Source organism: Megasphaera sp. DISK 18, assembly GCF_001682955.1.
Lineage (GTDB): Bacteria > Bacillota > Negativicutes > Veillonellales > Megasphaeraceae > Megasphaera > Megasphaera massiliensis.
Map to the genome: position 1 here is coordinate 1 of NZ_LUGJ01000012.1, position 57,671 is coordinate 57,671.

Annotated in this window: 57 protein-coding genes, 1 tRNA gene and 1 other annotated feature (1 of these 59 running past the window's edge); of the genes, 55 read left to right on the forward strand and 3 right to left on the reverse strand. The window is 53.9% G+C overall.

Annotated elements, in window-relative coordinates; all coding sequences use genetic code 11:
- Positions 1–50: 50 nt before the first annotated feature.
- Positions 51–1,622: a DEAD/DEAH box helicase gene (locus A0U42_RS02630; protein WP_065359752.1), complete on the reverse strand. Its 1,572-nt coding sequence runs from the start codon at positions 1,620–1,622 to the stop codon at positions 51–53.
- A gap of 246 nt (positions 1,623–1,868) precedes the next feature.
- Positions 1,869–2,116 (forward strand) — a binding site (T-box leader).
- A 77-nt stretch (positions 2,117–2,193) separates the two neighbouring features.
- Here A0U42_RS02630 and A0U42_RS02640 point away from each other — a divergent pair.
- The 16 genes from A0U42_RS02640 (at position 2,194) to A0U42_RS02715 (ending at position 20,189) form a co-directional block, all read left to right on the forward strand.
- Complete coding sequence (locus A0U42_RS02640; protein ID WP_065359754.1) at positions 2,194–3,936, forward strand: 2-isopropylmalate synthase; 1,743 nt, start codon at positions 2,194–2,196, stop codon at positions 3,934–3,936.
- 96 nt (positions 3,937–4,032) lie between these two features.
- Entirely contained in the window at positions 4,033–5,292 is a 1,260-nt protein-coding gene (gene leuC, locus A0U42_RS02645) for a 3-isopropylmalate dehydratase large subunit (RefSeq protein ID WP_065359802.1), read from the forward strand.
- A gap of 1 nt (position 5,293) precedes the next feature.
- Positions 5,294–5,791: a 3-isopropylmalate dehydratase small subunit gene (locus tag A0U42_RS02650; protein WP_065359755.1), complete on the forward strand. Its 498-nt coding sequence runs from the start codon at positions 5,294–5,296 to the stop codon at positions 5,789–5,791.
- Positions 5,784–6,866: a 3-isopropylmalate dehydrogenase gene (leuB, locus tag A0U42_RS02655; RefSeq protein ID WP_065359756.1), complete on the forward strand. Its 1,083-nt coding sequence runs from the start codon at positions 5,784–5,786 to the stop codon at positions 6,864–6,866. The genes A0U42_RS02650 and leuB overlap by 8 nt, the downstream gene beginning before the upstream one ends.
- 279 nt (positions 6,867–7,145) lie before the next feature.
- Positions 7,146–9,413: a type I DNA topoisomerase gene (topA, locus tag A0U42_RS02660; protein ID WP_065359757.1), complete on the forward strand. Its 2,268-nt coding sequence runs from the start codon at positions 7,146–7,148 to the stop codon at positions 9,411–9,413.
- Complete coding sequence (trmFO, locus tag A0U42_RS02665; protein ID WP_065359758.1) at positions 9,403–10,725, forward strand: methylenetetrahydrofolate--tRNA-(uracil(54)-C(5))-methyltransferase (FADH(2)-oxidizing) TrmFO; 1,323 nt, start codon at positions 9,403–9,405, stop codon at positions 10,723–10,725. Before topA ends, trmFO begins: the two co-directional genes overlap by 11 nt.
- Before the next feature lie 4 nt (positions 10,726–10,729).
- Entirely contained in the window at positions 10,730–11,269 is a 540-nt protein-coding gene (gene hslV, locus A0U42_RS02670; RefSeq protein ID WP_083122209.1) for an ATP-dependent protease subunit HslV, read from the forward strand.
- 14 nt (positions 11,270–11,283) lie between these two features.
- On the forward strand, positions 11,284–12,681 hold the full coding sequence (hslU, locus tag A0U42_RS02675; protein ID WP_065359760.1) for an ATP-dependent protease ATPase subunit HslU: 1,398 nt from the start codon (positions 11,284–11,286) through the stop codon (positions 12,679–12,681).
- Positions 12,682–12,691: 10 nt separating this feature from the next.
- The gene (locus A0U42_RS02680; RefSeq protein ID WP_065359761.1) at positions 12,692–13,915 is read left to right on the forward strand and encodes a class I SAM-dependent rRNA methyltransferase; all 1,224 of its coding nucleotides are present in this window, start codon (positions 12,692–12,694) and stop codon (positions 13,913–13,915) included.
- Between the two features lie 282 nt (positions 13,916–14,197).
- Positions 14,198–15,064, forward strand: coding sequence for a DsbA family protein (locus A0U42_RS02685; protein ID WP_065359762.1), 867 nt, complete (start codon positions 14,198–14,200; stop codon positions 15,062–15,064).
- Between the two features lie 252 nt (positions 15,065–15,316).
- Positions 15,317–15,916, forward strand: a complete 600-nt coding sequence (locus A0U42_RS02690; RefSeq protein WP_065359763.1) for a TetR/AcrR family transcriptional regulator — start codon at positions 15,317–15,319, stop codon at positions 15,914–15,916.
- Between the two features lie 96 nt (positions 15,917–16,012).
- Complete coding sequence (locus tag A0U42_RS02695; protein ID WP_255304083.1) at positions 16,013–16,885, forward strand: aldo/keto reductase; 873 nt, start codon at positions 16,013–16,015, stop codon at positions 16,883–16,885.
- 20 nt (positions 16,886–16,905) lie between these two features.
- Positions 16,906–17,136 (forward strand): tautomerase family protein, encoded by a 231-nt coding sequence (locus A0U42_RS02700; protein WP_065359765.1) that lies wholly within the window; start codon positions 16,906–16,908, stop codon positions 17,134–17,136.
- A gap of 591 nt (positions 17,137–17,727) precedes the next feature.
- Positions 17,728–18,789 (forward strand): metallophosphoesterase, encoded by a 1,062-nt coding sequence (locus tag A0U42_RS02705; protein WP_141669488.1) that lies wholly within the window; start codon positions 17,728–17,730, stop codon positions 18,787–18,789.
- Between the two features lie 285 nt (positions 18,790–19,074).
- The gene (locus tag A0U42_RS02710) at positions 19,075–19,266 is read left to right on the forward strand and encodes a hypothetical protein (protein WP_065359767.1); all 192 of its coding nucleotides are present in this window, start codon (positions 19,075–19,077) and stop codon (positions 19,264–19,266) included.
- 698 nt (positions 19,267–19,964) lie between these two features.
- Entirely contained in the window at positions 19,965–20,189 is a 225-nt protein-coding gene (locus tag A0U42_RS02715; RefSeq protein ID WP_065359768.1) for a hypothetical protein, read from the forward strand.
- A 731-nt stretch (positions 20,190–20,920) separates the two neighbouring features.
- Here A0U42_RS02715 and A0U42_RS02720 read toward each other — a convergent pair.
- A tRNA-Leu gene (locus A0U42_RS02720) sits at positions 20,921–21,004 on the reverse strand.
- A 263-nt stretch (positions 21,005–21,267) separates the two neighbouring features.
- Between A0U42_RS02720 and A0U42_RS02725 the strand changes: the two genes are divergently transcribed.
- The 26 genes from A0U42_RS02725 (at position 21,268) to A0U42_RS02845 (ending at position 44,715) form a co-directional block, all read left to right on the forward strand.
- On the forward strand, positions 21,268–21,882 hold the full coding sequence (locus A0U42_RS02725; RefSeq protein ID WP_044503678.1) for an ECF transporter S component: 615 nt from the start codon (positions 21,268–21,270) through the stop codon (positions 21,880–21,882).
- Between the two features lie 177 nt (positions 21,883–22,059).
- On the forward strand, positions 22,060–23,100 hold the full coding sequence (locus tag A0U42_RS02730; protein ID WP_044503679.1) for a rod shape-determining protein: 1,041 nt from the start codon (positions 22,060–22,062) through the stop codon (positions 23,098–23,100).
- Positions 23,101–23,102: 2 nt separating this feature from the next.
- Positions 23,103–24,023: a rod shape-determining protein MreC gene (gene mreC / locus A0U42_RS02735; RefSeq protein WP_044503680.1), complete on the forward strand. Its 921-nt coding sequence runs from the start codon at positions 23,103–23,105 to the stop codon at positions 24,021–24,023.
- A complete protein-coding gene (gene mreD / locus A0U42_RS02740; protein WP_044503681.1) occupies positions 24,020–24,529 on the forward strand; it encodes a rod shape-determining protein MreD in 510 nt (169 codons plus the stop codon). The genes mreC and mreD overlap by 4 nt, the downstream gene beginning before the upstream one ends.
- Before the next feature lie 19 nt (positions 24,530–24,548).
- Positions 24,549–26,429 (forward strand): penicillin-binding protein 2, encoded by a 1,881-nt coding sequence (mrdA, locus tag A0U42_RS02745; protein WP_065359769.1) that lies wholly within the window; start codon positions 24,549–24,551, stop codon positions 26,427–26,429.
- A 27-nt stretch (positions 26,430–26,456) separates the two neighbouring features.
- Entirely contained in the window at positions 26,457–27,287 is an 831-nt protein-coding gene (locus tag A0U42_RS02750; protein ID WP_065359770.1) for an AAA family ATPase, read from the forward strand.
- 9 nt (positions 27,288–27,296) lie between these two features.
- Positions 27,297–28,400: a rod shape-determining protein RodA gene (gene rodA, locus A0U42_RS02755; RefSeq protein ID WP_044503684.1), complete on the forward strand. Its 1,104-nt coding sequence runs from the start codon at positions 27,297–27,299 to the stop codon at positions 28,398–28,400.
- Positions 28,401–28,423: 23 nt separating this feature from the next.
- Complete coding sequence (locus tag A0U42_RS02760; RefSeq protein WP_255304084.1) at positions 28,424–30,313, forward strand: TIGR03960 family B12-binding radical SAM protein; 1,890 nt, start codon at positions 28,424–28,426, stop codon at positions 30,311–30,313.
- Entirely contained in the window at positions 30,288–31,010 is a 723-nt protein-coding gene (locus tag A0U42_RS02765; protein ID WP_065359771.1) for a TIGR03936 family radical SAM-associated protein, read from the forward strand. Before A0U42_RS02760 ends, A0U42_RS02765 begins: the two co-directional genes overlap by 26 nt.
- A complete protein-coding gene (gene cobI / locus A0U42_RS02770; RefSeq protein WP_083122199.1) occupies positions 31,000–31,695 on the forward strand; it encodes a precorrin-2 C(20)-methyltransferase in 696 nt (231 codons plus the stop codon). Before A0U42_RS02765 ends, cobI begins: the two co-directional genes overlap by 11 nt.
- Positions 31,696–31,745: 50 nt before the next feature.
- Positions 31,746–33,185 (forward strand): Rne/Rng family ribonuclease, encoded by a 1,440-nt coding sequence (locus A0U42_RS02775; RefSeq protein WP_044503688.1) that lies wholly within the window; start codon positions 31,746–31,748, stop codon positions 33,183–33,185.
- Between the two features lie 39 nt (positions 33,186–33,224).
- Positions 33,225–34,448 (forward strand): hypothetical protein, encoded by a 1,224-nt coding sequence (locus A0U42_RS02780; protein WP_065359773.1) that lies wholly within the window; start codon positions 33,225–33,227, stop codon positions 34,446–34,448.
- Positions 34,449–34,529: 81 nt separating this feature from the next.
- A complete protein-coding gene (gene trkA / locus A0U42_RS02785) occupies positions 34,530–35,873 on the forward strand; it encodes a Trk system potassium transporter TrkA (RefSeq protein ID WP_065359774.1) in 1,344 nt (447 codons plus the stop codon).
- 1 nt (position 35,874) lies between these two features.
- Positions 35,875–37,329 carry a TrkH family potassium uptake protein gene (locus A0U42_RS02790; protein ID WP_065359775.1) on the forward strand — a complete coding sequence of 485 codons (1,455 nt, stop codon included), beginning with the start codon at positions 35,875–35,877 and terminating at the stop codon, positions 37,327–37,329.
- 109 nt (positions 37,330–37,438) lie between these two features.
- Entirely contained in the window at positions 37,439–38,488 is a 1,050-nt protein-coding gene (locus A0U42_RS02795) for a GspE/PulE family protein (protein WP_065359776.1), read from the forward strand.
- Positions 38,479–39,435, forward strand: coding sequence for a type IV pilus twitching motility protein PilT (locus tag A0U42_RS02800; protein WP_044503693.1), 957 nt, complete (start codon positions 38,479–38,481; stop codon positions 39,433–39,435). Before A0U42_RS02795 ends, A0U42_RS02800 begins: the two co-directional genes overlap by 10 nt.
- Before the next feature lie 2 nt (positions 39,436–39,437).
- The gene (locus A0U42_RS02805) at positions 39,438–40,490 is read left to right on the forward strand and encodes a type II secretion system F family protein (protein WP_065359777.1); all 1,053 of its coding nucleotides are present in this window, start codon (positions 39,438–39,440) and stop codon (positions 40,488–40,490) included.
- A 13-nt stretch (positions 40,491–40,503) separates the two neighbouring features.
- On the forward strand, positions 40,504–40,869 hold the full coding sequence (locus A0U42_RS02810) for a competence type IV pilus major pilin ComGC (protein WP_065359778.1): 366 nt from the start codon (positions 40,504–40,506) through the stop codon (positions 40,867–40,869).
- A 3-nt stretch (positions 40,870–40,872) separates the two neighbouring features.
- Positions 40,873–41,319, forward strand: a complete 447-nt coding sequence (locus A0U42_RS02815; protein WP_065359779.1) for a prepilin peptidase — start codon at positions 40,873–40,875, stop codon at positions 41,317–41,319.
- The gene (locus A0U42_RS02820; RefSeq protein WP_065359780.1) at positions 41,316–41,741 is read left to right on the forward strand and encodes a hypothetical protein; all 426 of its coding nucleotides are present in this window, start codon (positions 41,316–41,318) and stop codon (positions 41,739–41,741) included. Before A0U42_RS02815 ends, A0U42_RS02820 begins: the two co-directional genes overlap by 4 nt.
- Complete coding sequence (locus A0U42_RS11765; protein WP_255304085.1) at positions 41,689–42,174, forward strand: hypothetical protein; 486 nt, start codon at positions 41,689–41,691, stop codon at positions 42,172–42,174. Before A0U42_RS02820 ends, A0U42_RS11765 begins: the two co-directional genes overlap by 53 nt.
- On the forward strand, positions 42,089–42,559 hold the full coding sequence (locus A0U42_RS02825) for a hypothetical protein (protein WP_255304088.1): 471 nt from the start codon (positions 42,089–42,091) through the stop codon (positions 42,557–42,559). Before A0U42_RS11765 ends, A0U42_RS02825 begins: the two co-directional genes overlap by 86 nt.
- Before the next feature lie 2 nt (positions 42,560–42,561).
- Complete coding sequence (locus A0U42_RS02830; RefSeq protein WP_083122203.1) at positions 42,562–42,972, forward strand: hypothetical protein; 411 nt, start codon at positions 42,562–42,564, stop codon at positions 42,970–42,972.
- A gap of 11 nt (positions 42,973–42,983) precedes the next feature.
- Positions 42,984–43,730, forward strand: coding sequence for a hypothetical protein (locus A0U42_RS02835; protein WP_065359782.1), 747 nt, complete (start codon positions 42,984–42,986; stop codon positions 43,728–43,730).
- A gap of 15 nt (positions 43,731–43,745) precedes the next feature.
- Positions 43,746–44,255: a hypothetical protein gene (locus A0U42_RS02840; protein ID WP_065359783.1), complete on the forward strand. Its 510-nt coding sequence runs from the start codon at positions 43,746–43,748 to the stop codon at positions 44,253–44,255.
- Entirely contained in the window at positions 44,239–44,715 is a 477-nt protein-coding gene (locus tag A0U42_RS02845; RefSeq protein WP_141669490.1) for a hypothetical protein, read from the forward strand. Before A0U42_RS02840 ends, A0U42_RS02845 begins: the two co-directional genes overlap by 17 nt.
- A 224-nt stretch (positions 44,716–44,939) precedes the next feature.
- Here the strand turns inward: A0U42_RS02845 and A0U42_RS02850 are convergent, their stop codons facing one another.
- A complete protein-coding gene (locus A0U42_RS02850; RefSeq protein ID WP_065359785.1) occupies positions 44,940–45,377 on the reverse strand; it encodes a hypothetical protein in 438 nt (145 codons plus the stop codon).
- A 408-nt stretch (positions 45,378–45,785) separates the two neighbouring features.
- On the opposite strand from A0U42_RS02850, the gene A0U42_RS02855 reads away from it, so the two are divergent.
- The 13 genes from A0U42_RS02855 to A0U42_RS02915 all read left to right on the forward strand — a co-directional run.
- Positions 45,786–46,961, forward strand: a complete 1,176-nt coding sequence (locus A0U42_RS02855; RefSeq protein WP_065359786.1) for an iron-containing alcohol dehydrogenase — start codon at positions 45,786–45,788, stop codon at positions 46,959–46,961.
- A gap of 19 nt (positions 46,962–46,980) precedes the next feature.
- Complete coding sequence (locus A0U42_RS02860) at positions 46,981–47,901, forward strand: AEC family transporter (RefSeq protein ID WP_065359787.1); 921 nt, start codon at positions 46,981–46,983, stop codon at positions 47,899–47,901.
- Between the two features lie 68 nt (positions 47,902–47,969).
- On the forward strand, positions 47,970–48,968 hold the full coding sequence (locus tag A0U42_RS02865) for an aldo/keto reductase (protein WP_065359788.1): 999 nt from the start codon (positions 47,970–47,972) through the stop codon (positions 48,966–48,968).
- A 148-nt stretch (positions 48,969–49,116) separates the two neighbouring features.
- On the forward strand, positions 49,117–49,752 hold the full coding sequence (locus A0U42_RS02870; RefSeq protein ID WP_065359789.1) for a flavodoxin family protein: 636 nt from the start codon (positions 49,117–49,119) through the stop codon (positions 49,750–49,752).
- Positions 49,753–49,765: 13 nt separating this feature from the next.
- A complete protein-coding gene (locus A0U42_RS02875) occupies positions 49,766–50,839 on the forward strand; it encodes an alpha/beta fold hydrolase (RefSeq protein WP_065359790.1) in 1,074 nt (357 codons plus the stop codon).
- Positions 50,840–50,867: 28 nt separating this feature from the next.
- Positions 50,868–51,464 (forward strand): flavodoxin, encoded by a 597-nt coding sequence (locus A0U42_RS02880; protein WP_044503709.1) that lies wholly within the window; start codon positions 50,868–50,870, stop codon positions 51,462–51,464.
- A 276-nt stretch (positions 51,465–51,740) separates the two neighbouring features.
- Positions 51,741–52,784, forward strand: a complete 1,044-nt coding sequence (locus A0U42_RS02885; RefSeq protein ID WP_065359791.1) for a cobalt-precorrin 5A hydrolase — start codon at positions 51,741–51,743, stop codon at positions 52,782–52,784.
- Between the two features lie 14 nt (positions 52,785–52,798).
- Positions 52,799–53,530 carry a precorrin-3B C(17)-methyltransferase gene (gene cobJ, locus A0U42_RS02890; protein WP_065359792.1) on the forward strand — a complete coding sequence of 244 codons (732 nt, stop codon included), beginning with the start codon at positions 52,799–52,801 and terminating at the stop codon, positions 53,528–53,530.
- Positions 53,527–54,228: a precorrin-6A reductase gene (gene cobK / locus A0U42_RS02895; RefSeq protein ID WP_065359793.1), complete on the forward strand. Its 702-nt coding sequence runs from the start codon at positions 53,527–53,529 to the stop codon at positions 54,226–54,228. The genes cobJ and cobK overlap by 4 nt, the downstream gene beginning before the upstream one ends.
- A gap of 34 nt (positions 54,229–54,262) precedes the next feature.
- Positions 54,263–55,480, forward strand: a complete 1,218-nt coding sequence (locus tag A0U42_RS02900) for a bifunctional cobalt-precorrin-7 (C(5))-methyltransferase/cobalt-precorrin-6B (C(15))-methyltransferase (protein ID WP_065359794.1) — start codon at positions 54,263–54,265, stop codon at positions 55,478–55,480.
- Between the two features lie 22 nt (positions 55,481–55,502).
- Complete coding sequence (locus A0U42_RS02905; RefSeq protein ID WP_255304087.1) at positions 55,503–56,915, forward strand: cobyrinate a,c-diamide synthase; 1,413 nt, start codon at positions 55,503–55,505, stop codon at positions 56,913–56,915.
- Positions 56,912–57,541: a precorrin-8X methylmutase gene (locus tag A0U42_RS02910; RefSeq protein WP_065359795.1), complete on the forward strand. Its 630-nt coding sequence runs from the start codon at positions 56,912–56,914 to the stop codon at positions 57,539–57,541. The genes A0U42_RS02905 and A0U42_RS02910 overlap by 4 nt, the downstream gene beginning before the upstream one ends.
- Positions 57,542–57,628: 87 nt before the next feature.
- Positions 57,629–57,671 carry the start of a PHP domain-containing protein gene (locus tag A0U42_RS02915; protein WP_065359796.1) on the forward strand. Its footprint extends 863 nt past the window's final position, so only the first 43 of its 906 coding nucleotides appear in the window; it begins with the start codon at positions 57,629–57,631; its stop codon lies off the right edge, out of view.

Consider the following 57,671-nt stretch of genomic DNA (forward strand, 5'->3'; position numbering starts at 1 on the left):
CTTGACGGGTAGCAGTTCACATCGGTAGGGAGGGCATTTCTATGCTCGAATCAGTCTTTGAAGTAAGGTTTGAATACGGAACGATTCGGTTCTTTATGTTGTTTTTTTTCGGAGCGCTGGTTGTTACGGAAGGTGCCGTGGTTATTGGAGTCGCGGTTTTTCGGAGCGAAGTGACGGCGGCGTTCGCCTCGTTCTTGGCCGTCTTCTTTTCCGCTGCGGCGGTCTTTCCGATTGCGGTCGTTGCGGCGATAGTTGCGGTCGCGATTATTTTTCCCTTGGCGGCTGCGATGGACGCGGAGGGGGGCTTCTTCGGTGATCTTGACGGGCGTCGTGTCCGGTTCTTTAGTGAGCAGTTTGATAGCGGCTGCGATGAGGGACGCCGAGTCGTAGTTTGCCAGGAGTTCTTCGGCATTTTCTTTGTAGCTGCCGAAATTGCCTTCTTCTGCGGTAGCGGCCAGGTTGCGGATGGCGGCCTGTTGTGCGCCTTCTAAGGCTTCGGAGAAGGTCGGTGCTTTGCGGCGGGCGATGCTGCGCTTAATGAGGCGTTCGATGGTGCGCAGGTGTTCCATTTCACGGGGAATGACGAAGGTCGTGGCTTCGCCGCTCTGGCCGGCACGACCGGTACGGCCGACGCGGTGGACGTAGCTTTCCGGGTCCTGGGGCAGGTCGTAGTTGAAGACGTGGGTGACACCGCTGATGTCGAGGCCGCGGGCCGCGACGTCGGTAGCGACTAAGATGTCGATGGTCTTTTCACGGAACTGGCGGATGACGGTGTCGCGCTTAGCCTGGGTGAGGTCACCGTGGATGCCTTCTGACGAGTAGCCGCGCTTTTTAAGGGCTTCCGAGACTTCGTCGACGCGGCGTTTGGTGCGGACGAAGATGATGGCCAAATCCGGTTCCTGGAGGTCGAGGAGACGGCAGAGGATGTCGAACTTCTGGCGATCCGGGACTTCGATGTAAGACTGTTCGATGAGGTCCATCGTGACTTCTTTAGTCTTCATGCGAATCATGAGGGGATCGTGAAGGAAGGTTTCGGCCAATTGTCGGATCGGTTTCGGCATGGTAGCCGAGAAGAGCAGGGTCTGGCGCGTGTTGGGCGTTGCGGCCATGATGAGGTTGATGTCATCGATAAAGCCCATGTCCAGCATTTCATCGGCTTCGTCGAGGACGATGGTCGTAATGTGGCTCAAGTCGATAGTGCCGCGTTTCATGTGGTCGATGAGGCGGCCCGGGGTGGCGACGATGATCTGCGGGCTTTTCCGCAGGCGGCGCAGCTGGCGTTCCATATCTTGACCGCCGTAAATAGGCAGGGCCTGAATGTTGGTGAATTGAGCCAAGTGGTTCAGTTCTTCGGCGACCTGCATGGCAAGTTCACGGGTCGGGGATAAGACGACGGTCTGAATTTCTTTGGAAGGTTCGGCCTTCAGTATTTTTTCCAGGACAGGAATGCCGTAGGCAGCGGTCTTACCGGTACCGGTCTGGGCCTGGCCAATCATGTCGGAGCCGCTCATGGCGACGGGAATCGATTCGGACTGGATCGGCGTCGGTTCTTCAAAACCCATTTCGTTCAGGGCACGGATAATGACTTCGCTGATATTTAAATTTTGGAATTTCTCTAACATGTACTTCCTCCTTGTTGTGTAACTTATTTATTATAGCATTAATGATTGAAAAAAGATAGGGCCGGTCTTGCTTCCGAGCGGGAAGGTACCTTTTAAGCAACTCGTTTCAAGATAAACGTTAAACTAGAATCATTTAGAAATTATTAACATAAGTTCTACGTTTAACTTTAAAATATTTTGAAAAAAGCCTTGCCAAACAGTCATGATGGTGGTAAGATACGAACCATCAACAAAACAATCCAAAATAAAAATGCGTTGAAGAGAACTAGTAGGTTCCAGAAAGCTTACAGAGAGCTGTCGGCAGGTGCGAGGCAGCAGCGGCATGGAACGGAACTCCTCTCTAAGCAGCTCGCTGAAACCAAAGGAGTAGGTGGAGCCGGGGCCTGGCCGTTAACAGACAGGAGGGTATCGACCTAAAGTCCGTACCTGTAGAGTGCCTATGGAAGCATAGGAATTAGAGTGGTAACGCGCAAGTGAAATCTTTCGTCTCTTTGGAGGTGGAAGATTTTTTTTATTTTGATTGTGTAATGAGTTGTTTTTAATTTATTTCATAATCATAGGAGTGATGACCATGGAACACGTAGAACATTATCAAAAAGGTTATTTTATGCCGCCCGTCGTCGATATGTCTTGGACGCAGCGGGAGTATCCGGAACAGGCACCGGTCTGGTGCAGCGTCGACTTGCGCGACGGTAATCAGGCCCTTATCATCCCTATGAGTTTAGAAGAAAAAGTTGAATTTTACAAGGTCTTGGTCGCCATGGGTTTTAAAGAAATCGAAGTCGGCTTCCCGGCAGCATCGGAAACGGAATTCGAATTCCTGCGCTACTTAGTCGATCATAATTTAATCCCTGACGACGTCACCGTCCAGGTCCTGACCCAGGCGCGGGAGCACATCATCCGCCGGACCTTTGAAGCCTTGAAGGGCGTTAAGCATGCCATCGTCCACGTCTATAACTCGACGTCCTTTGCCCAGCGCCAGCAGGTCTTCCATAAATCGAAGGAAGAAATCAAGCAGATTGCCGTCGAAGGGGCGGCCTTACTGAAAAAACTGACGGAAGAAGCCGGCGCCGACTACCGCTTCGAATATTCGCCGGAAAGCTTTACCGGGACGGAACCGGAATATGCCCTCGACGTCTGCAACGCCGTCCTCGACATTTGGCAGCCGACGGCCGACCGCAAGGCCATCATCAATTTGCCGTCGACGGTGCAGATGTCCATGCCTCACGTCTTTGCCTCGCAAATCGCCTATATCTCGCAGAACCTGAAATACCGCGACAACGTCGTCTTGTCGGTTCATCCCCATAACGATCGGGGGACCGGCGTTGCCGATGCCGAAATGGCCATCCTGGCCGGGGCTGACCGCGTCGAAGGGACCTTATTTGGCAACGGCGAACGGACGGGCAATGCCGATATCGTGACCATCGGCATGAACATGTATGCTCTCGGCGTCGATCCGGGCCTCGATTTTTCTCACATGACAGACCTCGTCGATACGTATGAACGGGTGACACGCATGGAAGTCCACCCTCGTCAGCCTTACGCCGGGAAACTGGTCTTTGCCGCCTTCTCGGGATCTCATCAGGATGCCATTGCCAAAGGCATGCATTATCGGGCCGAACAGCATCAGCCCTACTGGAACTGCCCCTACCTCTACATCGATCCCCACGATATCGGCCGGACCTATGATGCCGACGTCATCCGCATCAACAGCCAGTCAGGAAAGGGCGGCATCGGCTTTATCATGGAGCAGCATTATGGCATTGCCATGCCGAAGAAGATGCGCGAAGATTTCAGTTACTTTGTCAAAGAAGTGTCTGACCACGCTCATCAGGAATTGAAGCCTCATGAAATTTACGACGTATTCCAGAAACATTATCTCAATACGGAAAGCCCGCTGAAAGTCGAAGACTTTTCCTTGCAGAAGAAGGGAAACCGCTGGATCGGCACGGTCCTGGTCCGGGCCAATGGAGAAGAAATCGTCCTCCAAGGCGACGGCAACGGTCAATTAAATGCCGTCAGCAACGCCATCTGTAAGGCCTACGGCATCGAGTTTGAAAACCTCGTCTACAGCGAACATGACCTCGACGGCGATTCCGATTCTCGGGGCATTGCCTACTTCGGCCTGACCGATAAAAAGGGTCAGACGACGTGGGGCGCCGGCATCGATACCGATACGATGACGGCTTCCATTCGGGCCTTTGTGACCGCCGTCAATCGCATGGAAGGCATGGATCAGCGCGTTCGCTTTCGTCACTTCGCCTCGGCCCCAACAGAAGTAGCTGCCTTTAAGGCGGCTGCCAGCCAGCATTGATCCTATTTTAGAATTCCGCGTTTTTTTGAATATTCATCCGTTTCGAGAAATGACAGCGTTTCCCGAAAAACAGGATTTTTAAGGAGTGTATAGATGATGGGAATGACTATGACCCAAAAGATTTTAGCCAAGCATGCCGGAGTGCCCTCTGTAGAGCCTGGCGACTTAATTGTTTGTAACGTCGATATGGTGCTGGCCAATGATATTACGGCGCCGCCGGCCATTGCCGAATTTAAGAAAATCGGCCGTCCTGTCTTTGATAAGACGAAAATCGCCTTGGTGCCCGACCATTTTACGCCCAATAAGGACATCAAATCGGCGGGATTGGCTAAGATTGTCCGCGACTTTGCCAAAGAAAACGGCATCGTCAATTACTTTGAAGTCGGTCGCGTCGGTATCGAACACGTCCTCCTGCCGGAACAAGGCATCGTCGGACCGGGCATGGTGACTGTCGGCGCCGATTCACACACCTGTACGTATGGGGCGCTGGGCGGCTTTTCGACAGGCGTCGGCTCGACGGACCTCGGTGTCGCCATGGCCACCGGTAAGGCTTGGTTTAAGGTCCCCGATGCCATTCAGGTCCGCCTGACCGGTGAAAAGCCGGAAGACATCACCGGGAAAGACGTCATGCTGACCCTCATCGGTATGATCGGTGTAGACGGGGCACTGTATAAGTCCTTGGAATTTACGGGACCCGGCGTGGCTTCTCTCGACATGACCGACCGCTTTACCATCGCTAATATGGCCATCGAAGGGGGCGCCAAAAACGGCATTTTCCCCGTCGATGAACAGACCATGGCCTATGAAAAAGGGCGCTTTGCCGACGCTTACGAAGTCGTTACGGCCGACGATGACGCCAAGTACTGCCGGACCGTAGACATCGACTTGTCGAAATTACAGCCTGTCGTCGCTTTCCCGCATCTGCCGGAAAATACCAAGGTCGTCGGTACCTTTGGCGACATCAAGATCGACCAAGTCGTCATCGGCTCCTGCACTAACGGCCGCTTAGAAGACCTGCGCATTGCCGCCGAAATCTTTAAAGGCCGCAGCGTTCATCCGGATGTCCGCTGCATCGTCATTCCCGGCAGCCAGTCGGTCTACATGGAGGCCATGAAAAAAGGCTATATTGAAACGTTCATTACAGCAGGCTGCGCCGTGTCGACGCCGACCTGCGGGCCCTGTCTTGGCGGTTACATGGGCATCCTCGCCGCCGGTGAACGCTGCGTTTCGACGACGAACCGAAATTTCCGCGGCCGCATGGGCCACGTCGACAGTGAAGTCTATCTGGCAGGTCCGCAGGTTGCGGCAGCCAGTGCTATTCTCGGCAGGATTGCCGCTCCCAAGGAGGTACGATAAGATGGTGTTAGAAGGAAAAGTATGGCGCTACGGCGATAATATTGATACAGATGTCATTATTCCGGCCCGTTATTTAAATAGTTTTGATCCGAAAGAATTGGCGTCCCACTGCATGGTCGACATCGACGAAACCTTTGCCGGAAAGGTGCAGCAAGGCGATATCATGGTCGGCGGCCACAACTTTGGCTGCGGCTCGTCGCGAGAACACGCGCCCATTGCCATTAAAGCCTCGGGCATTCCGGTCATCATCGCTGCCAGTTTTGCCCGCATCTTTTACCGCAACGCCATTAACGTCGGCCTGCCGGTCCTTGAAATCGGCGATGCCGTAAAGGCCATCAAGGCCGGCGACGTCGTCAAAGTCGATATTGCCAAAGGATCAATCGTCGATGTGACGACGGGCGATACCTTTCAGGCACGGCCCCTGCCGGGCTTCATTCAGGACATTGCCGCAGCCGGCGGCTTAATCAATTATATCAAGGGGGCAGAGGCTCATGAGTAAACACATCGTCGTCATCCCCGGCGACGGCATCGGGGAAGAAATTACGGCCAGCGCCGTGCAGGTGCTGCAAAAAGTAGATGAGGTCTGCCGGATAGGCCTGACCTTTGAACGGCAGATGGCCGGCGGTACGGCTTACGACGCCTGCGGCACGCCCCTTCCTAAGGAAACGGTAGAAGCGGCGAAAAAAGCTGACGCTATCCTCTTTGGCGCCGTCGGCGGCGATAAATGGGACGACGTCGAACCGACCCTGCGGCCGGAACAGGCTGTTCTGGGCCTTCGGAAAGCCCTCGGTCTCTACGTCAATCTTCGTCCCGTCAAGGTTCCCCCGGTCTTAGCGGAATATTCACCCTTAAAGGTCGATATCGTCACCGGTACCGACGTCCTCATCGTCCGTGAACTCGTGGGCGGCATCTACTTTGGCGACCGCTGTGAATCGGAAATCCATAACGGCGTCGAACGGGCCTGGGACCTTGAAAATTACAGCGTTCCTGAAGTTAGGCGCATCGGCACCTTTGCCATGAAGGCCGCCCAAAAACGGCGGGGTAAGGTGACCTCCGTCGATAAGGCCAACGTCCTGGCTACGTCCCGCCTGTGGCGGCGCACCATGATCGACGTGGCCAAAGATTATCCGTCGGTCGCCTTGAATCATTTTTACGTCGACAACTGCGCCATGCAGCTGGTCCTCAATCCGAAACAGTTCGACGTCATCGTTACGGGCAACCTCTTCGGCGACATCTTGAGTGACGAAGCGGCCGTCCTCGGCGGTTCCATCGGCATGATGCCGTCGGCGTCCATCGGGGAATTGACCAGCCTCTACGAACCGATCCACGGTTCGGCGCCGGACATTGCAGGCAAGGGTATTGCCAATCCCTGCGCCACCATCTTGTCGGCGGCCATGCTGCTGCGCTATTCCCTGAACGAAGAAGAAGGGGCAGCCCTTATCGAAGATGCTGTCGACGCTGCTCTCGAAGAGGGTTGGCGCACGGCCGACCTCTATAAAGAGGGCTTCAAAAAAGCCGATACGAAGACCATGACTGATGCCATCCTCGCCCACATCGGAACCACAAGAAAATAATTTTTCCTTCCATCCTCTCCGTATCATACCATAGGAAGGAACAGAAAGGCAGTCTTTGCGACTCGGTTGCAAGGCTGTCTTTTTAGCATGTTGGCGAAAGGGGTGGAAAAGAGGGGGATTCGGCCTGAAGCTGCGGATTTCTTTACCAAGACATTACGCCATTATAATGTATATAAGGGACCGGCGCTTGAAAGGTCGCGGCGAATAGTGTATTATGAGAAATAGTTTAAATAGATTTTTCACAATTTCGTGTACAGCGAGAGGCAGGATTAAAGATAGATGTTAGAATTTCCCATTAAACGCACGATTATCATAGACGATTCAAAAAAGAAGAAGGGCCGTAAAAAGAAGGGCGACGGTGAAAAGACCGTCATCCGGGGCACGGTCAACCTTCCCAAGAAAGAGCCTCTGAAGAAGCTCGACAAGCTTCCTAAGAATGCTAAGAACCTGGTCATCGTGGAATCGCCGGCCAAGGCCAAGACTATCGAACGATTCCTCGGCAGCGGCTATAAGGTCATGGCCAGCCGCGGACACCTGCGCGACTTGCCGCGCAACCAGTTCGGCGTCAACATCGAAGAAGGCTTCGTGCCGACCTATACCAATATGTGGGATAAGCGCAAACTCATCGACGACTTGCAGGAAGAATACGTCCGCTCGAAAAAAGTCTTTCTGGCAACTGACCCGGACCGCGAAGGCGAAGCCATTTCTTGGCATTTGGCCCATTTGTTAGATATCGATCCGAAGGACAAATGCCGCATCATGTTCCACGAAATCACGAAAAAAGCGATTCTCGAAGCCATCAAGAAGCCGGAAGCCATTGACATCAAAAAGGTCGACGCCCAGCAGGCCCGCCGCATCTTAGACCGCATCGTGGGCTATAAATTGAGCCCGCTGCTCTGGAAAAAGGTTTGTAAAGGCCTCAGTGCCGGCCGCGTTCAGTCCGTTGCCGTCCGTTTAATTTGCGAACGAGAAGAGGCCATCAAAGCCTTCGTACCGGAAGAATATTGGACCGTCAGCGGGACCTACCAGACGGAAGACGGCCTGACCCTTCCGACGGAACTGACCAAGATCGACGGCAAGAAGGCTGAAATCCAGAATGAAACGGATGCTCAGGTCATCGCCCACGACCTCAGTTGGGAAAGCCGCGGCGAAACGCAGGACCCCGATAAGATTGTAAAAGTCGAAAAACGCAAGCGTAAACGTCAGCCGCAACCGCCGTTTACGACGTCGACGATGCAGCAGGAATGCGTCGGCAAACTCAATTTCGGCGCCAAGAAGACGATGATGCTGGCCCAGCAGCTCTATGAAGGCCTCGATATGGGCGACCAGGGCCACGTCGGCCTCATCACCTATATGCGTACCGACTCGGTCCGCATCAACGACGACATGGTTCAGGCGGCGCGAGACTTTATTACGGCTAACTACGGTGCCGAATACGTTCCTGAAAAGCCGCGGGTCTATAAGACCAAGCAGTCGAGTCAGGATGCTCACGAAGCCATTCGCCCGACGTCTTTGGAATTGACGCCCTATAAGGTTTCCGACTTCCTGTCGCGGGACCAATTGCGTCTTTATACCTTGATTTGGAACCGTTTCTTGGCCAGCCAGATGGAATCGGTCGAAACGGAACACATGGCCATCGTCATTGAAAGCGGCAAGTACGAACTGCGGGCCGCCGGCTATAAGGTCCTCTTCAAGGGCTTTACGGAGCTCTATGAAGATGCCAAGAAGGATAAGACCTTGGCCGAACTGCCCCATATTTCAGCCAATACTGTCGTCCATAACAAGGCCGTTACGCCCCAGCAGCACTTTACGCAGCCGCCGGCACGCTACACCGAAGCCAGCCTGATCAAGACCCTCGAAGAAAAAGGCATCGGCCGGCCGAGTACGTACGCGCCCATTATGGATACGATCCAGAACCGCAATTACGTCGAAAAGAAGGATAAGCAGTTCATTCCGACGGAACTCGGCGTCATCATCGTCGACCTCCTCAAGAAATACTTTGCCCGCATCATCAACGTCAGCTTTACGGCCCATATGGAAGAATCCCTCGACGCCATCGAACAAGGCGACGATACGTATCCCCACGTCCTTCAGGAATTTTATGACATCTTTAAGCCTGAAATGGACGAGGCCGAAACGAAGATGGAAAAGGTCACCATTTCCGGTCAGGAGTCGGGCCAGATCTGCGAAGTCTGCGGATCACCCATGGTCTATAAATTCGGCCGCTTCGGGAAATTCCTGGCCTGCTCCAACTTCCCGGAATGCCGCAACACCAAGGCCATCGTCGAAGATTTGGGCATTACCTGCCCGAAGTGCGGCAAAGGGACGCTCATCAAGCGCAAGTCGAAGCGTGGCCGCGTCTTTTATGGATGCAGCCAGTATCCGGACTGCGACTTCGTCCTCTGGAACCAGCCTGTCGACAAGAAATGTGACTTGTGCGGCAGCATCATGATTGTCAAACATTATAAAAAAGGCCCCGACAAGCTATTTTGCAGCAATGGGGACTGTAAAAACCATAAAAAAGGTGAGGTAATGAATGAAGAATAGTGTCTTAATCATCGGCGCCGGCCTGGCCGGATCGGAAGCGGCTTGGCAGCTCGTCAGCCGCGGCATTCCCGTCGAACTGGTCGAAATGAGGCCCGTCAAATCGTCGCCGGCCCATCATACGGAATATTTTGCCGAACTGGTCTGCAGCAACTCCCTGCGGGCCGCCAATATCGAAAACGCCGTCGGCCTCTTGAAGGAAGAAATGCGCCGCTTAGGTTCGCTCATCATGGAATCGGCCGATACCAATCGCGTCCCTGCCGGAGGGGCTCTGGCCGTCGATCGCCTGCCTTTTAGTCAGTACGTGACGGAAAAGCTGGCCGCTCATCCCTTGGTTACCATTCGCCACGAAGAAGTGACCGAGCTCCCGACGGATCAGATATGCATCGTCGCCAGCGGTCCCTTGACCAGCGACGCCCTGTCCGACACCATCGCCAAATTGACCGGGGAAGGGTATTTCCATTTCCACGACGCCGCAGCGCCCATTGTCACCGTCGAATCCCTCGATATGAACAAGGTCTATCGGGCGGCTCGTTACGGCAAGGGCGGCGCCGATTACTTGAACTGCCCCTTTACGCAGGAAGAATATGAAGCCTTCTGGCAGGCTTTGACGACGGCCGAATGTGCCGAACTCCACGATTTTGAAAAAGACGACAGCGTCTTTGAAGGCTGCATGCCCATCGAAGTCATGGCAGGCCGCGGCATCGACACCATGCGTTTCGGTCCCATGAAACCCGTCGGTCTCGAATTGCCCGATACGGGAGAACTCCCGTACGCCGTCGTTCAGCTTCGCCAGGATAACGGCAGTGCAACCCTGTACAACATCGTCGGCTTCCAGACCCATCTTAAATTCCCGGAACAGAAACGGGTCTTTTCCATGATTCCCGGCCTTGAAAACGCCGAATTCGTGCGCTACGGCGTCATGCACCGCAACTCCTATATCAATTCGCCGGAACTCCTCCTGCCGACGCTCCAGCTGCGCAAACAGCCCAACCTTCTCTTTGCCGGACAGCTCACCGGTGTCGAAGGCTATTTGGAATCGGCGGCCATGGGCCTCTTAGCCGGCATCAACGCCGCACGCCTCCTGGCTGAGAAAGAGCCCTTGACCTTCTCCAAGCGGACGGCCATGGGCGGTCTCAGCCAGTATATCTCCAGCGGCCCCAATAAGCATTTCCAGCCCATGAACATCAACTTCGGTATCATGGAACCGCTGGGCATCAAGAAACGCATGAAGAAAAAAGAAAAAAACGCCCTCTTAGCACAGCGGGCGCTCGATGAAATTGAACAAATGAAGGGGGACATGTCTCATGTCTAACGGAATGACTACAGAATTTCATGCCACGACGATCTGCGCCGTTCAGCGCGATGGCAAGACGGCTATCGCCGGCGACGGCCAGGTCACCATGGGCAATGCCGTCATCATGAAAGGGACGGCTCAAAAAGTTCGCCGCCTCTATCACGGTAAAATCATCAGCGGTTTTGCCGGCTCCGTGGCCGACGCTTTTACGCTCTTTGATCACTTTGAAGAAAAATTGAACGAACACAACGGCAACCTGGTACGCAGCGCCGTCGAATTGGCCAAAGAATGGCGGTCCGACAAGGTTCTCCATAAACTGGAAGCCCTGCTCCTCGTCGCCGACAGCCAGCGCATCCTGCTCATTTCGGGCAACGGCGAAGTCATCGAACCGGACGACGGGGTCCTCGCCATCGGTTCCGGCGGCAACTACGCCCTGTCTTCGGCGCGGGCCCTCATGCAGAATACGGATCTTTCGGCTCGTGAAATCGCTGAGAAATCCCTGCACATCGCGGCTGACATCTGCGTCTATACCAACCACAACGTCATTGTCGAAGAAATTTAAGAAAGAGGTACTTTATGGAACAATCATCATGGACGCCAAAACAAATCGTGGCGGAACTGAACAAATATATCGTAGGCCAGGGGGAAGCCAAGAAATCCGTGGCCATTGCCCTGCGCAACCGCTGGCGCCGCAAACGTCTGAGCGAAGCTATGCAGGATGAAATCATCCCTAAGAACATCCTCCTCATCGGCCCGACGGGCGTCGGCAAAACGGAAATCGCCCGCCGTCTGGCTAAACTCGTCGGCGCGCCTTTCATCAAGGTCGAAGCGACGAAGTACACCGAAGTCGGCTACGTCGGCCGTGACGTCGAACAGATGATCCGCGACCTCGTGGCCAACGCCATTCGCATGGTCCAGGAACAGGAAAGCCAGCGCTATGAAGAAAAGGCTGAAGCCGAAGCCAACAAACGGATTTTGCAGGTGTTCTGGCCGAAAAAAACGGTTGCCGAAAAGGTCAAGAACCCCATGGATGTCTTCTTCGGCAGCGATGACGACGAAACGAAGGAAGAACCGAAACAGCTCGAAGAAGGCAACTCCGACCGTCGTCAAAAGATGCTCGAAGACATTTGCGCTCATAAGATGGACGAACGGGAAATCGAAGTCGAAGTGGCCGAACAGGGCCCGGGCTTCCAAGGCATCCTGACGGGCAATTCGACGGAAGAATTGACCAACAACTTCCAGGAAATGCTGGGCAGCATCATGCCGAAAAAGAAAAAGAAGAAGAAAATGACCGTCGCTAAGGCCCGGGAAATCTTCAAAGAAGAAGAACTGGAAAAATGCCTCGACATGGATACCATCGTCGATAAGGCCGTGGCCGCTACGGAAGAATCGGGCATCGTCTTCATCGATGAATTCGATAAGATCGCCGAAAAAGGCCGCACCAACGGGCCCGACGTATCCCGCGAAGGGGTCCAGCGCGACATCCTGCCCATCGTCGAAGGGGCTACGGTCAATACGAAATACGGACCGGTCAAGACCGACCATATCCTCTTTATCGCCGCCGGTGCCTTCCACGTATCGAAGCCGAGCGACCTCATTCCCGAACTCCAGGGCCGCTTCCCGATCCGCGTCGAACTCCAATCGCTGACCGTCGAAGACTTCCGCCGCATCCTGACCGAACCGAGCCAGTCCTTGGTCAAACAGTATACGGCCCTCCTCGAAACGGAAGGCCTGACCCTGGAATTTACCGACGACGGCATCAATGCCATTGCCGAATATGCCTACCGCGTCAACCGCGAAACGGAAAACATCGGCGCCCGCCGGCTGCACACGATTTTGGAAAAGATTCTCGAAGACGTGGCCTATGAAGCGCCCGATATCGATGAAAAACATATCGTCATCAACCAAGACTTCGTTGCCGGCAAACTCCACGACGTCGTCCAGAACGTCGACCTCAGCCATTACATTTTATAAGGACGGACCGATGAGACCTTACGCAAAATTATATCTGACCAAAAAAGGGGAACGGGCTGCCAAAACGGGCCATCCCTGGGTCTATGGTGAAGAAGTGACTCGCGTCGACGGGACCTATAAGACGGGCGACATCGTCGACGTCTACAGCGATAAAGACCGCTACCTGGGCACGGGCTTTGCCAACGATATCTCTAAAATCCGGGTGCGCATCGTATCGCGCAATGCCAACGATCGCTTCGACGACGCCTTTTGGCAGCGCCGGGTGAAATACGCCCTCGATTACCGCCGGACGGTCATGGGGGAAACGGACTTTGCCTGCTGCCGCCTCATTTTCGGCGATGCCGATGAAATGCCGGGCCTGACCGTCGACCGCTACTCCGACGTCCTCGTCGCCCAGACTTTATGCTACGGCATGGACCAGGTGAAGCCCATCATCTTCAAGGCCCTAGTCGATGAATTGAAGGCCATGGGTGTCACCATCCGCGGCATTTATGAACGAAACGACGTCAAAGTCCGTGAACTGGACGGCATGGAGCAGTACAAAGGCTGGTTTGAAGCCGATTACCTGCCCGAACCGGGAAGCGTCATAACGACCATCGAAGAAAATGACATCCGCTATGATATCGACGTCGAAAACGGTCAGAAGACGGGGTTCTTCCTGGATCAGAAATATAACCGCCTGGCCGTCGCCAAGATTGCCGCCGGAAAGCACGTCCTCGACTGCTTTACCCATACCGGGGCCTTTGCCCTCAACGCCGCCAAAGGAGGCGCTGCCAGCGTCACCGCCGTCGACGTGTCCCAAGAAGCCGTCGACATGACGACGACCAATATCCATCGCAACGGCTTAGAATCGATCGTAACGGCCAAACAGGCCAACGTCTTCGACCTCTTGACGGAAATGGCCGAGCAGAAGAATCGCGACTACGATTTCATCATCCTCGACCCGCCGGCCTTTACCAAGTCCGGTCATACCGTGCACAACGCCATTCGAGGCTATAAGGAAATCAACTTGAAAGCCATGAAGCTCTTGCCCCGCGGCGGCTACTTAGCTACCTGCTCGTGCTCCCACTTCATGCGCGACGACCTCTTCCGGCAGATGCTCCACGATGCTGCCAAAGACGCCGGCGTTCACCTTCGCCAAATCGAAGGCCGCCAGCAGTCGCCGGACCATCCCATTCTTTGGAACGTCCCGGAAACGAATTACTTAAAATTCTACCTATTCCAAGTCGTATAAAGGATAACGCCGCTGTTTCAGTGTTTTGCTGAGACGGCGGCGTTTTTGCATAACCGGCCTTGTAGCCAAGCGTCGGGGAGGCAGGGGTGCTTTTTCGGCATGGAGAAAACATAACGTAATGATTAATTGATATGGCCGTCTGTTGAAATTATGGAGGCGGCGATATATAATCGGCCTAAGAAGGGAATCTATACGATTTTTATCATCCTTGTCAGCAGGCGAATAGAGGTACTTATCCTGCTTGATGGGGATGGATGAGTGACAAGACGAAAGGAGTAAGCTATGAAACCTATTGTGATTACCAATTACAGCGACCCGGTTTGTGTCTGGTGCTGGGGAACCGAACCCATTTTCCGGGCCATGGAAACCCATTATCCCGATCTCTTTTCCATTCGCTATGTCATGGGCGGCATGGTCCGCGATTTGAGTGACTTTAATGATGAAGAAAACGGCATCGGCGGCGGAGATGCCGACGTCATCAACGCCCAGCTTCGCGAGCATCTGGCCGAATCGACGGCGGTCCATCATATGCCTGTCGCCGTCGACAAGTATCATTTGTTTTCAGAACGCTTCAACTCGTCCTTCCCCCAGAACATCGCCTATAAAGCGGCACAGATCGCCGCGCCGGACCTGGCCGACTCTTTCTTGCGGCGCATCCGCGAAGTGACCATGACCGAAGGGGCTGTTACCGGCGACTATGCCGTCTTAGAGGGATTGGCAGAAGACTTCGGCCTTCCTATGGATGCTTATCGTGAAGCTCTCAAGAGCGGCGAAGCCGAAAAGGCCTTTTGGAGCGATGTCGACGAAGCCATTGCAGCCAAGGTCCAGGTTTTCCCGACGGTCACCCTGACCGTTAACGGTAAGGAAGAAACTTTTGGCGGATATTATACCTTCGCCGACTACGTATCCCGCATTCGCAAGTTGAGCGGGGGAACGATAGAACCTGTAAAGCCCGATGCTTCTATTGAACACCTGCACCGGATGCTGACCGATTACCGAAGGCTGGCGGCGGAAGAGATTCGCTGTGCTTTTGCTTTTGAATCGAAGGCGGCTTTAGAGTCGTGGTTAACGCCTTATCTTTCGGAAGGAAAATTGAAGAAAGAACCGTGCGGAACGGATGATTATATGATTTCACTGGCTTCCGTATAATCCCTGCATATTTTTTGAATCGTGAATAAGCGGAGTTGACCGACTTTGCAGCCGAAAACCTCTGTCAGCTCACATTTGAAAGGGGCTGATGGAGGTTTTCTTTTGGAAATCTGTCTGTTTGAAGAGAAGGGGAAGACCATATTTAACACTGAATAGAAGTCAATGAATATATTTCACTGAATTAAATTCATTGACTTTAGTTCGGCGTATATGATACAATGAGTTCATCCCAAAAAGCTTGAGGTGATATGTATGACTAATCGACAGATGGCGGCTCTTGAGACACGGCGAAAACTCCTCGATGCGGCCAAGAAAATCGTCTGTGAAAAAGGGATGGTCAACACGTCAGTGGCTGAAATTACCAAGGCCTGCGGCGTGGCCAGCGGTACCTTTTACACTCATTTTAAACGAAAAGAAGATATCATCTATGCCTTGAGCCGTGAGATGTATCAAGAAATTTTAGACAAGGCCAAGGCCTTTGACGGACCTTTCATGGCCCGGTTGGTATTTTTTATGACTAACTTTTCAGGCTATATTGAAAAGAGCAGCCTGAAGCTCTGCCAGGAATGGGTGCGCAATACGGTCGATCCCGATTTGGTCGACGACGGAGAGGATAAGCCCAAGGTCTACGTCGATATCGATGCCGTAACCGGTCTCCTTCTGGACGGAATCGAACGCGGCGAGGTCAAAGCCGACGCACCGGTCGCTGTCCTGGCACACACCCTGGTCGACGTCCTCTACGGTCAAATGCTCTGCTGGGATATGTCCGGCGGTGCGTACAGCTTCGAATGGCGGACCAAAGAGTTCTGCCGCATCTTCCTGCCTGGGTTGATGGCGCCGTACTTGGCGTAATGTTATAAGAAAAACGGAAAGTTTCCTTATCTGCTAACGGCAGGCTGAGTGGGAGCTTTTCCTTTACTGTAGATATTTTTTTAGAAAGGATGGATCATGATGACCACAAAGATTGAAAGCGTAACCTTAAATGATGGCGTAAAAATTCCGGCCTTTGGTTTCGGTACTTTCCAGATTCCGGCTGACGGCAGCACCTATCAGGCCGTAAAGGAAGCCCTTAACTTGGGACTGTACCACATCGACACGGCAGCGGCTTATTTTAACGAAGCCGAAGTCGGCAAGGCCGTTCGCGACAGCGGAATTCCCCGGGAAGATATCTTCGTGACCAGCAAACTCTGGCTCCAGGACTACGGCTATGAAGCCGCCAAGAAGGGAATCGACACGTCCCTTCGCAAACTCGGTTTGGACTACATCGACTTATACCTCATCCACCAGCCCTACGGCGACGTCCCCGGTGCCTGGAAGGCCATGGAAGAAGCGAAAAAGGCCGGTAAGATCCGTTCCATTGGAGTCAGCAACATGACACCGAAAATCTGGAACTCCTTCGTACCCCAGTTCGATACGGTACCTTCGGTCAACCAGGTCGAATTTAACCCTTACTACCAGCAGAAAGAAATCAGAGCCATCATGGCCAAAGATAAGGTCTATCTCGAAGCCTGGGCGCCCCTCGGACAGGGCAACCCGCAGCTCTTCAACGAACCGACCATTACCAAGATCGCCGAAGCTCACGGGAAAGATGCCGGCCAGGTCATCCTGCGCTTCGAATTCCAGGACGGGGCCATCATCTTCCCGAAGACGACTAAACCGGCCCGCATGAAGAGCAATATGGACATCTTCGACTTCGCCTTGACCGACGAAGAAATGGCCGCTATGCGTGCCCTCGATACGGGTAAGAGCAAGCACGATCCCGACGCTCCCGGCGTTGCTGAAATGCTCCTCGGCGCCTTCGACGTCCACGCTGACGACTAAGTTCATAAGGAGAGGACACCATGCCCTATATTGCTATCAAGGCCTATCCCAAAGACGAAGAAACGAAAAGACGAGCCGTCGAACAGATCCGAGACGTCCTGTTAAAGACCTGGGGCTGCCCGGCACCCGCTATTACCATCTCCATTGAAGAATTTCCGCCGGAAGACTTCGATAAAAAAGTCCGGGAACCGGAAATCCTTCCGAAACTGGATAAGATGATGATCCTCGACGGAGAAAAAAAGTATAAGTAGCAACGAGAAAGGACCGATACCTGACATGGTGTCGGCCCTTTTGCCTTTCCTTGTGCGTAAGCGAATTATAGAAATTTCCATTCATATCTGATGTTAGAAGGCTTATGAAAGCGCAGGACTATTTATTGACAAATTAAGTCCACTATTTTAAAATAGTACGAAAAATTACTAATCTTTTTGCACTTTACGGAATCGAAAGCTGTATTCCAAAGATGTTCTGCGAGCCGTGCTTTCTTCTCACTCAAACCGTCAATGCGGCTGTAACGACCTGTTATAAAAGGGCTGGATTCGGGTGTGGGAGATGCCGGAAAATCGGCGGAATAAGACATTCACTTTACCGACGAAGGGCGGCGCAAGGTGCGGGACAGCGAGTGCCAAGCGATGAAGGACTTAAGTAAAGCGGAACGGGAGCATCTTTTATCCCTGACCGAGCGCTATGTGACGGCCTGCACGACGGCCATGAAGGACCTGTAAAAGGCTTTTCTATTTAGTTAAAGATATTGAAAAAATGTGAAGGAGTGAAGATTCATTTTGCTTTGGGGACTTCTGTTCGGCGGGCTGTTTTTGCTGTGCCTCGCCGGGATATACTTTTTGATTTACAGCGTACATAAATTTCGATTCGTATCGGCCCTGTCCCATGGGAACAAAGCCGTAGGCTGGCTGATCAGCACGGCTGTGATTTTGGTGCCCTCGGCCCTCCTTTGGGAAGTCTGGGGTTATATGAATACCGTCATTGTGCTGCTGCACCTGGCCGTGTTCTGGGGCGTTGCGGCCCTGATTCAATGGGGGCTTCAAAAACGTCGAAAGAAACCCTTTCAGGGACATTATGCGGGCCCGGCTGCCATCCTCGTTACCGTCCTTTATCTGGCGGTGGGCTTTGTCCAGGCCAATCATGTCTGGCAGACGGACTACACCGTGACCACGGCAAAACCTGTCGGCTCCCTCCGCGTGGCACTGCTGGCCGATTCCCATGTGGGAACGACCTTTGACGGAGAAGGGCTGGCAGTGTATATGGCACGGATTCAAGAACAGAAACCGGATGTCGTCGTCATTGCCGGTGACTTTGTGGATGAGGGGACCCGTAAGGAAGACATGATTGCCGCCAGTCGTGCGTTGGGCCAAATTGATGCGCCCTACGGTGTTTATTATGTCTTTGGCAACCATGACAAGGGACGCTATGCAAAGGGGCAGCGCGGATACGACGGAGATGACCTCATTGCCGAACTGCAAAAGAACGGCGTGACTGTATTGCAGGACCAAAGCGTCTTGATTGACGACCGCTTTTATCTGGTCGGGCGGCAGGATGCTTCGGAGGAAAAAGATTTCGGCGGCAGTCGTGCTGCTATTGCCGACTTGACAAAGAACCTGGACAAAGATAAATATACCATCGTCCTCGACCATCAGCCGAGTGATTATGAGGCCGAGGCCGCCGCCGGCGTAGACTTAGTCCTGTCCGGCCATACCCACGGCGGACAACTGATCCCCATGGGGCAGCTCATGCGCTGGTTCCATATCGGAGGGGATAATGTCTATGGCTTTGAGCAGCGGGGAAACACGAATTTCATCGTGACCTCCGGCATTTCCGATTGGGCCATGAAATTCAAGACCGGGACCCGATCAGAATATGTGCTCATCGATGTTCAAGGAAAATGATGTGAAAAAGAAAAATACATCGACCCGAATACGGGCAGCAAGACATATAGACAAAACAAGAGCCCCGCGTTGATGTGATCCCAAAAAGTTAGACCTACCACCGTAACAGCAATGTTGCGGTGGTTTTTCTATGCAGCAGGATGGCGAAGTCGGCATTCTACCGGCTGCACAGGTGTTTATGATGTATCATTAATGTTCTATATTTATTATTAATATTTTTTCATTAATGAACATAGCATGGATTTTTATAGTATACTTAAGGTAATTCAAAAGGAGATGTTGCCTATGCCGGGAAATGTAACCGGACCCTTTATGTGTGGCGGGACGCCGCCGAATTATAAGTACTGCCCGACTTGTGTATTTGCGGAAGGAAACCCCTTATTAGGTACTTGCATGATGTATCCGGGAGGGATGATGCTCAAGCCGAATCATGTGTATAACGGTAAGCCTTGCGAATGGTATCAGAAGATAGAATGAAAGCATTCGCCATGAATAGAGCGTATTCTGACGTTAGACGTAGTGCTTTCGCTTTTGGAGACCGTTTAGAGAGGCTATACTGCCTTTGTTTTGTGAACGGGACGGGCTTATGGACAGAAAGGAGTGGTGCCTATGCCGGGAAATGTGACAGGACCTTTTATGTGCGGCTGTACGCCACCGGATTATAAGTACTGCCCGACTTGTGTATTTGCAGAAGGGAAGCCTTTATTGAGTACCTGCATGATGTACCCGGGTACGTCGATAAAGCCGAAAGTAGTGGATGAAGGCGGGCCCTGCGAATGGTATATGAAGATAGAATAGAAGAATTTATCATGAATGGAGATGCTGCCTATGCCGGGAAATGTGACCGGTCCCTTTATGTGCGGCTGTACGTTGCCGGATTATAAGTACTGCCCAACTTGTGCATTGGCAGAAGGGAAACCATTGATTAGTACTTGCATCATCTACCCGGATCCTTATGGGAAGCCAAAAGAGGTTGATGAAGGCGGGCCCTGTCAATGGTATCTGAAAATAGAATAAAGCACGTATAACATGAAACGCTTTCTTCACGCTGGAAATGCGGCGGTGAAGAGACTTTTCTCAGGCAGTAAAGGGAATTTTGACTTTTGCCGAATCGATAATAGGCTTATAACGAATCATGAGCGTGTTTTTCACAACGATTAAAATAAGGTGATGATATGTCGTTAGATCGTGTAAATGCATATGTAAAAGAAAAGGGATTTGATGCAGCTAAAAAAACGGGGACCTGGAAGGATTATACGGTATACACCGCTTTCTTTAAAGACAAGGATGGAAAGTCTATACCAACCGGACTCCCAATCTTGGTATTAGAGAAAAATGGCACTTTAAAGTGGGTAACCGGGATAAAAGTTTTCAGTATTCTTGATGAAATTTTTCATTAGGCAAGGCAGCCTAAAAAACGTTATGCATAATATGATCGTATCAGAAGCGGGAAAAGCGAATGTGGTCCGGTTGGGACATAATAAAGAAAGAACCAGTATCAAGCGGTACATCCGGAAACGACTCTGAAATAGGAGAAGTGGACCGGCCAGCACTTCATACTGATTCTTATAAAAGCAGTATAAGACGTCGTTTTCAACGTGTCAATGACGATGCATAACAGCCCTCTGTCGATTCTAAAGGCCATTCACGGATTATTTTTTTTGAATGGCGATGATAATTTGGCGAATTTGAAAAAAGTAACGGCAGCTTATGGGCAATAGAGGAAAACCATGAAGCTCTTTGCAGACAGCCCCTTATGGATTCCCTCAAGAAGGGATTTCATGAGCGGACAGATTCGGTTCAGGAATTGACTCGTTAAATCATGAGACAAGAAAAAAGTGAACCGGATCAAAAGATAGCTATATTGGGAGGCCGTTCACTTACGGATAATAAGCCTGATTAAAATGGGTCAATATATAATATGGTAATATAAGGAGCGGATACCCGTCTCAAGATGCAGCAGACGGATATCCGTTTTTTTTCCATGAGTGGGAGAGCGATTTTAAGGGGGTAAGAGCATCGATAGCGGCTATATATTTTAGACGATGATGTCAAAATGATGTCAAAGACACCGAATTTTATGATGGCAATAAAAAAAGACAACCACGCTCAAACGGCATGGTTGTCCTATTGGTGCGAGTGAAGGGACTTGAACCCTTACGTCGTAAGACGCCAGATCCTAAGTCTGGTGCGTCTGCCATTCCGCCACACTCGCAAGTACCCGTCCATTTTATCACGTTTTTTGGCTGTCGGTCAACTGAAAATTGTCTCTTCCGGAGATATTCGTGCAAAAATTCACAATATTTGAAAAACCTATTGTCAAGGCTTGCCCAGTGTGCTATACTACGCATGACACAAAGGCAGGTCCTTCTTTAACGTCGGATGGGTACCGGAATCGGACTGATACTGGCGGAGGCCGGCCGTGTTTTTATATGCGCGACTTGTATCTTGGAGAAAGAACGAGAACGGGGGAGTATCATGGTACATCAAAAGGCACCGGGCCAGCAGACGTTTTTGTCGATTCGTCAGTTGACCATTGCCGCTTTTTTATCGGCTATTACGATTTTTTTGGGAATTACCGGGTACGGATTCATTCCGCTGGTCATCATGAATGCGACGATTCTTCATATTCCTACGATTATCGGCAGCCTGTCGGCAGGCCGTAAGGTCGGGATGATCGTCGGCTTTATGTTTGGGATTTTTTCCTTTATCCGTTCCTTGCAGGCACCGAGTGCACTGCTCTTGTTTGCCGTGCAGTACAACGTCATTGCCGACGCCTTTATTTGTATTGTACCGCGAATTCTTATCGGCCTCATTGCTTATGAATTGTACCGTCATTTGAAGACGCGCGAAGTGGTGCGCGTGGCTGTGACGGCTGTCGTGACGACGGTGATCCATACGGTTCTCTTCCTGGGTTCCTTTACGGCCCTCGTCGGTGTTCCTTATGCCGAAGCTCAAGGGATTCCCTTCATGAACGTCATTAACATCATGCTCGGCATTACGGCTGTCAACGGAATTCCCGAAGCCGTCGTTTCCGGCCTGATTGTTACGCCCATTGTCATGGCCCTCCAGCGTGCCGGGTTAAAGGCGTAGTAACAGCAAAATATAAGGGTTATGAATCAAACGGGGCTGTCCCCCAAAGGGCGGTCCCGTTTCTCTATTCTATGGAAATTTGCTAATGCGAAAGTTTGCGCTATGTGGTAAAATAAGCAATGAATGGCTGTTTACGTATGACAGCATATATGAAAGGAATAGAAGGGATTATTTGTTATGGCTTCGATTTTTTCTCCATTAACTAAAAATATAGGCATCGATTTAGGGACGTCTACGGTCCAGGTCTATGTGGAAGGCCGGGGCGTCGTCTTGTCTGAGCCGTCGGTCATGGCAACGGACGAGCGAAACAGCAAGATGATTGCCGTCGGAAGGTCGGCAGAGGACCTCTTGTCTCGGTCGCCGGAGACGGTTAAGCTCCATCGGCCGCTCGTACACGGCGTCATTGCCGATTACAGTGTAACGCGGACGATGCTGGGCTATATCCTCAGCAAGTGTGTCCGCAGCGTTCAGCGGCTGCGCATCATGATCGGCGTGCCGTCGGCGGCTTCAAACGTCGAAAAAAGAGCCGTTATGGAAGCGGTGTATCAGGCCGGTGCCAAAGAAGCCTTCGTCATTGAAACGGCGGCAGCGGCGGCGCTCGGTGTTAATTTGCCGGTCTATGATCCGGTTGGCAATATGGTCATCGATATCGGCGGCGGTACGACCAATGTGGCCATGCTGTCTCTCGGCGGCATCGTCGTCTCCAAGTCACTTCACTTGGGAAGCCTTGATTTCAATGCGGCTATCCGCGACTATCTGCGCTACCAGTACGACGTCGTCACCGACGATACGACCATTGAAGAGATGAAGGTTACTAATGGTTCGGCCGTCCTGCCCCTTGAAGATAGGGGCTATTATTTCCTGGCCCGCGGTCTCGATGACGGGCTTCAGCGTGAAGTGGCCGTCAAGTCGAGTGAACTCTATCATGTCATCGGTAAGCCTTTAGTGAAGATCCTCGACGTCGTCAAAGACGTCCTTCGCGAGACCCCGCCCGAGCTTGCTGCCGACATTATGGAACACGGCATCGTCCTCACCGGCGGCGGCGCCAAGCTCAAAGGGATGGATCAGTTCTTTACGCAAGAATTGGGCGTTCCCGTCCTGATGGCAGCCGATCCGGAACTGGCCGTTGCCAGGGGCACGGGGATTGCCATCAACGATCGTGATAAGTTATCGGCCCTCATTGAAGGGGCGCAGCGCATATATAGGAGGAGATTTTAAAATTGTTTTCGTTCGGTAAAAGAAGCGTCGTCTTCGTACTCGTCTTATTCATCATCATTGCTGTCGTAGGCTGGGCTTGGCGCCAGCGCGATTCCCTGCCTTTTATTACGAAGCCTCTGATGACGATCATGTCGCCTTTTGAATATGGGGCCAGCAGCATCATGAATGTCCTCGCTTCCAATATTCACATCGTCGACGTCAGTTTGAAGAACCGCATTGAATGGGAATCGCTGGAAAAAGAAAATGCCGACCTGAAAAGCCGGACCGTCGACTACGATGAAGTCGTCGCTGAAAATGACCGCCTGCGGGCGCTCCTCGACTTTAAATCGAGCCATAACCAGTATCAACTGTTGGCAGGCTCGGTCATTTCCCGTGATTACGGTACTTGGACCAATACCATGATCATCGACGTCGGCAGCGGCGAAGGCGTTGAAAAGAATATGCCCGTCATTACGCCGGCCGGTGTCGTCGGCTTCATTAGCGACGTCTATCCTCATTCGTCGCGGGTACAGCTCATGACCGACCCCCGGACCAGTATCGGGGCCATCGTTCAGCGGCCGGAATCGCGGGTATCGTCAGTCGTACGCGGCAACGGCAATGTGCCGACGGAACCGCAGTTCGTCAATATCGCCAAAGATGCCGATATCCTTGAAGGGGATACCTTGGTCACGTCGGGCTTCGGCTCCATTTATCCGAAGGGACTCTATATCGGCACCATCGTATCGATCCATCAGAATGAAAATGATTTCGTAAAATATGCCGTCATTCGTCCCGGCGTCGATTTCTCGAAATTAGAAGAAGTCTTCGTCATCTTGAAATCGGCCGATACCGGCTCTTATGAAAAACCGGACGTCACGCCGAAACTCGTTCCGCAGACGAATCGCGACAAGGTGGAAGGCATTAAAGGAGCCGCTGCGTTATGAAGAAATTGAACTGCATCATCACAGCCTTCATCGTCTTTATCCTGCAGGCTGCGGTCTTGCCTTTTATCTTTAACGGTGTAAGCCAGCCCAATCTGATCTTCGTCTTCGTCGTCCTCATGGGCCTCCATCACGGCCAGCGCGTCGGCATTGCAACGGCTCTCTTGGGCGGTTTTTGCCAGGACGTCATCATCGGCAATTTCTTTGGCCTGCACCTCTTGGTGTATCTCATTGTCACCCTTGTTTGCAGCTATCTCGGCCGCAACATCGATAAGGATCAGTGGATCTTGACCCTGCTCATCGTCCTCGGGGCGACGGAAGCCGGTCTCATCCTGACCTGCGGCTTTCTGTTTCTGGCCGGCCAGTACATCAATGTGGCGGCGTACTTATTGGAATTCAGTATACCCGTACTCGTTTATCACGGAATCTTGGCCTTGCCCGTGGACCATGTCGTCTGGCGCCTGCGCCGGTCCGACACCTTTTATGGCTTTCCGGGCTATCGCTGGTAACTAAAGGAGACACAGATACATGCTTGAAGCGTTATTAAAAAAGAAAAATCAAGACGGCCGCTTCCGGTATCTTTACTGGGTGGTCATTGCGATTTTTGTGATTCTCGTCAGCCGGCTTATCTATTTACAACTTTTTGCCGGTGAATATTATCATTCCCTGGCCGAAGGGAACCGCCTGCGGGCCATCCCCATTGCCGCCATGCGCGGCATCATGTATGACCGCAACGGCCAGATTCTGGTCGGGTCCCGGCCCAGTTTCATGGCGACCTATGTACCGCCGAAGGGCGGCATGAGCGACGAGGAACTGGCCAAGTTAGCCGGTATCCTCAACGTGCCGGAAGACAAGCTGCGCGATAAGATTCAAAAGGTAAAGAGTTCTTACGTGCCGACAGTCCTGGCCAATGATTTGACGCAGGATATTGTCACGAAAATCGAAGAACAGCGCAACGACTTGCCCGGCGTTTCTGTCGAAGTCCAGCCGATTCGCTATTATCCCTATAAAACGATGGCGGCACAGGTTTTCGGCTACGTCGGTCAAATCGACGAAGAAGATGCCAAACGGCTCGAAGGGGTGGAAGGCGTCTCCAATATTACCCAAATCGGGCGGGCCGGCCTTGAAGCCTATTACGACGATCTCCTGCGAGGTCAGGACGGCGGCCGTCAGGTCGAAGTCGATGCGGCCGGCAGTCCGGTCACGGAAATGGAACGAAAAGAACCGGTGGCCGGTCACAATATGCACCTGACCTTGGACCTTAATTTACAAGAAGCGACGGAACAGGCTATGGACCGCCAGATTGCCAACGGCGTCGGTACTCACGGCATAGCCGCCGTTGCCATTGACCCCAATACGGGGGCCGTTCTGGCCATGGCCAGCCGACCGGCCTATGACCCCAACTGGTTTACGCGGGGCATTACGGAAAAAGAATGGGCCATGATCAACGATAACCCCAACCATCCTATGGAAAACAGGGTCATTGCCGGTGAATATCCGCCGGGCTCTACCTTTAAGCTCATTACCGGTTCGGCCGCCTTGGAACTCAAAAAAGTTACGCCCGATGAAATGATCTTCGACAGCGGGCGCCACTGGCTCGTCGATATGCGTAACGCCGGCGGCGAAGCCTTGGGCTGGATCAATTTCGTCGAAGCCCTGGCCAAGTCCGATAACGTCTATTTCTATGAAATGGGCCGCCGCGTCGGCATCGACGAATTGGCAAAATACGCCAGCATGTTCGGCATGGGCAAGAAGACCGGAATCGCCCTTCGCGGCGAAGCGACGGGTCTTGTCGCCAGTGAAGAATATAAAATGAAGACCTTCCACGAAGACTGGTACTTAGGGGATACATTTAACTCCGCGATCGGCCAGGGCTTCCAGTTGGTTACGCCCCTTCAGGCGGCGATGATCGTCAGTGAAGTGGCTAACGGCGGGATTCAGTACCGGCCGTTTATCGTCAGCCGTATCGATAATCTCGACGGGACGCCGTATAAGATCTTTGCGCCGGAACAGATAGGGACCTTGTCGGTTTCCAAATCGACGCTGGACCTTGTCCGCGAAGGGATGCGCAACGTTGCGGAAGAATCAGGGACCGCCGGTTCGCTGTTTGCCGGTTTCCCCATCCAGGTCGCCGGTAAAACGGGGACGGCGGAAAACTTCGGCGGTACGGACCACGGTTGGTTCGTCGCCTATGCGCCGTATGAACATCCGCGTATCGTCATTGCCGTATTGGTAGAACAAGGCGGGTTCGGGTCCGTTTCGGCAGGCCCGATTGTCCGTTCCATGCTGGAAGAATTCTTCCACATCGGTACTTATGCCGACGGAGCGAAGAATACAAGCGGCACGCCGGCAGCGTCCAATCAAGGGAGTGCCAATAATGACCAAACGGCTGCCCAAAACAACAACTAAGGATACTTTAAGAAGGGTGGTAATTCCATGTCTCGACTCATCGCGATTGCTTCTGGTAAGGGAGGCGTCGGCAAAACTTTGATTACAGCTTCTCTTTCCGTACTGCTCCAGCGCCGCGGCTATCGGGTGCTGGCTGCCGATGCGGACATGGGACTGCGCAACCTCGATTTGCTTTTTGGCATGGGCGATGCCGTCCGTTACGACGCCAGTCAGGCTGCCCGGGGAAAATGTCTGCCCAGGCAAGCCCTGGTGTCGGTCTGTCCCGGCCTCGACGTCCTGCCGGCCAGTCAGAAGCGGACTTGGGAAAAGGTCGATGTGCCGTCTTTTCACTACGTCTTGGAATCCTTAGCCGGTGAATACGACTACACCTTCGTCGACTGCCCGCCGGGCCGCGATGAGGCCTATCGGGCGGCGACGGCCCTGGCCGACCAGATTCTGTTCGTCGTCGAACCGTCGCCGTCGTCCCTGCACGATGCCGGACGGGTCATGCAGTATTGCACGAAACAGAAACGCTTTCACTACGACGTCATTCTCAATAATTTTTACGCCGACGGTGTCATTTCGGCAGCCTCGGCGAAATCGACGCTTGGCGTAAAGAACGTCGCCGGGATCCTGCCTCACGACGAGGGTATCGATCAGGCGGCCAGTCAGGGCCTGATTCACGAAGCTTCGGATAGACTGCCTTTCATGAAGGCCTTGTCAGCTACGGCGGACTGGCTTGAACAGGGGACGGCTATTGATGAAGTCGGGCTGACAAGCCTGCTGCCGCGGCGCTCTGTCGGAGACGCTGCCGAATCAGGCTTATCGGTGCGGCGCCGCCGGCAGGAATGCCGGAATTGGCGCCATCATCGTCGATAGGAGAGGGAAATGTTTATTAAACGTGAATGGAAGAATTTAGATAAAGTTATGCTCCTGGTGAGCTTTTTCATCGTCTGCATCAGCCTGGCTATTATCGGCAGTGCGACGCATATCAATAAAGGGGCGATCAACTATGATTTCGTCATTAAACAAGGCGTAGCCTTTGTCGTCGATTTCATGATTGTCATCTTTTTCAGCCGCTTTGACTACACCAAGTTAAAGAAGTACGGTAAACCCTTATATGTCATTAACTTACTGATGCTGGTGGCGGTCATGTTCGTCGGCACGTCGGCTCTCGGGGCCCAGCGCTGGATCCAGTTAGGGCCGATTACCCTGCAGCCGTCAGAATTTTCGAAACTCATCATGATCATCTGCACGGCGGCTATTCTCAGCGACCGCGTCGGCCAGCTCAATAAGTGGCGGCAGGTGCTTCCCATCGGCCTTTACGTCGGGATTCCCTTCCTCTTGGTCTTGAAACAGCCTGACCTGGGGACCAGTCTCGTCTTTTTGGCCATTACTTTAGGCATGCTCTTTGTCGGCCGCATCAAGATGTCCCTGTTGCGCAACGTCTTTTTGGCCGGCATCGTCCTGGCACCGGTAGGCTGGCACTTTCTGAAGGACTACCAAAAGTCTCGTATTACGGTATTCCTCAACCCGAATGCCGATCCTTTCGGGGCCGGCTACCACATCATCCAGTCCAAGATCGCCATCGGTTCGGGCATGCTCTTTGGCAAGGGCTTGTTCCAGGGGACGCAGAGCCAATTGAACTTTTTGCCGGAAAATCACACAGACTTCATCTTTTCCGTTATCGGGGAAGAACTGGGATTTTTAGGCTGTATTTTTCTCTTGTTCCTCTATTTTATCCTCATCTACCGGGGTATCATGATTGCCAAGGAATGTAAGGATACCTTCGGCATGATGCTGGCCACCGGCGTCGTATCCATGTGGGCCTTCCAGATCCTGGTCAATGTCGGCATGACCTGCGGCATTATGCCGGTCACGGGGATTCCGCTGCCTTTCATGAGTTACGGCGTCAGCGCCTTGACGACGAATATGATGGGCATGGGTATTTTATTGAGTATTTACATGCGTCAGCAGACGATGATCTTTTAGCGATTCCTGAAGGAGGAAATGAATTGTCACATCCTGTGGAGATAGATCCGATTTTATTGAGCAAAGTCAGTAAACCGGCCCGCTACGTCGGCGGGGAATGGAACAGCGTCGTAAAAGACCACGACCGGGTCAAACTGACCGTTGCTTACTGTTTTCCCGACGTGTATGAAGTGGCCATGAGCCACTTAGGCCTGCGCATCCTCTATGCCCTGCTCAACGAACGGCCCGATGTGGCTGCCGAGAGGGTCTATGCGCCTTGGCCGGATATGGAAGACCTCATGCGGACCAAAGGCTACCCGCTTTTTTCGTTGGAAACGAAGACGCCTGTCCGCGATTTCGACATGGTCGGCTTTACCCTTCAATATGAAATGAGTTTTACCAACATCCTCAATATGCTCGATCTGGCCGGAATGCCGATTTTTTCCAAAGACCGCGGCGACGATATGCCCTTAGTGGCCGCCGGCGGTCCTTGTGCGTATAATGCAGAACCCTTGGCCGATTACATCGATATCTTCTTCCTCGGCGAATCGGAAGAATCGACACAGCTCTTGGCCGATACGATCATCGCCTGGAAAGAAGGCGGAAAGCCCGGCGGTAAGAAGGGCCTCTTGAAACAATTGGCCAAACAGCCGGGAAACTACGTCCCGTCCTTCTACGACGCCGAGTACGACGAAGAGGGGAACTTCAAAGCCCTGGTGCCGACGGAACCGGAAGCTAAGGCCGAAATCGAAAAATGTGTCGTCGCCGACGTGGAACACGTCTTTTTCCCGACCAAACCGATTGTTCCCAACATCGACATCGTCCATAACCGGGCCGTTCTCGAACTCTTCCGCGGCTGCAGCCGGGGCTGCCGTTTCTGTCAGGCCGGCATGCTCTACCGTCCCATTCGGGAAAAGACGCCGGAACAGTTGGTAAAACTGGCCAAAGACATCGTGTCCAACTCGGGCTACGATGAAATTTCTCTCATGAGCCTGAGTTCGGCCGACTATTCCTGTCTGCCCGAACTGGTCGATCAGCTCCTCGACGCCTTTAAGGGCCAGAAGGTCAGCGTCAGCCTGCCGTCGCTCCGCGTCGACAGCTTTTCCGTCGACATCGCCAAGAAGGTCCAGCAGGTCCGTAAGAGCGGCCTGACCTTTGCTCCTGAAGCGGGGACGCAGCGCCTGCGCGACGTCATCAACAAGGGCGTCACTGAAGAAGATCTCCTCTCGGCCTGCGAGAATGCCTTCCAAAACGGCTGGTCGACGGTAAAGCTCTACTTCATGATGGGCCTTCCGACGGAAACGGATGAAGACTTGGCCGGCATTGCCGATCTCGCCTATAAAGTGTTGAACTTATACCGATCTGTTACCCATAAGAATAACGGCAAGGTGACGGTCTCGGTTTCGAGTTTCGTACCCAAATCGCACACGTCCTTCCAGTGGTTCGGACAGCTTCCCATTGAGGAAATCGAACGCAAACAGCAATACATCAAGGGACTCATTCGCGACAAACACATTTCCTACCACTACCACGACGCCAAGACGGGCCGCTTAGAAGCCACCTTTGCCCGCGGTGACCGCCGCATGGGGAAGGTCCTCTACGAAGCTTGGAAACTGGGTTGTAAATTCGATGGCTGGACGGAAATGTTCGATTATGACCGCTGGATGAAGGCCTTTGAATTGGCCGGCATCGATCCTGATTACTATGCGGCCAGAAACCGCAGCCTCGATGAGGCCTTGCCCTGGGATCACCTGACCAGCGGAGCTGCGAAAAATTATTTGAAGCAGGAATGGAGAAGGGCCGAACGAGCCGAACTGACCCATGACTGCCGCCGTCTGTCCTGTACGGGCTGCGGTGTCTGCTCCAATTTGGGCGTTTCGATTATCGATAGAAAGGCAGGGGACGCTCATGGCAAGAATACGTTTAGCTGTTAAGAAAGACGGGGCCCTGCAGTTTTTATCGCACCTCGACTTTGCCCGGGCCGTGCGCTACGTCATCATCAGGGCTAAGCTTCCCATTTGTTATTCCGAAGGCTTCAACCCCCATATGAAACTCAGTTTTGCCTCGGCCCTCGGCGTCGGTGTGTCGGCCGATATTGAATATCTCGACATGGAACTTGCCGAAAAGATTCCCGTTTCCGACGTCATGGAACGGATGAACGCCATGTCGCCCCAAGGTTTTGCCGTCCTCGACGGCCGCTATGTCGACCCTAAGGCGCCTAAATTGATGGCCATTGCCAATTACGCTGTCTATACCCTGCGGGGGCCTTTGAAGGAAGACCTCAGCCAAGACGGCTTGAATGCCATTTTGCAGCGCTTCAACGAGGCCCCGTCGGTCCTCTATGAAAAGGTGTCCCATAAGGGAAAGCATCGCGTGCGCACCATCGAAGTCAAAAATCACGTCATCGACGCCATTCATGGGAATGTCAAAGATGGCGACGTCTATCTGACCGTCGGCATCTATCAGACGAGTGAAGGGGCCATCAAGCCCATTCAGGTTTGGGAAGTCCTTGAAAAAGACTTTGGCCTTCCCGTCCATGCCGATATGATGCTGGCCCGGCGGACGGGGATCTTCGTTCGCAGAGACGATGGCAAGACGGCGTCTCTTTTTGAGGGCTATGATGAAAGGTAAACTGTACTGCGTCGGCATCGGCCCGGGGGACCCGGAGCTGTTGACCTTAAAGGCGCTGAAAACCATCGGGGCTTGTCCCGTCTTGGCCGTTCCCAAGAGCGGCAGCGGCCCTTTGACGGCCAAAGATATCTTGCTTAAAGCCTTGGACGGCAGCGATCTCAGCCTGTCCGAGAAAAAAGTCCTCACCTTAGATTTTCCCATGACCCGTAATGATGAAGTCCTGGCCGGGGCTCATGAAAAAGCGGCTCAATCGATTCAATCTGAACTCGATGAAGGCCGGGACGTGGCCCTCATTACCCTGGGCTGCCCGACGGTCTATGCGACCAGTATTTACGTTCACCGCCTCGTTCGGGACGCCGGCTATGAAACGGCTATCGTCCCCGGTGTGCCCAGCTTCTGTGCCGTGGCCGCTAAATTGCAGCAGCCGTTGTGCGAAAAAGACGAGGCCTTACTGATCATTCCCGGCAACCATAAAAACCGCCGGCAGCTGCTGGCTCTCCCGGGCAGTAAGGTCATCATGAAACCGTCGGGGAAATTGGGCCCCATCCAGGATGAACTGAAGGAATTGGGCCTCCTCGAGCGGACGGCTATGATCGAGCGCTGCGGACTTTCCGGCGAGAAAATATATGAACAGGCTGCCGATGCAGAAGAGACCGGGTATTTCGCCGTCTTATTGGTGAAATAATCGGCCTTAGAAGGACGTTTCGGCAGCCATTTACAAGGAGGAGTGACACGATGAAAACGATCGTTGGCAATGTCATGCCCGAAGAAACGCGCATGGCTATCCTCGAAGATGGTCGTCTTCGCGATTTCGCGGTGGAACGCGACGATGACATGCATATCGTCAATCATATCTATAAAGGCACAATCCAAAATATTCTGCCGTCCCTTCAGGCTGCCTTCGTCAATATCGGCCGCCGTAAAAATGCTTTTATCTATATGGGGGATATGTTTCCTCGAGCGGCGACGAAAGAAGAAATCCAGCAGATGCATCTGTCTGTCGGCCAGTCGGTCTTAGTCCAGGTCATCAAGGACGAACAGGGCTCGAAAGGACCGAAGGCGACGGCCAATGTCAGTTTGGCCGGCCGTTATGCTGTATTGATGCCGACCGTCGACTACATCGGCGTATCGAAAAAAATCCGCGATGAACAGGAGCGGGACCGCCTGCGCGACATCGTGTCTGAAATAAAGCCGGACGGCATGGGCCTTATCATTCGCACCGTCGCCAAGGGCGTATCACGGGAAGAACTCTTAGGCGACCTTCAGTATTTGCTGCGGACGTGGGACAGTATCCGACAGCGTTATGCCCTGGCTAAGAAGCCGACCCTCTTGTACCGCGAAGCCGATTTGGTCATGCGCATGGTCCGCGACCATTTTACGGCCGACGTCAAACAAGTCGTCGTCGACAGCCGTGAAGCCTATGAACGCATCTGTCAGGTCTTTCCCGGTTCGCAGTGGCAAAGCCGTATCCGCCTCTACGAAGGGGACGAGCCGGTTTTTGAACACTATGGCATCGAAGAAGGTCTCAAAGGCCTGATGTCACGCATCGTACCTCTGCCGTCGGGGGGCAACTTGGTCATCGATCATACGGAAGCCTTGACCGTCATCGACGTCAACAGCAGCAAGTATACGGGCAACGGGACGACCCTTCAGGATACGATTTTTCACGTCAATAAAGAAGCGGCTATCGAAATCGCTCGCCAACTGCGCCTGCGCGATATCGGCGGCATCATCATCATCGACTTCATCGACATGGCCCAGCCTTTGAAACGCGATGAAATTTTGCAGATTTTGATCCGTGAAACGGCTATGGACTGCACCAAGACCCGGGTTCTCGGCATGACGGCCTTGAACCTCGTCGAAATCACCCGCAAAAAAGCCCGCCAAAGCTTGTACCAAGTACAGTTCGATCCTTGCGACGTCTGCGGCGGATCGGGATACCTCTATTCGGCCGAAACGGTGGTCCTGCAAATCATCCGCCGCCTGCGTCATATGGCGGCGAATCACCAGCTTCGCGGCGACGTCCTCATCGAAGCCCATCCGGACGTCTTGGCCCTCTTAAAGGATAAGAAGCGCAAGGCCGAATGGGAGCGGGAATTGAAGCGGACCCTCTATTTTGAAGCCTCAGATCATCCCAATCGGGAAGTATTCTCTATTTTATCGTATGCACCGTGATAAAAAGCGGGCTTAGACGACCTAAAAGGAGGGAAGGCCATGTTTGGGAAAAAAGTATTCATCCTATCGCTTTGCTTCGTGCTGACGGCCTTGTCGGTTCTGGCGTCGTCGCCGCAGGAAGGATATGAACAGGCACGCCGAGAAGTCCTGTCAGCTTGGCTGTCTATGGCCTCTTATGACGATAAGCCCGGTGAAGCTGCCCGTCAGGAATTGATCCGCCGCGGTTGGGATATTGACTCTCGGATACAAAAAGACGATAAGTCCGAGTCGAAATTTAGCCTGGCTCGTAAGGGCAGGGACACGTTCGTCGCCGTCACAGGGACGGAAAGTTTGGCTGACGTCAAATCCGACTTGAATCTCCACTCGATTCCTTATAAAGAGGGGGATACGGGCGATTTGCGGAAAGTCCATGCCGGATTTTCCTATTATACGACGAGCCTCCTCGATACCCCGTATAAGGGGACGACGCTGAAACAGGCTTTAAAAGCCGACGCGGCATCACAAAACGTGACTTTGACCGGCCACAGCCTCGGCGGGGCAGCGGCCCTCTTGGCGGCAGCCCGCCTCTATGATGAAGGCCTGCCGCAGATTCAGGTTGTCACTTTCGGTGCGCCGGCAGTGGGCAATTCAGCCTTTAATGAGACGTATGAACCCCTCCTTCACGTGGACCGTATCGTCATGGCCGGTGATCCCGTGAAGGGCATTTTACAGACCGTCGATGGGACGTACAGCCAATTTTCCAAGGAAACGGTGTGGGACAGTGCGCCGTCGGTGCAGCGCTTTGCCCATGACATTGTCGGCTATGCCGATGCGGCTTTGCGCCGTTATTACGATGCTAAAGGGGCCTATGAAGCCTCTTTGGGGCATCCTTTGGCGGCCGATGAGGCCCGGGCGGCGACTCCTTCCGTTTGGGCCTTGCCGCTGGCCGTGACCGTCGATACCGCTCTTTCCGGCGATGTGCCGTATATGAGGCAGGCTGCCGATGATCAGTTGACCTATCGCATCCATCCCTTATACGGGACTTCTGGAAAATCCTTGGCAGAGAATTTGAAATCGGCTCGGGATAAGGGCTGTGAAGCCGTTTTAGTCCGCCGCCTTACGGGAAAACGAGCGAAGGACAAGGATTATGATTTTGTCATGACCTATGAAGAAGTGTGGTACGATGCCCAGAGTGGTGCCGTCCGTTCGGCTTTTTCCATGACCATGAATACCGAAAAGATGACGCCTGTTCTTTCCCTCCTGGCTATGGCCGGTATGGCCTAGGCTGAAAGGGAAGGGGCGGGCATGGCCGTCGATTTGTCTTTTATCGGCTGTTAAGGTGATTTTCAGGAGGAGGTTTTTCCTTTGCGCATAGTTGTCGTAGGGGCCGGCAAGCTGGGCTACAGCATTGCCGAGCTGTTATCGCATGAACAATTTGATATCGTCGTCGTCGACCATGATGAAGAACGGCTGGAGGTCGTCCGCAACACCCTCGACGTACTGACCATTCTGGCCAACGGTGCCAGTCCGGTTACGATGGATGATCCCGATATTCACGGATCGGACCTCCTCGTCGCTTGTACGGCGACGGATGAAGTCAATCTGGTAGCCTGTATTTTAGCCAAGAAACACGGCATTAAATACACGGCCGTCCGCATCCGCGACATGCAGTTCCTGACCGGGGCCAAGGATTATCTGAAAAAGAATTTTGATATCGACCTGGTCATCAATCCGGAAATGATTACGGCCCGTGAAATCAACCGGATTCTCCTGACGCCGGCAGCACTCAATGTCGAAGATTTTGCCAACGGCAAGGTCCGTCTGTTTGAAACCAAGATCACCCGCCATTCGCCGCTGGTCAACGTGCCTTTTAAGAATATGAATATGCCGCCGTCAGTCCTGGTAGGCATGATTTTCCGTGACCAGCGCATGATCATTCCTCACGGGGACGATCGCCTCTATCCGCACGATAATGCCTATTTTATCGGCGATGCCAAGGCCATTGAAAAATTCAGTGAAAATTTTGTGCCCAGCAATATCGAAACCATCGAGCGGGTCATCATCATCGGGGCCGGCCGGTCGGGCCGTTTTTTGGCGCCCATGCTGGATAAAGAAGGCTTCCAGGTCAAGATTTTCGATAAGGATCATGAACGGTGTCTGCAAGTGGCTGAACTGATGGATGACGGCTTGGCTATTCACGGCGACGGGACCGATATCGACCTCTTAGAGCAGGAAGGGATTGCCGATGCCGATGTCGTCATCTGCCTGACCGACGACGACCGCCTGAATTTGATGCTGGCCCTCATTGCCAAGCACTTGGGAGCTAAGAAGACCATCGTCCGTGTATCCCGGATCGAATACGGCGGACTTATGGAAAAAGTCGGCGTCGATATCGTCTTATCGACGCGGCTCTTGTCGGCCGGTGAAGTCCTGGCCTTTGCCCGGGGCGGCGTCGTATCAGTCTCGCTCCTCGAAGGGGCTAAGGCCGAAGCCGTCGAAGTCATCGTACAAGAAGGGGCGCCGGTCATCGGCAAACGACTGATGGATCTCAGCCTGCCCAAGGAATGCCTGATCTGCGCTTATGTCCGCGATGGGGAAGCGTACATTCCGAACGGCCAGTCGGTCCTCTTGGAAGGCGACCGCATCATCCTCTTCAGTCAGACAGAACACTCGCAAAAGGTCATGCAGTACTTTAAAGGCAGGGAGTAGCATGGACAGACATATCTTGTTCTATCTCGTCGGCAGGATCATCCTGGTCAACGGACTGAGCCTGATCATTCCTTTGACAGCCGGCCTTCTTTGGGGCGAAAGGGGACTCTTATACTTCGGGCCTTCCCTCATCGCCGCCGTGGCCTTAGCAATTTTTTGCCTCTATCGCGGCCGCCATCATAAGCGCCAGGTCGGGGCCGGCGAGGGTGCCTGGTATATGGTCCTCGTCTGGCTGGCATTGAGCCTGTTGGGGATGGTGCCGTACCTTATTGCCGGGGTCTTTACCTCGCCGGCCGATGCTTTTTTTGAAAGCGCAGCAGCCTTTACGACGACGGGGACGTCCGTTCTTGCAGACGGCGGTGCCGCCCTTCCGTCGTCGCTCCTCTTATGGCACAGTCTCATGGGCTGGCTGGGGGGCTTAAACTTTATCCTCATGCTGGTTTCGGTCATGCCCTTGGTGAGCGGCTGTTTCGGCCTGACCTTATCGGTCCATCAAAGCGTGTCTTTCAGTCCTATGGTGGCCAGTATGCAGGACGCAGCCCGAAAGGTAGGATGCATCTATTTGGCCATTACGATGTTTTCTATCTTTCTCTATTGGCTGGCCGGCCTTTCGCCGACGGCAGCCGTCAATCAAGCCCTTCTGACCTTGTCGACGAGCGGCGGCGATTCGCTCTTCGATTTTTTCCGTTATGACAGTCGGGCTCTCGAAGGAGCGGCGGCCCTTTCCATGCTCCTGGCCAGCGGCAACTTCCTCTTGTACTGGAAGGGCTGGGAACGGCGCAGTCTGAAAATCTTTCTGCACGACGCCGAACTGCGGTATTTTTTGATGATGTTCCTCGGCGTCAGTGCCGTCGTATCCTTCCACCTGTGGCACTACGGCGTCTACGATGGCTGGGATAACCTGCGCTACGGCTTTTTTCAGGTCTTATCCTTTATCAGTACCAGTGGTTTTGCGTCGACGTCGATGGAGTCCTGGCCGGAATTTGATAAGTATGTCCTGTTTTTACTGGCCTTTATCGGCGGCTGTATCGGATCGTCCACAGGGGGGCTCAAGGTCATGCGCTTTATGGTGCTGTTTAAAATGACCTCTCGGGAACTGCAGCGGACCCTTCACCCGCATATGGTCGTTTCCTTGAAAATAGACGGCGTTCCCGTCGATATGAAAATTGTCAGCCGCGTCCTCAGTTACTTTTTTTTAGTCATCATGACCTTTTTTGCATCGATGCTGATCATATCCTTAGCCGGCGTCACCCCGATTCAGGCCATGGCCATGGCCGTCGGCTGTCTCTCCAGTGTCGGTTCGACGATGGCCCTCTTTGGCGTCACCGATGTGGCATCGCTCCCGGCGTGGACGAAGGTATACTGCGGTTTTTTAATGATTTTAGGCCGCATTGAAATATTTCCCGCCCTGTTGGTCATTCAGCACAGTGTCAGTTATGTCTGGCGCCGTTGGTAAGCCTTGGTAAGAATGTGCTGTGGACGGAAATCGTTCCGTTAAAAAACAATTAAATCACCTTAGATCATCTCCTTTTCATGCTATGCTGGCAGGGAAAGGAGATTTTTTTATGGATGTGAACGCCTTATTTCAACAAGCCGTCGCGGCCGGTGCCAGTGACATTCATATCGAACCCTTGGATGAATTCGTCCGCATCCGCTGGCGAAAAGACGGGGTCCTCCATGCGGCAGGGCAATTGCCTCGCCAGCGCCTCGACAGCCTCGTCAGCCGCATCAAGGTCCTAGCCGGCCTCGACATTGCCAATCGGCGCCTGCCTCAGGACGGGCGCATCGTTTGGAACGAGGGAAATCGGCGTCTCGACCTTCGCATCAGCACCTTGCCGACGGTTCGCGGGGAGAAAATCGTCGTCCGCATCCTCGACGGCAAGCGGATGCCTTTGGAGTTGTCAGCTCTCGGCATGGACGGCGAAGCCCGAGCCTGCTTAGAGAAACTGGTCTGCCGCCGGCAGGGGCTGATCCTCATTTGCGGTCCGACGGGGAGCGGCAAGACGACGACTCTCTACGCCGCCCTTCGCCATATTCACGATGAGCATCTCAGCATTGCTACCTTAGAAGACCCGGTAGAAATATTGATCGACGGCCTGTCTCAGAGTCAGGTGCAGCCCAAAGGCGGTATGGTCTTTCAAAACGGGCTGCGGGCCCTCTTGCGTCAGGACCCGGACGTCCTCGTCGTCGGCGAGATCCGCGACGGGGAAACGGCGCAGATTGCCGTCCGGGCGGCCCTTACGGGACATGTCGTGTTCAGTACCCTTCATGCGCCGAGTGCCGTCGAAGCGGCCGTCCGCTTGAGCGATATGGGCGTTCCGGCCTACTTAGCTGCCGATGCCTTGACGGGCATCGTATCTCAGCGCCTCGTTCGCCGTAAAACCGCTTCCGGTTCGTATGAAGGACGCTTTTGTCTCTGTGAAGTCGTGCCGGCCGGGCCCTGTTTTAAAGACGCTCTTCGCCGGCGTGTCGATCTTCCCGCCTTGACGGCAGCGGCAGAAGGCGACGGCGCCGTCTTGTTACCGGCAGTTATACAGCGGGCCCTTGCCGGCGGGTTGACTGACGAAGCAGAACTTCGCCGCGTCTGCGAGGGAGGACGAGGCCTATGGACATGACCGCCCTTATGGAACGGGCCATTGCCGGTCGGGCTTCGGACCTCCATCTCCAAGAGGGACGGCCGCCCATGATGCGGGTAGCTGCAGGGCTTTCCTCGGTTTCTATGGAATCCGTAGACCGCTTCGGGATGGACCGAGCCCTTCACACCATCGGCTGGTCGTCTGAACGCGACGGTGACGGGGCTTTTTCATGGAATTCGTCCCTTCGCTGCCGCCTCCACGTCTGTCGGGAAGAGGCCGGGCTGCACCTCGCGATTCGTTTCCTCTATCCTTTGGCAGACCTCCCGGAAGATCGGGATCAGCTTTTGTTGACCCGTCTCGGAACATTGTCGAGCGGGCTGGTCTTGGTCTCAGGGCCGACGGGCAGCGGTAAGACGACAGCCTTGTGGCGGATTTTACACGGCATTAATGAGCGGCGACGGTGTCACATCGTCACCTTGGAGGACCCTATTGAATACGTGGAAAGAGGGGACAAAGCACTCATTACCCAGCGCGAATTGGGCCGCCATTTCCCGTCCTTTCAAGAAGGCATCCGTCAGGCCCTGCGGCAAGATCCGGACGTCATCCTCATCGGGGAAATGCGCGATCGGGAAACGATGGATGCGGCCTTGACGGCAGCTGAAACGGGGCACCTCGTCTTTTCAACACTCCATACGCCGTCGGCTGTCCATACGGTAAGCCGCATTGCCAGTGCCTACGGGTCCGACGGGCAGGAAGAAGTCCGCCATCGCCTGTCCATGGTCCTTCAGGCCGTCCTTTCCCAGCGCTTGGTTGCCTGCGGGGAAACCTTAGGTGTGGCTCGGGAAATCCTGGTTCGTACACCGGCGGTTTCCCAGCTCATTCGCAGCGGGAAAGAGCATCAGCTGCCGACGGTCATGCAGACCGGAGCGGCCCTTGGCATGCGAACCATGGATCAGGCCTTGGTCCGCTTGACGAAGGGAGGGTGACGATGTTTTCACCATCGCCGCGCCTCGACGGGAAAAGCCTGGCTTTTTTCTTTCGCCAATTGGGGATGCTCTTGACCAGCGGCGTCCCTTTAGTCCAAGCTTGGAAACTATTGACGTCGGATATGAAGAAAAAGCGCCGACAAGCCCTGCATACGGCGGCTCTTCACATGGAGCAGGGCATCCGTCCGTCGCTGGCCATGCGCCGTTGCCAGGCTTTTCCCACCTTGGCCTGCCGACTCATCGAAGCCGGGGAACAGACGGGGAATCTCGATACCATCTGTCAGGTACTGGCTGATTTTTATACCCGGTCCGAGAAAGACCGCCGCATCCTCTTTGGAGCCCTATCCTATCCGGCCTTCTTATTGGCCTGTCTCTTGCTTTTGATGACAGGTGCCGTATTCTTCATCATCCCCGTCTTCGTCGACATGATGGCGCAGATGAACGTAGCTGTCCCCAAGGGGACGCAGTACCTCCTTTCAGTTTGCGGCTGGCTCCGCCGGCATGGCATCTATATCCCTTTGGGAATAAGCCTAATGAGTTTCTTTCTGGTGCGGGCCTGGCGGGACGATACGTATCGGTTGGCGATGGAAAAAGCCGTCCTTCGTGTTCCCGGTGTTCAGTCCTTATTTTTGGCGTGGGCCTGGCAGCGCTTCAGCCGCATCTTAGCCGTCCAGCTGTCCGGTGGAATTCCCTTATTGGAATGTCTGTCCGGCGCCGGCTCCGTCGTACCGTCGCTCTCGTTTCAGAACTACGTCCGCTGCCTCCGTTTTCGGTTGGAACGGGGACAGACCTTCAGCCAGGCTGTTCACGACAGTCCTTATGGCACGGCCTATATCGAGACCATGCTCACCGTCGGTGAAATGACCGGGAAATATGACGATGCCTTAACGGCCATCGCCGTTTATTATGACAGCCGCCTTCGTCGGTGGGCGGCCGGCCTGCAGCGCTGGCTGGGGCCCTTTGTCCTGATCATTGTCGGCGTCTTTATGGGATTTTTGATGTTTTCGCTGCTCTTGCCGCTGCTCGATATGGCATCTTCCGTCGTTACTTCTTGAAAGGAGTCTTATCATGACTATGCGAAATGGTTTTTCTATGTTAGAAATGTTAATCTGTGTCTCTATCATCCTGGTCTTTGCATCCTTTGCCGTACCGAAGTTCACGTCGGCGACCAAGACGGCGCAGGAAGCCAAGGTACAGGCCGATATCCGCACCATCAGCAATGCTGCCGCCCTTTATGAAATCGACCACGGTGAATTCCCGACGACTGTCGATGAGCTGGTCAATGTGGACGGCCAAGGACGGCAGTACCTGCAATTTAAGCCGCTGACGCCGGATAAAGAAGAGTACCGCATCGAAAATGGCGTCGTTTCTGCCGATTATAACGATAAGCATTATTCTTCTGATTCCGACGCAGGCGTGCCGGCCGGAACCTAAGCCATGGATCTCTTTGGCCTTTGGTATGGCTTGGCTTTTGGGGCTACGGCCGCCATTACCTATACCGACCTCAAAGCCTATTGGATTCCCGATGCTCCCGTTGTCGCCCTGGCAGTCGGCAATATCCTGTCCTTGGGCCTTGGCCTCGTCCGACCCTCGGTCATGGCCGTCAGTGCGACGATTTTCTTTTTTCTCCTCCTCTACGTCCTCTGGCCGAACAGTATCGGCAGCGGTGACATTAAACTGGCCTTAGCCCTCTCTATCGGCTGTCCGGCGGGAGGGGCCTGGCTGATGACCGTGACGGCTTTCTTGTCCGCGACGGTCATCTCCCTTCTCTGTTGGAGCCTAAAGGGGAAGACCATCCTTCCCTTTGGGCCCTTCCTCCTCTTTGGCTGGTGGCTTTCACAGGAGATTCACTTTCAGTGGCTCGGTATCGGTCTCGGCTTATGAAACGACACAATGGATTTATTCAACTGACAGGCCTGTTGACGGCTGTGTTCCTCCTCGGCCTTTATTTGGCCTTGGCTCTGAGCAGCAGCCAGTCCCTCAGCCGTCATCAAGCCCTTGACGGCCTCGTGCGGGAGTTGGTCTTTGATATGGAAATCGCCCGTCAGCACAGCCTTGGCAACAACGTCGGCAAAGATTACTGTAAATTGATGCTGCAAGAGGATCGGTATGTCTTGCAGCATCGTTATCGAGTGAAGAAAAAAAGGCCTTACCCGCCGGGAATCCGGGTGACGAAAGGAGTGGTACAGTTCGATGTTTACGGCCGTCCGAAGTATAAAATGGTGGTCGTCGTTTCGGCAGACGATGAGCGCTGTGAGCGGCGCATCATCGTGGCGGCTCAGACCGGGCGCATCCGCATCGAGTAGGAAGAACGGCTTTTTCTTCCTGGCTGACGGCATGGCAGCCTTTTTTATCGGAGCCGTCCTGCTGTTGGCCGCCGGAGCCCTTGCCGTCCAAGCCCTGGAGCTGCATCGGCGGGCTGCCTCTCGCTATCAGGCGGTCATGGTCGGCCGTCAGGCCATGGAACGGTGGAAGGCCGGACTGCCTTTGCCGGATGAGATAGAAGTGGCCGGACATCGTTATGGAATCCGGCATCGGCAGTATGGCGAGCAACGAGGGTATACGGTATGGGAAGTCGAGGTGGACGATGAAGGTGGCAAACCGTTTTTCTGTCGGCGCCTGGGGCCGATTCCGCCGAAAGAACGGCTGGATGATGATGGATATGCTGCTGGCCATGACCTTCGTCGTCCTGGCCGTGACGGCCTTCCTGCCCCTGATGGGTCAGACCGTGAGCTTTGATAGAAGGGCCCATATTCAAGAGGCCTTACTGCGTCAGGCCGTGAGCATTGAAGCGACCTTGTTCCAGGACTTGGTCTACGGTCAGGAATGGGACGTGTCTTTCGACAGTATTCGCTTTACAACACCGCAGGGGAGGCGCAAAGGCTTTCTGGTACACGGGGACGTCCTCTTTGTCCGCCTCAATGACGGGACGTATCAGCCGCTGACCGGCGGTGTCGGTACGGTCAAGGGCTGTCGAATTCTGATTTATCCTTACGACAAAAGGCCCTTCTTTTCTCAGGAAGGGCAGGCCGTTGCCGTATCCCTTCTTCTCGTAGAGGAAGAAAGCGGGCTGTCCCTGCCGATTACGCTTATGGTAACGTCGTTGAATGAAGGAAGGCGATGAAGATGCGAAACAGATTCTTTTCTTTTTCGATGACGGCCATGGCCGTCCTGACCTTGTCCCTGGCTATGACGACGGCTTTGCTGGCCGTGAGCAGCCTGCAGATGGTTGCCATATATGAAAAGAAAGTCCGCCTGCACTACTTGGCGGACAGTGCCGTCCGAGAAGGATGGCAGGAGGTACAACGAAATCCACTTCCTTATTTTCAACGTCACGCCGTGGACGTGCCTCAATCGGCGCAGCTGGCCGAAAAGGGAGAAGCCGTCACTGTCGAAGTTCAGGGCGACCGCGGGTATTTGCGGGCCCTTGCCGTCGATGAAGCGGCATCGTTAGAACAAACGAGCAGCCTTTTCTTTGAAGTAGTACGGCATGAAGACGGTCAGTATGAATTGCAGCCGCTTCATTATCGGGATTGAGAGGTGAGAGTATGCGGCAGTGCAGAAATGCCTGTCTGTGGCTGATGGGGCAGACGATTCGCGTTTTAAAACAAACACGCAAATGGTATGGTCCCGTCGCCTTTTGTCAGGGCCATACGGAATGTGAGCGACAATGGAAGAAGGATTGGCTTGATTTTCCTGATGAAATTCGGGCCAACATGCCGCTGTTATTGGATCGCTACGGCCTGTCCGGCTGGCGTATCCATATCGTCGTCGGCGGACCGGATATGATATGGAAGCGTATTCCTTTAGCGACAGCAGATGCGGCCGAGGCCCGGGAACTCATTCGGGGGGCCGGTTTGCTCGACGAAGATGGGAAGCCCTATGGCTTTGACCTTGCCTGTCCTGAAAAAAATCGAGACGGGCTCTATGACTGGATCGTCGGCGCCTATCCGGCGGACTGTATCGAGGCTTTGTGCCAATCCGTCGTCGATGCCGATGCCGTCCTTGTTTCCTTGGACCTGCTGCCTGCTTTTTTTGGACGGATTAAACCGGAGGGGCAAGGCCTCCTGTCGTTCCGGGATGAAAGGGTCCTCCATACGGTACATCTGCAAAACGGCCGGCCCCTGGCCTATGAGCTGCAAGAAGGTGCGCCTCTTTCAGAAGGGGCTTCGCCGTTTATGTGGCAGGGAGACGGGGAGACGGAAAGCCGCCCCTTGTCGCCGTCGAAGGCCGTTGCTCAGGTCATGGAACAGTATGGCCTGTCTCAGGCGACGGCGTCCTTGATTCTGCTGTAAGGGAGCGTGGTGAGCGTGAAATGCAACTTGATACCGCCGGCATACCGGCAGCCTCGATGCCTTTGGGGAAAGCCCCTTACGCTGGGACTCTTGGGATTGGCCGGACTCTTTTTGGCAGGCGGAACTTTTTTTCAATACCAAATCGCCCAAGAGAAAATGCATTATGAAAGGGTACTCTATCCGATCCAAGAGAGGATCAAAGGCCATAACGACCGGATCCGAGAGGGGCAGGCCTTGGTCGAACGACAGGCCAACGGGCGGCAGGAGACGTCTTTTTCCTGGCCTGTCTTGTTCGTGGATCTGGCCCTTTCCAAACCGGATACGGTCGTTGTCACCAGGGTCAGCGGCCGAGACAGGGGAGCCGTCATCGAAGGCTTGACAGCGACTCCCGACGGGGCCCGAACATGGCAGGGCTATTTACAGGCCGGCGGGCGGTATCAAGCGGCGGTGACCCGCATGCAGCCTAAAGGCGGCGAAGCCGTCCCTTTTTCCTTAGAAGTGAGTTGTCATGAAAAAAATTCTTAAAGGGCGGGCGTGGTCACCGTCGTGGATCCTGGCGGCCTTACTATTGGCGGGGCTCTCTCTGGGGTATGCTTGGATGTCGTATCAATCTTTTACAGCCTGGAAAAGTCTCCGCAGCCAGCTTCAAGTCTATGCCCATAAAGATTTTTCGGCTTCCGCAGCGGTGCCGGACGGGAGTGCTGCCGATATGGAAGGGGCTGTTTCAAATCTGATCGACAGTCATGGACTGACCCTCTTGTCGTGGCACCAGGCCCGACAGGGCGACGGCCAGACCCTGATGATGGAAGGCCCTTTTGCCTCGATCCTGTCGTGGCTCAATGACTGGCAGAATGAAATTCCCAACGGGGCAGTAAAGGTCATCGAGTGGGTGCCGACGGGCGAATCGACGGTTATTACCGTCGAAGTGTCGGGCCCTCCGGGGCATGCTGTCAAACAGAGAAAAATGGCTGAGCCAGGCTCCTAGATAAGTGGGAACGCTTTCTGTCACCGTCATGGAGACGGAGTCAGGGGGAATCGGTGAAACATCCTTTTCCACAGATAGAGTTCTTGGTCCGTTGGTTACGGGCATCTGAAAAAGCCACTGATGACTAAATCAGTCGTCAGTGGCTTTTTGTCGTAAAAAATCAGAAGGCGAATTTCGGATACATAAATCAGTCTCTATCCGGTACGAATCGATACGCCGATTTGTCAGTCGCCCCAGTCCATCATATGGTCGATAAAGGTGTCGATCCGGTCGCGTTGGCGCTCTTCCGGAGTTTTTTCCCGCGGGGCAGCATAGCACGGACCGTGGTGATGATAGGTGCCGCGACGGCCGTCCTGGCGGTAATGGGGATAGTAAGGCAGGGTATCCTGATGGAAGAAGGTTTCCGTATTGTACGTGTGGACGGCCTTGTTGTACTGGTCGACGGCGTCTCTTCGCCGGGCCAGGAGTTCGTCAATCTGTTTATCGACGTCGCGGACATAGGTGTCCAAATCTTTCCGATAGGCGTCCATTTCGGATCGGCTGGCCATCTCCGCTGAGAAGGGTTCATGGCTGCTGGAAAAACGTTCTTTGGCATCTGCGCCGATGGGCAGGGCCATTGCCAGGGAGGCTAGGATGGCAATAGACATCATTTTTTTTGACATAGCGTGTAGTCTCCTTTTTACATAAAATACATAGTTATTATACCTTATTTTTACACCGGACCTCAAGTTCTATTCGGAAGTCATGACCATAAGGAAAATCTTTCCGTTTCTCCCAAATCCATCTGCCGTCCCTGTTTCGGGAGATGGCGTTCAAAGCCGCTCCGACTGACAAGAGAATAGGAACGGCTGCCGGAGGTTTCAACAGGATTTTCGGCCGAAGGCATGTTTTTAGAAAAAGTTTTCAAAAAAGACTTGACCGGTAGTTAATACCGAATGATAAGATAAGTTTGTACCTGAGGTGAAGGACGGGACAGCCCCGTTTGTAAGCCCTTTTGGAAGGTTAGATACTTTTTGTTGCTTTTACACAGCCTCTTGGCTGTTTATAGATATTGGATAGGAGACGATGAAATGGAAAACTTTGTTTTTGAAAATAGTACAAAAGCCTATTTTGGAAAAGGCTGCGTCGGTCAATACTTGCCGGAACTCTTGTCCCATTACGGGAAGACGGTCATGGTGGCCTATGGCGGCGGCTCCATTAAGCGGACCGGCATTTACGATGAAATCATGGCGATTTTGACCAAGGCCGAAAAGAATGTCGTCGAATTTTCGGGTATCATGGCCAATCCGACCTATGCCAAGGTCCTCGAAGGGGCGAAAATCGCCAAAGAACAGGACGTGGACCTCATCTTGGCTGTCGGCGGCGGTTCGGTCATGGACTGCTGCAAAGCCGTGTCCCTGGCTGCCGTCTATGACGGTGACGTGTGGACTGATTTTTGGGCTAAGGCCGGCACCATCGACGTCAAACCTATTCCGTTAGGCATCGTCATGACCGTATCGGGAACGGGCAGTGAGATGAACGGCGGCGCCGTCATTACCAACGAAGACGTAAAGGTTAAGACCGGCCGCGATTACCCGGCCCTCAACGCGCAGTTTTCCCTCCTCGACCCGCTTTATACCTACACCGTTCCTAAACTGCAAATAGTTTCCGGCGCCTTTGATTCCTTTACGCACATGATGGAAACCTATTTCAGCGCCCCCGATGTCGATAATGTGTCGGACAGCATTAATGAAGCCCTCATGAAGAGCGTCGTCCGCAATCTTCGTAAGGCCATTGAAAATCCCGAAGACTACGAAGCCCGCAGCAACCTGGTCTGGCTCTCGACGATGGCTGAAAACCGGATTCTCAAATTGGGAAAGAAGGGCGATTTCCAAGGCCATATCTTGGAACACTCCCTGGGGGCTTTTACGGACTGCAACCACGGCTGCGGCCTGGCCGTCCTCTTGCCGGTCTATTACCGCCACATTAAAGTTGAAGGGGCGGAAAAATTTGCCCGCTTTGCTAGCGAAGTTTGGGGCATTTCCCCAGAAGGGAAGACGACGGCCGAACTTGCTAACGACGGCGTCGAAGCCTTGGCCTCTTTTGTAAAGGAAATCGGCCTGCCGACGACCTTGCGGGAACTGGGCATGACGGACGACCAAAAAGATTGGCTGCCCCGCATAGCTGCCGGTTGTATCGCTTCGCCGGGAAGCTACAAGCACCTCGAAGGTGATGAAATATTGGCCATCTTTGAAGAAGCCTGGTAGGAAGGATAATGAGGAACTGATGCTTATTTTACAACAAATGATTATTTTCGTCCTGCTCATGGCCGTCGGCACCTTGGCCCGTCGCTATGAAATCCTGACGCCGGCCAATCAGCCGCAGATTACGAAACTGGTGGTCAACATCGCTTATCCGGCCATTATCTTATCGGGCGTTACCGGCAAGGGCCCCCGCATTGAAGGGGCGGAACTGGCCTATGCCTTCGGCGTCATCCTGGCCATGCTGGTTTTGCTCATGGCCTGTGCCTGGATCCTGCCGCGGATCCTCCGCTATCCCAAGAAGCACTACGGCATCGTCAATGTCATGGTCATCTTCACCAATATCGGTTTCATGGGCGTTCCCATGATCGACGGCATTTACGGGAAGGATGCCCTCATTTATATGACCGTCCTCTTGATTCCTTTTAATATTCTCTTTTTCTCCTATGTTATCCAGACCATCAAAGGCAGTTCTGACAAGAAAGAACCCTTTCGTTGGCAGAGTTTGGCCAATACCGGCATGGGCGCCTGCATCCTGGCCATCATCCTCTACCTGAGCGGCATCGAGCTGCCGTATATACTGGCTCAGTCGATTACCATGCTCGGCAGTATGACGGGGCCTTTGGCCATGATGCTCCTCGGTTCTTTCCTGGCCGATACGGAATGGAAGGGCATGATTAACGGCAGAATCATCGCCTTTACGGTCCTCAAGATGATCGTCATTCCCATCGTGCTGACCCTAATTCTCGGCCGCTTCGTCGACAACACCTATTTACTCGCCGTCTGCATGGCTGCCTTGGCGACGCCGTCGGGCAATATTATACCGCTTCTGGCAGCCGTTTATAATAAAGACGCTTATCCTGTCTCCGTAGAGGGCATTGCCTTGACGACGGCTGCCGCCGTGGTTACCATGCCAATCGTCGCTGTCGTCACCGGCCTTGGTTGAACTCAGGGGAGAGGGTAACTCATATAAATTTTGTGATTATTTTATGTTATGAAGAAAGGATGACTTTTATGAAAACTCGCACCTTAGGAAAAGATTTTACCGTATCGGCCGTCGGTTTAGGCTGCATGGGCATGAGTCACGGCTACGGCCAGCCCAAAGATGTTAAGGACATGACAGAATTATTGGCCAAGGCCGTCGATGCCGGCTATACCTTCTTCGATACGGCCGAAGTCTATGGGACACCGGACGATCCTCACGCCAATGAAACCTTGTTGGGAGAAGCCTTGAAGCCTTTCCGCGACCGCATCCAGATCGGCACCAAATTCGGCATCCACTTCGATATGACGTCGCCCGAGCCGAATAAGCCCATCGTCCCCGATGCCCGTCCGGAACTTATCCGCAAGTCCGTCGAAGACTCTTTGAAACGCCTTCAGACCGACCATATCGACATCTATTACCAGCATCGCCAGGACACCAAGGTCCCCGTCGAAGACGTAGCTGCCGTCATGGCTGACCTCATCCGGGAAGGGAAGATCCTTCACTGGGGCCTGTCCGAAGTCGACGCCGACACCCTGCGCCGGGCCCATGCCGTCTGCCCGGTCACGGCCGTACAGAACCGCTATTCCATGATGGCCCGCTGGTACGAAAAAATGTTCCCGGTCCTCGAAGAACTGCAGGTCGGCTTAGTTGCCTTTTCGCCCATGGCTAACGGTTTCCTGACGGCTCGGTACGATGCGAATTCTCAATTTGATCCCGATACGGACTACCGCCGGAATATGCCCCAGTTCCAGGCCGATGCTATCGAAGAAAACAAGGCCCTTTTGCAGTGGATCCAGGACCTGGCTGCATCCAAGAATGCTACGCCGGCACAATTGTCCCTTGCCTGGATGATTTCTAAAAAGCCGTGGATCGTACCTATTCCGGGAACGACCAACCCGAATCGTCTCTTAGAAAACGGGGCAGCCGCGGACATCGAACTGACGGCTGATGAAGTACGCCAAATTGATGAAGCCCTGGATAAGATACAGATGTCGTCCGTCTTTGGCGGCACGGTCGTTCGGGGCTGATCTCCTTTGATTGGATAAGCCGGCTGTCTTTTCGCAGTCGGCTTTTTACAAAGATTGCAAATTACAAATAATCTCTTGACTTAGACTCAAGGCTAAGGTATATAGTATACTAATGGAGTCAGGTCGGGGGTGAAAAGAGGAAGATACAATGAAAGTATTACTGGTAAACGGTTCACCCCACCAAAATGGCTGTACCTATACGGCCCTTCAGGAAGTGGCTCAGACCTTGGAAAAGCTCGATATCGAAACGGAATTCTTTTGGATCGGCGTCAAACCGATCGGTGGCTGCATGGCCTGTCATAAGTGCCGTGACATCGGCCGCTGCGTCATTTCCGACATCGTCAATGAATTTCGGGAAAAGGCCTTGTCGGCCGACGGCTTCGTCTTCGGCTCACCCGTCCATTATGCGGCCCTGGCCGGCAATATGACGTCCTTTATGGACCGCGTCTTCTATGCCGAAGCCAATGGCAACGGCAATAAGGCCTTTTATCTGAAGCCGGCAGCGGCCGTCATTTCGGCACGCCGGGCCGGGACGACCGTGTCCTTTGACCAGATGAATAAATACTTTACCCTGCAGGAAATGCCTATCGTCTCGTCGCGCTACTGGAATGAAGTCCATGGCGCGGCGCCGGAAGAAGTCTTGGAGGATAAGGAAGGCCTGTATACCATGCGGGTCTTAGGCCGCAATATGGCCTATATGCTGCGCTGTCAGGAAGCGGCCCGCCAGGCCGGCGTCGCTCTTCCGGAACGAGAAGAACCGATTTTTACCAATTTCATTCACTAAAGGAGGTACCCTCATGAAGTTGAAAACGACTGCGGCAGCTATCTTGGCTGCGACACTGATTACCGGTTCGGCTTTTGCCATGAAGCCTGTGACTATCGTCGACCAGGGAAGTTTTTTGGCCGGCGGCACGGTGGTTACGGCACCGGGCGAGTATAAGGGGACGACGGAACCGACCAACAATGCCGGCGAAACCCTGCACGGTGACCATGCCTACGTCTTTTATCAGGAACCGAAGAATGCCCGCCGTACGGCCCTCGTCTTCCTTCACGGTTACGGTCAGTCGGCCAAGACCTGGGAAACGACGCCCGACGGCCGCGACGGCTTCCAGAATATCTTTTTGGAAAAACGGTACAAGACCTATCTCGTCGACGAACCGCGGCGGGGACGGGCCGGTCGTTCCACGGTGGCAGCCTCCATCAGTGCCCGGCCGGACGACCAATTGTGGTTCAATAATTTCCGTATCGGCCAGTGGCCTGATTATAACGATAACGTAGCCTTCCCCAAAGATGCCGCGTCGCAAGACCAGTTTTTCCGGGCTATGACACCGGACACGGGGGCTTTTGACGGCCATGTCGTCGCCACCGCCATGACGGCTGTCTTCGATAAGGTCGGCGACGGCGTTTTGATGACTCATTCGGCCGGCGGCGGTCCCGGCTGGGAAACGGCCATGGCCTCGTCCCACGTAAAAGGCGTCATCGCTTTGGAACCGGGCACCTTCCCCTTCCCGGAAGGGATGGTTCCGCCTGTGGAAGAAACGACCAGCCCATTCCCGACTAAGGGGACGGCCGTTTCCATGGACGATTTCATGAAACTGACTAAGATTCCCATCGTCGTCTATTATGGAGACAACATCCCGAAAGGCGATACACCGGTGGCCAATTGGGGCGAAGACACTTGGCGCATCCGCTGGAATCTGGCCAAGAAATGGGAAGCTGTCGTCAACCGTTACGGCGGCCATGTGGAAGTCGTCAGCCTGCCCGATATCGGCATTAAGGGCAACACCCATTTTATGATGTCCGACCTCAATAATGAGGAAGTGGCCGACGCCATCGCTGCCTGGCTCCATAAACAGGGTTTAGATAAATAATTTTATTATCGGACAAGGGGGATTTGGTATGTGGAAAAAAATCATGAGCGGTTTATTGATGGCCGTCGCCTTAGTGACCCTTACGGCCTGCGGCAGTACGGGGACGACGGCGGCACAGCCTGCATCGGATGGGGCTAAGGCTGCCGCTTCTCAAGGAAAGGTCTTAGTCGTCTACTTCTCGGCAACAGGCAATACGAAACGCGTGGCCGAAACGATTGCCAACCATGAAAATGCGACGGTCTTTGAAATCAAGCCGACCGAGCCGTATTCCGACAGCGACCTTAACTATCGTGATGACAACAGCCGCGTCGTTCGTGAACACGCCCAGCCTCAGCTGCGGCCGACCTATGAAGGCGACGTCGCCGACTGGGATTCCTACGATACGGTCTACATCGGCTACCCCCTGTGGTGGCAGCAGGCGCCGCATGTCGTCTATACCTTCGTGGAAGGTCATAACTTCAGCGGCAAAAAGGTCATTCCTTTCTGCACGTCAGCGGCAAGTTCCCTCGGTGACAGCGGTCAGAACCTGGCCAAGGCAGCAGGAACCGGTGATTGGCAGACCGGTGTCCGCTTCAATGGCGGGGCCAGCGACAATGACGTCTTGAACTGGCTGCAGCAGCAGTAAGAAAAAATCCGGTAGGAATCGATTCCTTAGGGAAAAGATAATAAAAAAAGAGATTTTTTGTTCCGAGCAACCTCGACGGGCTGCTCGGAATTTTTTTACGGAAAAACGGAATCTATGCTTTTGTTGTCGGAAAGGGAGTGTTCGGGATAAAGGATTGGATTGCTATATAGATATCGATACACACTATAGACCGATATCGATATAAATATGGTATAATATCTTTGGTTTATATTAACGGATGGCAGAGGCACCGATTTTTTAGAAGGGGGACAGGTCGTGAACGCAGTTGTTTTTTCCTTTACCAAAGCCGGAACGGCCCTTGGCGGCAGGGCAGCAGCCTTCCTTCAGCAAAATGGCTGGCAGGTCCGCCGGGCGACGCTCGCGAAGTTTGCCGTACCGCCGGCCGTCTCCTTTGACCCGTCTCTGCGGGAAGAAACGGGCCGGGCTTTTCAATCGGCACGGCTCCTTCTTTTCGTCGGGGCAGCGGCCATCGCCGTGCGGTCTATTGCGCCTTTTATCCGTAAAAAGGATCAGGACCCGGCGGTTATCGTCATCGACGAAAAAGGGCAGTTCGTCATTCCCATCTTGTCCGGCCATATCGGCCGGGCCAATGACTGGGCCCGTCAATTGGCTGAGGCCATAGGGGGACAGGCCGTCATTACGACGGCAACCGACGTCAATGCCTTATTTGCCGTCGATGAATGGGCTGCAAAGGCTGGTCTGCGCCTATCTTCTCTGACGGAGGCCAAGGCCTTTGCTGCGGGCCTTCTGGAAAGGGGACGAGCCGGCTTGTACAGTGAGTTTCCCATTGAAGGCCCTTTGCCGCCGGGCTTGGTCATGACGACGGATTGTGAAACGGGGTTGATTGTGACGACGAAAGAGAACCTGTCCCTTTTTCAAACTGCCGTCATGGTAAGACCGACTATCCTCCACATCGGCATCGGCTGCCGCCGCGGAACCTCATCCTCGGCTATTGAAAATGTCGTCTCATCGGCCCTTAAAGAGGCCAACCTCTCGAAAGAGGCCGTGGCGGACGTCAGCACGATTGATGTCAAACGAGACGAAGAAGGCCTGTTGGCCTTTGCTAAAGGGCAGTCGTGGCCGATCTATTTCTTTTCGGCAGGCGAACTCAATGACGTCCCCGGTTCCTTTACGGCATCGAGCTTTGTCCGACAGACCGTCGGGACGGATAACGTCTGCGAAAGGGCTGCCGTCAAGGCCAGTGGCGGCGGCAAGCTCGTCGTTTCCAAAAAGGCCGGTCAGGGTATCACCGTGGCCGTTGCCTGTGAATCGTATATACTCCGATTTTTAAATGTTTAGAAGGGTGTGATTTCATGAAACCACATATTTACGTCGTCGGCATCGGTCCCGGCTCTGAACAGGGCATGACCTTGGAGGCCAAGGCTGTCCTCGAAGGCTGCGACTGCATCGTCGGCTACCATACATACATCGATTTGATTCGCGGCTATTTCCCTGACAAGGAATTCGTCGTCACCGGCATGACTCAGGAAGTGGCTCGCTGCCGCTTGGTCTTGGAACGAGCCCTTGAGGGGCAGAAGGTGGCCATCGTTTCCAGCGGCGACGCCGGTATTTACGGCATGGCCGGCATCATGCATGAAGTGGCTGCCGATACGCCGGACGTTGACATCGAAGTCATTCCCGGCGTCACCGCGGCCAGTGCCGGTGCCGCTCTTTTGGGGGCGCCCCTCATTGCCGACGCCTGCCTCATTTCCCTGAGCGATCTTCTGACGCCGTGGGATAAGATTGAAAACCGCCTCGACTGCGCCGCTGCTGGGGACTTTGTCATCTGCCTCTATAACCCGGCCAGCAAGAAGCGGTCTGATTACCTTGAAAAGGCCTGTGACATCATCCTGCGCCATCAGTCGGCCCATACGCCGGCCGGCATCGTCCGCAACATCGGCCGTGACGGTCAAGACGTCAAGATTCTTACCTTAGGCGAATTGCGAAACCAGCACCTTGATATGTTCTGCACGGTCTTTATCGGCAACAGCCAGACTAAGGTCTTAAACGGCAAGTTAGTCACGCCTCGAGGCTACCGGTTATGATCGGTCCGGTGTGGATTGCCGGCGGGACGACGGAAGGGCGGAAACTGGCCGGTTACGCCGCACGCTTTCAGGTCAAAGCCTTCGTCTCCGTAGCGACAGCCTACGGCGCGTCCTTATTGCCGAAAAGTCCTTATGTGACCGTCCTGGAAGGCCGCATGGATGAGGGACAGATGGAAGCCTTCCTTCGGGATAAGAAAATCAGTCTTGCCATCGACGCCACCCATCCCTATGCCACGGTCGTCACCGACAACATCAAGGCAGCCTGCCAAAAGGCCGGTGTCCCTTATCGCCGCATCAACCGACGGGCCGGAACGTACCGGACGGATGGCCGCACCATCGCCGTCCGCACCGTCGACGAAGCCGTCGAAGTCCTGAGTCATACGGATGGGGTGGTGTTTTTGACGACGGGCAGTAAGAACCTCGATGCCTTTGCCAAGATTCCGGACTATGAAAATCGGGTCTATGCCCGTATTTTACCGGTCAAGGCTTCCCTCGAACGGGCCTTGGATTTGGGCTACCCGCCGTCGCGCCTCATTTGCATGCAGGGGCCTTTCTCGGCGGACCTCAATGCGGCCATGTTTAAAGAGACCGGGGCCCGCTACGTCGTCACTAAAAATTCAGGCCACACCGGCGGCTTCCAAGAGAAACTGAAAGGGGCCGAACGAACGGGAGCGACGGTTATCATCATCGAGCGCTGACAGGGAGATTATTTCGTCAGGGAAAGGACGTTATATGCATATCTATGTTATCGGCACCGGTCCGGGAAATCCGGATCTTTTGACCGTACAAGCCAAACGTGCCATCGAAGCCTCGACCCTTCTCGTCGGCGACAAGCGGATGCTGGAACCCTTTGAGGGGACGGGAAAAGAATTGGTCCGGACTTATCGGCGCGATGAAATCTGCCGCCTGGCGGCGTCGCGGACGGAGGAGGACGGTCCTATGGCCGTCTTAGTATCGGGGGATGTCGGCTTTTTCAGCCTGGCAGCCTTATTGAAGAACATCCCGGACTGCACCGTGACCCGTATCGCCGGCATCAGCAGTCTGGTCTACTTTGCCGCCGCCTTGGAGACATCTTGGAATGACGTCTTCATCGTCAGCCGCCATGGCCGGCAGGAACCGCTTATTCCGGCTGTACGCCAGCATGCCAAGGTCTTCGTCCTCACCGGCGGCAGCGAATCACCGGCTGCCCTCTGCCGCAGTCTCTGTGACGCCGGTCTCGGAGCCGTGCGGGTTGCCATCGGCTGTAATCTCTCTTATGACGACGAAGTCATCCTTCGCGGTACGGCTGCTGACTTTACGGAAAGAGGGGACGACGCCTTAGCCGTCATGATGATTGAAAATGACGACGCCCGTCCTTGGCAGCGCCCTGTACACGGTCTTGCCGACGAGGCTTTTTTGCGGGGCAAGGCGCCCATGACCAAACAGGAAATCCGCAGCGTGGCCTTGTCGAAACTGGCACCGGCTGCCGATGCCGTCGTCTACGATATCGGTGCCGGTACCGGGGCCTGTACGGTGGAACTGGCCCTGCAGGCGCCCTTTGGAAGGGTTTATGCCTTTGAAATAAACGACGATGCCTTGCGGGTCTTGAAGCAAAATATTGCCCACTTCGACCTGTCCAATGTCACCGTCGTCGCCGGCGATGCCCGTGAGCGCCTGAAAGATATCGAGACGCCGCCTAATTACGCCTTTATCGGCGGTACCAAGGGGCGGTTGGCGGCTATCCTTGACGAATTGTACGGCAAAAATGAAGCCTGTGCCGTCGTCGTCACGGCCATTACTATCGAGACCTTGGCGGCCCTTACGACCTATTACGGATCTCATCCCGGGTATGATCTCGATATTACTCAGGTCAGCGCGGCCCGTAGTCAAAAAGTCGGCGCCAGCCATCTCATGATGGCCCAGAATCCGATTTTTATTGTAACCATTGTCCGCCGTTCCCATGTTTCCTGACGGTCTTATAAAGGAGGTTCCTATGGCGCATCGATCCATGATTCCGCGGCTGTTAATCGCGGCTCCCAAAAGCGGCAGCGGCAAGACGACCGTCGTCTGTGCCCTGCTTCAGGCTTTAAAAAAGCGCGGATTGTCCCTGACAGCCTTTAAGTCCGGCCCGGACTATATCGATCCCATGTTCCACCGCCGCGTCCTTCACACTCCGTCGTATAACCTCGATCTCTTTCTCTTCGGCGGCGGCGAAAAAGGATCCCAAGCGGCCCGGCAGCTTCTTTGCCGTCATGGAGAAAAGTCCGACCTGGTTCTCATCGAAGGGGCCATGGGCTATTACGACGGTATCGGAACGGGTCACGAAGCCAGTGCCTATGACGTTGCCGCCGTTACCGATACGCCCGTCGTCCTCGTCGTCGACGGCCGTGGGGCAGGTCTCTCCTTAGGTGCCGTCTTAAAGGGAATGGCCGATTTTTATCCGGACAGCCATATCGTCGGCTTTATCGTAAACCGCATAAAACCCATGGTATACGCCCATTTCAAGGACGCTTGGGAAAGGGCCTCGGGCCTTACGGCTTTAGGCGCCTTTCCGGATCTTCCGAACTGCGCCTTTTCCAGTCGCCACCTGGGATTAGTGACGGCCGGAGAAATAGAGAACCTTCAGGCTATTATGGAGGGCCTGGCAGAGGCGGCTGAAATGCATATCGACCTCGACGGCCTGTTAACCCTGGCCCGGTCAGCCGCGCCCCTTGCCGAAGGGGACGCGCTGGAAGCATGGAAAGAAGGGGAGACGGAACGACAGGCTGTCATTGCCGTGGCCCGTGACGAGGCTTTTTGCTTTTACTACGAAGACAGCCTCGACGTCCTTCGCCGCTGCGGGGCCGAATTGATCTTTTTCAGCCCCCTTCACGATGAGGTTCTGCCGCCTTGCGACGGTCTTTATGTGGGCGGCGGCTATCCCGAACTTTACGCTCGAGAACTTGAAGTTAACGAAAGCCTGCGCGGCCAGATCAGACAGGCCGTGAAAGGCGGACTGCCTTGCTTTGCCGAATGCGGCGGCTTCATGTACCTCCATCAGTATTTTCGCGGCGACGACGGGAAGCTTTGGGCCTGGGTCGGTGCCGTTCCCGGTGAGACCTTTATGACCGATTCCCTGCAGCATTTCGGTTACGTGACCTTGAAGGCCGAAGGAGACAATCTCCTCTGTAAGGCCGGCGATACGATACCGGCCCATGAATTCCATTATTCCAAGAGTTCCCTGGAAGGGGAGGCTTTTACGGCCTATAAGGCCGGGAGTCGACGTTCTTGGTCCGGCGGCATTGCCGGTCAAACCTTGGCCGCCAGTTATCTCCACCTCCATTTCCTCGGAAATCCGGATTGGGCTGCCAGCTTCATCAAAGCCTGCCGGGATCGAGGCCGTTTCAGAAAGGATGAATCTGTATGAAGATAGAACATATTTTACCGGCCGACATCGAACGCCGCAGCATGGAAATTATTGAAAGCGAACTGGGGCCGATTGAGCTTCCGCCCGATGAAAAGGACATCATCAAGCGCGTCGTTCACACCAGCGCCGACTTCGATTATGTCCGCAACCTGCGCTTCAGCAAGGGTGCCGTAACGAAGGCCTTGGAAGCCTTGAAAGGCGGCTGCACCATCGTGACCGATACCAATATGGCCTGTATGGGCATCAGTAAGCCCGGCCTTACGAAACTGGGCTGCCAAAAGGTCTGCTTCATGGCTGATGACGACGTAGCCGCTGCGGCCCGAGAACAGGGGACGACGCGGGCTCAGGCCTCGATGGATAAGGCCGCCGGTCTTACGGGACCGCTCATCATCGCCGTCGGCAATGCGCCGACAGCCCTTTTGCGCCTGAAGGAACTCATCGACCAAGGGAAAATCGCCCCGGCCCTCATCATTGGCGTTCCCGTCGGCTTCGTCAATGTCGAATACGCCAAAGACGTCATCATGGAAGCCGGCGTCCCTTATATCGTCGCTAAAGGACGAAAAGGGGGCAGCACCATTGCCGCTGCTATCTGCAACGCCCTCATTTATAAACTGACTCGCGGATAAGGCCATATCTTACTTACTTCTTACTGGCACGGCGCCGTCATGCGTAGTATAATAAGGGCGACATTTAAATGAGAGGGAGTGTAGAGTATGGAAACATGGCTTGATTTGCACATGCATACAAAATACAGCA

What these genes read in the sequence shown, in the direction of transcription:
- rodA (WP_044503684.1), top strand. Translation starts at nt 27,297, where the DNA reads ATGTTTATTAAACGTGAATGGAAGAATTTAGATAAAGTTATGCTCCTG.
- A0U42_RS02700 (WP_065359765.1), top strand. Translation starts at nt 16,906, where the DNA reads ATGCCCTATATTGCTATCAAGGCCTATCCCAAAGACGAAGAAACGAAA.
- A0U42_RS02800 (WP_044503693.1), top strand. Translation starts at nt 38,479, where the DNA reads ATGGACATGACCGCCCTTATGGAACGGGCCATTGCCGGTCGGGCTTCG.
- A0U42_RS02880 (WP_044503709.1), top strand. Translation starts at nt 50,868, where the DNA reads ATGTGGAAAAAAATCATGAGCGGTTTATTGATGGCCGTCGCCTTAGTG.
- A0U42_RS02865 (WP_065359788.1), top strand. Translation starts at nt 47,970, where the DNA reads ATGAAAACTCGCACCTTAGGAAAAGATTTTACCGTATCGGCCGTCGGT.
- A0U42_RS02715 (WP_065359768.1), top strand. Translation starts at nt 19,965, where the DNA reads ATGTCGTTAGATCGTGTAAATGCATATGTAAAAGAAAAGGGATTTGAT.
- A0U42_RS02810 (WP_065359778.1), top strand. Translation starts at nt 40,504, where the DNA reads ATGACTATGCGAAATGGTTTTTCTATGTTAGAAATGTTAATCTGTGTC.
- A0U42_RS02820 (WP_065359780.1), top strand. Translation starts at nt 41,316, where the DNA reads ATGAAACGACACAATGGATTTATTCAACTGACAGGCCTGTTGACGGCT.
- A0U42_RS02870 (WP_065359789.1), top strand. Translation starts at nt 49,117, where the DNA reads ATGAAAGTATTACTGGTAAACGGTTCACCCCACCAAAATGGCTGTACC.
- A0U42_RS02850 (WP_065359785.1), bottom strand. Translation starts at nt 45,377, where the DNA reads ATGTCAAAAAAAATGATGTCTATTGCCATCCTAGCCTCCCTGGCAATG.
- A0U42_RS02690 (WP_065359763.1), top strand. Translation starts at nt 15,317, where the DNA reads ATGACTAATCGACAGATGGCGGCTCTTGAGACACGGCGAAAACTCCTC.
- hslU (WP_065359760.1), top strand. Translation starts at nt 11,284, where the DNA reads ATGGAACAATCATCATGGACGCCAAAACAAATCGTGGCGGAACTGAAC.
- trmFO (WP_065359758.1), top strand. Translation starts at nt 9,403, where the DNA reads ATGAAGAATAGTGTCTTAATCATCGGCGCCGGCCTGGCCGGATCGGAA.
- A0U42_RS02775 (WP_044503688.1), top strand. Translation starts at nt 31,746, where the DNA reads ATGAAAACGATCGTTGGCAATGTCATGCCCGAAGAAACGCGCATGGCT.
- A0U42_RS02780 (WP_065359773.1), top strand. Translation starts at nt 33,225, where the DNA reads ATGTTTGGGAAAAAAGTATTCATCCTATCGCTTTGCTTCGTGCTGACG.
- A0U42_RS02640 (WP_065359754.1), top strand. Translation starts at nt 2,194, where the DNA reads ATGGAACACGTAGAACATTATCAAAAAGGTTATTTTATGCCGCCCGTC.
- cobK (WP_065359793.1), top strand. Translation starts at nt 53,527, where the DNA reads ATGATCGGTCCGGTGTGGATTGCCGGCGGGACGACGGAAGGGCGGAAA.
- mrdA (WP_065359769.1), top strand. Translation starts at nt 24,549, where the DNA reads ATGCTTGAAGCGTTATTAAAAAAGAAAAATCAAGACGGCCGCTTCCGG.
- cobI (WP_083122199.1), top strand. Translation starts at nt 31,000, where the DNA reads ATGAAAGGTAAACTGTACTGCGTCGGCATCGGCCCGGGGGACCCGGAG.
- hslV (WP_083122209.1), top strand. Translation starts at nt 10,730, where the DNA reads ATGACTACAGAATTTCATGCCACGACGATCTGCGCCGTTCAGCGCGAT.
- A0U42_RS02750 (WP_065359770.1), top strand. Translation starts at nt 26,457, where the DNA reads ATGTCTCGACTCATCGCGATTGCTTCTGGTAAGGGAGGCGTCGGCAAA.
- A0U42_RS02815 (WP_065359779.1), top strand. Translation starts at nt 40,873, where the DNA reads ATGGATCTCTTTGGCCTTTGGTATGGCTTGGCTTTTGGGGCTACGGCC.
- A0U42_RS02830 (WP_083122203.1), top strand. Translation starts at nt 42,562, where the DNA reads ATGCGAAACAGATTCTTTTCTTTTTCGATGACGGCCATGGCCGTCCTG.
- A0U42_RS02680 (WP_065359761.1), top strand. Translation starts at nt 12,692, where the DNA reads ATGAGACCTTACGCAAAATTATATCTGACCAAAAAAGGGGAACGGGCT.
- A0U42_RS02630 (WP_065359752.1), bottom strand. Translation starts at nt 1,622, where the DNA reads ATGTTAGAGAAATTCCAAAATTTAAATATCAGCGAAGTCATTATCCGT.
- A0U42_RS02710 (WP_065359767.1), top strand. Translation starts at nt 19,075, where the DNA reads ATGCCGGGAAATGTAACCGGACCCTTTATGTGTGGCGGGACGCCGCCG.
- A0U42_RS02845 (WP_141669490.1), top strand. Translation starts at nt 44,239, where the DNA reads ATGAAAAAAATTCTTAAAGGGCGGGCGTGGTCACCGTCGTGGATCCTG.
- topA (WP_065359757.1), top strand. Translation starts at nt 7,146, where the DNA reads ATGTTAGAATTTCCCATTAAACGCACGATTATCATAGACGATTCAAAA.
- cobJ (WP_065359792.1), top strand. Translation starts at nt 52,799, where the DNA reads ATGAAACCACATATTTACGTCGTCGGCATCGGTCCCGGCTCTGAACAG.
- mreD (WP_044503681.1), top strand. Translation starts at nt 24,020, where the DNA reads ATGAAGAAATTGAACTGCATCATCACAGCCTTCATCGTCTTTATCCTG.
- leuC (WP_065359802.1), top strand. Translation starts at nt 4,033, where the DNA reads ATGGGAATGACTATGACCCAAAAGATTTTAGCCAAGCATGCCGGAGTG.
- A0U42_RS02650 (WP_065359755.1), top strand. Translation starts at nt 5,294, where the DNA reads ATGGTGTTAGAAGGAAAAGTATGGCGCTACGGCGATAATATTGATACA.
- A0U42_RS02910 (WP_065359795.1), top strand. Translation starts at nt 56,912, where the DNA reads ATGAAGATAGAACATATTTTACCGGCCGACATCGAACGCCGCAGCATG.
- A0U42_RS02765 (WP_065359771.1), top strand. Translation starts at nt 30,288, where the DNA reads ATGGCAAGAATACGTTTAGCTGTTAAGAAAGACGGGGCCCTGCAGTTT.
- A0U42_RS02835 (WP_065359782.1), top strand. Translation starts at nt 42,984, where the DNA reads ATGCGGCAGTGCAGAAATGCCTGTCTGTGGCTGATGGGGCAGACGATT.
- leuB (WP_065359756.1), top strand. Translation starts at nt 5,784, where the DNA reads ATGAGTAAACACATCGTCGTCATCCCCGGCGACGGCATCGGGGAAGAA.
- A0U42_RS02900 (WP_065359794.1), top strand. Translation starts at nt 54,263, where the DNA reads ATGCATATCTATGTTATCGGCACCGGTCCGGGAAATCCGGATCTTTTG.
- A0U42_RS02855 (WP_065359786.1), top strand. Translation starts at nt 45,786, where the DNA reads ATGGAAAACTTTGTTTTTGAAAATAGTACAAAAGCCTATTTTGGAAAA.
- A0U42_RS02730 (WP_044503679.1), top strand. Translation starts at nt 22,060, where the DNA reads ATGGCTTCGATTTTTTCTCCATTAACTAAAAATATAGGCATCGATTTA.
- A0U42_RS02875 (WP_065359790.1), top strand. Translation starts at nt 49,766, where the DNA reads ATGAAGTTGAAAACGACTGCGGCAGCTATCTTGGCTGCGACACTGATT.
- A0U42_RS02725 (WP_044503678.1), top strand. Translation starts at nt 21,268, where the DNA reads ATGGTACATCAAAAGGCACCGGGCCAGCAGACGTTTTTGTCGATTCGT.
- A0U42_RS02825 (WP_255304088.1), top strand. Translation starts at nt 42,089, where the DNA reads ATGATGGATATGCTGCTGGCCATGACCTTCGTCGTCCTGGCCGTGACG.
- A0U42_RS02695 (WP_255304083.1), top strand. Translation starts at nt 16,013, where the DNA reads ATGATGACCACAAAGATTGAAAGCGTAACCTTAAATGATGGCGTAAAA.
- A0U42_RS02860 (WP_065359787.1), top strand. Translation starts at nt 46,981, where the DNA reads ATGCTTATTTTACAACAAATGATTATTTTCGTCCTGCTCATGGCCGTC.
- A0U42_RS02795 (WP_065359776.1), top strand. Translation starts at nt 37,439, where the DNA reads ATGGATGTGAACGCCTTATTTCAACAAGCCGTCGCGGCCGGTGCCAGT.
- A0U42_RS02790 (WP_065359775.1), top strand. Translation starts at nt 35,875, where the DNA reads ATGGACAGACATATCTTGTTCTATCTCGTCGGCAGGATCATCCTGGTC.
- A0U42_RS02905 (WP_255304087.1), top strand. Translation starts at nt 55,503, where the DNA reads ATGGCGCATCGATCCATGATTCCGCGGCTGTTAATCGCGGCTCCCAAA.
- A0U42_RS02805 (WP_065359777.1), top strand. Translation starts at nt 39,438, where the DNA reads ATGTTTTCACCATCGCCGCGCCTCGACGGGAAAAGCCTGGCTTTTTTC.
- A0U42_RS02685 (WP_065359762.1), top strand. Translation starts at nt 14,198, where the DNA reads ATGAAACCTATTGTGATTACCAATTACAGCGACCCGGTTTGTGTCTGG.